The organism is Aeromonas sp. s1(2024) (assembly GCF_040908005.1).
Classification (GTDB): domain Bacteria; phylum Pseudomonadota; class Gammaproteobacteria; order Enterobacterales; family Aeromonadaceae; genus Aeromonas; species Aeromonas caviae.
Genome location: NZ_JBFOCW010000012.1, coordinates 1 through 57,671, shown reverse-complemented (window position 1 = coordinate 57,671; position 57,671 = coordinate 1). Strand labels below are relative to the sequence as shown.

Genomic DNA, 57,671 nt, shown 5'->3' with positions numbered 1-57,671 from the left:
ATGAAGCCCGCCGCCGCCGCCGCCCAACCGGAGTAGGAGTTCAGCATGGAGACCACCACCGGCATGTCCGCACCACCGATGGAGGCGACCAGGTGCCAGCCGAAGGCGAAGGCGATCAGGGTCATCACCAGCAGGGCGAAGGTGGAGCCACCGGCGTTGACGAAGTGGATCATCAGCGCGATGGAGACCACCACGGCCAGCAGGTTCAGCTTGTGGCGGTGCGGCAGCATCAGCGGCTTGGAAGAGATGAGGCCACGCAGCTTGCCGAACGCCACCACGGAACCGGTGAAGGTCACGGCACCGATGAAGACGCCCAGGAACACTTCCACCAGGTGGATGTTCAGCATGGCGCCGGAGAGGTGCTCGACCTGGGCGACGCTTGCCGCCTGCTCGAACGCCGCCCGGGCGGCTGCCAGGGTCGCATCCAGGTTGGAACCGACGGAGACCACCACTTCAGCGGGGGCGGAGGGGTGCAGATCGATGAAGCTGTTGAAGCCCACCAGCACCGCTGCCATGCCCACGAAGCTGTGCAGCACGGCCACCAGCTCGGGCATCTCGGTCATCTCGACCTTGAGGGCCAGACGCACGCCGATGGCGCCACCGATGGCCATGGCCAGGATGATCCAGTGGACGCCACTGGTTTCCGGGTTGAAGACGGTGGCGAGCAGGGCGATGGCCATCCCCGCGATACCGAACAGGTTGCCATGCTTGGCCGTTTCTTGCTTCGACAGTCCCGCGAGACTGAGGATGAAGAGCACGGCGGCAACGATATAGGATGCTGTTACCAGTCCTTGAGACACGTTAAACCCCCTTAATCCTTACGGAACATCTTCAGCATGCGCTGAGTGACGGTGAAGCCACCGAAGATGTTGATACTGGCAATCAGCACGGCGACAAAGGCCAGCACGGTGACCAGGGTCGACCCTTGTCCAATCTGCAACAGCGCACCGACCACGATGATGCCGGAGATGGCATTGGTGACCGACATCAGCGGTGTGTGCAGGGCGTGAGAGACGTTCCACACCACGTAGTAACCGACCACGCAGGCCAGGATGAAGACGGTGAAGTGGGAGAGGAAGGCGGCAGGCGCCACGGCGGCCACCCAACCGAAGGCGGCGATGCCGAGGGCACCGAACACGAACTTCTTGTTGGAGGGCTTGGCCTCTTCCTTCTTGGCGGCCGGTTTGGCGGCAGCCGGTTTCTGCGGGGCGGCAGAGACGGAGATGGCGGGGGGCGGGAAGGTCACTTCACCGGCCTGGACCACCGTCATGTTGCGCTGCACCACGTCTTCGAAGTCGATGGCGACGTTGCCGTCCTTCTCCTTGCACATCAGCTTCATCAGGTTCACCAGGTTGGTGCCGTAGAGCTGGGAGGATTGGGCAGGCAGGCGGCCCGGCAGATCGGTGTAACCGATCACCTTGACGCCGTTGTCGGTGACATGCAGTTCACCCGGTACCGTGTATTCGCAGTTGCCGCCGGCCTGGGCCGCCATGTCCACGATGACGGAGCCCGGCTTCATGCTGTCCACCATTTCCTTGGTGATGAGCTTGGGTGCCGGCTTGCCCGGGATCAGGGCGGTAGTGATGATGATGTCCACTTCCTTGGCCTGCTGGGCGAACAGCGCCATCTCGGCCTTGATGAACTCTTCGCTCATCACCTTGGCGTAACCGTCGCTGGAAGCGCCATCTTCGCCGCCGAAGTCCAGCTTGAGGAATTCCCCACCCATGGACTCGATCTGCTCGGCCACTTCCAGACGGGTATCGAAGGCACGCACGATGGCACCGAGGGAACCGGCGGTCCCGATGGCGGCCAGACCGGCCACACCGGCACCGATGACCAGCACCTTGGCGGGCGGTACTTTACCGGCGGCGGTGATCTGGCCGGTGAAGAAGCGACCGAACTGGTGCGCGGCTTCCACGACGGCGCGATAGCCACCGATGTTGGCCATGGAAGAGAGGGCGTCGAGGGACTGGGCACGGGAGATCCGCGGCACCATGTCCATCGCCATCACATTGATGTTGCGCTCGGAAAGCTTCTTGACCAGCTCGGGGTTCTGGGCGGGCCAGATGAAGCTCACCAGGGTGGCACCATCCTTAATTTGTGCGATTTCGGCCTCGGTCGGCGCGTTGACCTTGAAGACAAGGTCGGCTTGCCAGACGTTCGGTACCACGCTGGCACCGGCAGCCTCGAAGGCGGCATCATCGAAGCTGGCTCGCAGGCCGGCACCGGCCTCGATGGCAACCTCGAAGCCGAGCTTTTTCAGCTGCTCGACAGTGGCCGGGGTCGCTGCGACCCGGGTCTCACCGGCGAGACTCTCTCTCGGTATTCCAATCTGCATGACTATTCCCTGATGGTTAATAAACAATCATCGCCAAGTCTCTCATGTCTGAGGGGACAAGGCATGATCAAAGTGCAGGTCACGGGCCCTTTGTTATGAAAATCAGCAGGCTTCACCTCGACCTCCTGTCACGGTCAGGCCCCCGCTTTTCAGGCGCGAGGGTGATTAGTATCAAATTTTGGAGTTTTATTACAACCACGGCCCCGGGCGGGCGGGTACAGAATTCAGCCCATCCCGGACCGTGATTAAAAAAAACAAACCAAATTAGGGGCTTATACCAGCAAAAAGCGCTAAAAAAAGTGATCCAACCAGTCAAAAAAAATGTTTAACCCGGCCTCTACCTTAGCGTTTTTTGTTCTTACGAAATCTGCCGTTGGCTCATCTGATGAGATGAAAAGGGAAAAAGTAACCATTTTGCAACGATCAGGGGGCCGCGTCCCCGCCTGCTGGCGGGTTCGGGCCCCCTGGTGCAACCGGGCCTGCGGCCCGTTTCAGGCGCGCTCTGCTTACCAGGCCGCCTCATAAATATGCCGGCTCTGGGCCAGGTCGATGTCGCCGTGCTCACCCAGGGCGGTCATGCCGTGCTCTTCGAGCTTGGCCAGCAGGGCGTCGATCCGGGCGTCGGCCACGTAATCCCGCAGCCGGGTCTTGATCCCCATCCGCTCGAAGAAGTCGCGGGTGGCGGCGATGGCACCGTCGATACGCTCCTCGTCACTGCCGCTGCGCAGATCCCAGACCCGCTCGGCGTATTGCAGCAGCTTGGCGCGCTTCTGCTCGCGCTTGGCCTGCAGCAGGGCGGGCAGCACCACCGCCAGGGTCTGGGCGTGGTCCAGACCGTGCAGGGCGGTGATCTCGTGGCCCAGCATGTGGGTGGCCCAGTCTTGGGGCACGCCGGCTCCGATCAGGCCGTTCAGCGCCAGGGTGGCGCTCCACATGATGTTGGCACGCACGTCGTAGTTTTCCGGCTCCACCAGCGCCTTGGGCCCCTCTTCCGCCAGGGTCAGCAGCAGCCCTTCTGCAAAGCGATCCTGCACCTTGGCATCCACCGGGTAGGTGAGGTACTGCTCCAGGGTGTGGATGAAGGCATCCACCACCCCATTGGCCACCTGACGGGCGGGCAGGGTGTAGGTGAGCACGGGGTCGAGCACGGCGAAGCGCGGCATTACGAAGGGCGAGAAGAAGTGCTGCTTGTCCCCTGTGCTCTTGCGGGTGATGACGGCGCCCATGTTCATCTCGGAGCCGGTGGCCGGCAGGGTCAGCACGCTGCCCAGGGGAATGGCGGAGGCCACCTCGCCGCCGACGGTCTCGAGGATGTGCCAGGGGTCCTTGGCCAGGTCGTAGTGGGCCGCCGCGGCGATGAACTTGGAGCCGTCCAGCACGGAGCCGCCACCCACTGCCAGCAGGAAGTCGACCTTCTCGGCGCGGGCCAGTTCGACGGCACCCATCAGGGTCTCGTAGGTGGGGTTGGGCTCGATGCCGCCAAATTCAAACAGGGTCAGGCCGGCCAGCTCGCTGCGGATCTGGTCCAGCAGGCCGCTGCGCACCACGCTGCCACCGCCGTAGGTGACGAGGATGCGGGCGTCGCTGGGGATCTGGCCGCGCAGCTGGGCCACCTGGCCCTTGCCGAACAGCACCTTGGTGGGGGTGTGCAGGATGAAGTTGTTCATGGGATCTCCCGGGGTGGTCGTAGTCGGTAAGGTATGGGTTGCATTTTTCTCTTATAACCCCCTACCATCAAGGGAGCTTTCTGCCGATTTCTTGCCTATTTCTACTGAGCCTGGATAAATGAGTACAAATCAGCCCATCGCGGCGACCCACCAGTCCGCCCTCGCCAGCCGACTCGCCGCCCTGGCACCCCACCCGGGGATCACCGCCGCCCCCGTGCCCGGCGTGCACCTCATCTACACCACGGAGCATCACGACCGCATCCCGGTGCTCTACCGCCCGCGCATGATCATCATCCTGCAGGGGCACAAGGTGGGCTATCTCTCGGACTTCACCTTCCGCTACGACCCCGAGCACTACCTGATGATGACCCTGCCGCTGCCCTGCGAGTGCGAGTGCTTCGCCTCCCCCGAATCCCCCCTGGTGGGGCTCTCGGTGGAGATCGACGTGGCGGCGCTGCAGGCCCTGCTGCTGGAGATGGGGGACGCGGCCCCCGCCCCGGCGGAACCGGGTCGCGGCGTCGTCTCCGTGCCCCTCTCCGAGACCACGCTCTGCGCGGTGGAGCGCCTCATCGACGTGATGGACAAGCCGCTCCACGCCCGGGTGCTGGGGCCCCAGATCGTGCGCGAGATCCTGTTCCACGCCCTGCACGAAGGGGGGGCCCCCGCCCTGCTGGCCATGGCCAGCCGTCACAGCCAGGTGAGCCAGATAGCCCGGGTGCTGCGTATCATGGAGCAGCGCTTTACCGAGAACCTGACGGTGGAGGAGCTGGCCCGGGAGGCGAACATGAGCGTCTCGGCCTTCCACCACCACTTCAAGGCGGCCACCGCCACCTCGCCCCTGCAGTACATCAAGACCCTGCGCCTGCACCGGGCGCGGCTGATGATGCTGCACGACGGCCTCAAGGCCGGGGTGGCGGCGGACAAGGTAGGCTACGAGAGCGGCTCCCAGTTCAGCCGCGAATACAAACGCTTCTTTGGCAACACCCCGAGCGAACACGCGGCACGCTTCCGCTCGGGACAACTGCGTATCGTGGAGGGATGACATGCGCACACTGATCCTGCTCGTTCTGACCCTGCTGGCCACCGCCTGCACCGGCATTCCACCGGGACACCAGGTGGTCAAGCCCTTCCAGCTCGACCGCTACCTCGGCACCTGGTACGAAATCGCCCGCCTCGATCACGGTTTCGAGCGCGGCCTGAACCGGGTCACCGCCACCTACAGCCTGCGGGATGACGGCGGTGTCAGGGTGATCAACCGGGGGCAGGACGCACAGGGGGAATGGCGCGAGGCCGAGGGGCGCGCCTACTTCGTGGGCGACAGCGACGAGGGGCGCCTCAAGGTGAGCTTCTTCGGCCCCTTCTACGGCAGCTACAACGTGCTGGCGACGGACTATGACCTCTCCCTGGTGAGCAGTTACAACCTCCAGTACCTCTGGATCCTCTCCCGCACGCCCCATCCCCCCAAAGAGAAGGTAGAGGCCCTGGTCGAGCGGGCCAGAGGGCTCGGCTTTGCCACCGACCGGCTGATCTGGGTCAGCCAGGATCCGGCGGGGAACGCCCCATGAGGATCTTCCAGGCCACCCCCGGTGACATTCCCCGGGTCACCCCCCTGTTCGTGGAATACCGGGCGTTCTACCGGCTGCCTGCCCGGCCCGAGGCCGCCGAAGCCTTCCTGCTGGAGCGCTGCACCGCCGGGGAGTCGGTGCTCTTCGTGGCCCAGAGCGAGGCGGGAGAAGTGCTGGGATTTGCCCACCTCTATCCCCTGTTCTGCTCCCTCGCCCTGAAGCCCGTCTGGCTGCTGTACGATCTGTTCGTGGCGCCAGCGGCTCGCCAGCAGGGGGTGGCCCAGGTGCTGCTGGCGCGGGCCGATCGCCACGACCAGGAGACGGGCGCCGCCTTCCTGATGCTGAGCACCGCCACCGACAACCGGCAGGCTCAGGCGCTCTACGAGGGGCACGGCTACCAGCGGGACAACGAGTTCTACAGCTACATCAAGCCTCTCTGAGCCTCTGCCTGCGCCCGTTGCAGGGCCAGGACCCGGCATTATTCAGCGGGTGCATGACGAAATAATATCCATACACAGGATGAATAAAGGCGACCCCGGGGTCGCCTTTGTCACATCCGGGTCGCAGCCTAGAGCCGGAAGCGCCCGATCTCCTGCTCCAGCCGCTCGGTAAGAGACTTGAGCTGGGCCGCCTGGGCGGCCTCTTCGCCAGCCTGGGCCGCCAGCGCCTGGGAGACGTGGCGGATATTCTCGGTGTTGCGGCTGATCTCGCCGGTCACCGAGGTCTGCTCCTCGGCCGCCGCCGCGATCTGGGTCGCCATGTCGCTGATGGCGCCGATGGCCTCGTTGATCCTGCCCAGGCTGAGATTCGCCGCTTCGGCGTCCTCCACGCTGGTGCCCGCCAGCTGGCGACTGGTCTCCATGCCGCCCACCGCCTTGCGGGTGGTCTGCTGCAGCGCCTCGATCATCTGCTGGATCTCGGCGGTGGAGTCGTGGGTGCGGCGCGACAGCACCCGCACCTCGTCCGCCACCACGGCAAAGCCGCGCCCCTGCTCCCCGGCCCGGGCCGCCTCGATGGCGGCGTTCAGGGCCAGCAGATTGGTCTGCTCGGCGATGCCGCTGATGGTGGCCAGAATGCCGCTGATCTGCTGGGCGTGGCCATCCAGCTCGTGGATGGTCTGGCTGGCGTCGGAGACCTCCCCCGCCAGCCCCGTGATGCTGCGCTGGCTCTGGCCGACCTGGGACTGGCCGGCCACCGCGAGGCGCACCGCATCACCGGCGGTGTTGGCGGCAAACTCGGCGTTGCCGGCGATCTCCTGGGTGGCGGAGGCCATCTCGGTCACCGCGGTCGCCACCATGACGATCTCGTCCTGCTGCTGGCGCACCCGCTGGCTGCGGGCCTCGGCCCCCGCCGCCTGGGTGCGGGACTGGGCCGCCAGCTCGACGGTGACGTCCCGCAACCGGCTGACAATGCCGTGCAGTCGCGCCACGAACTGGTTGAAGTTCTGAGCCAGCTGCCCCACCTCATCCTGGCTGCGGGTGGCGATCTGCACCGTGAGATCCCCCTCCCCGTGGGCGATGTCGGCGAGCGCCCTGGAGACCCGCCCCAGATCCGCGAACAGGTAGTTGAACATGGCGATGAGCAGGGCACCGAACACCAGCAGCAGCACCAGGGTCAGCCCCACCAGTTGCCACAGCAGGGAGGCGAGCGGCGCCTCCAGCACCTCCTTGTACATCACCATGGCGAGCAGCCAGTCGGTGCCGGGCACGCCTTGCACCGAGAGCAGCACCTCGCGCCCGTTCAGGTTGGCGCCGTGCAGCTCGCCGTCGCGGCTCCACGCATCCAGCGCCGCCCCGGTGAGACCGGGATCCAGCTCCGCCACCTGCTTGAGCGCCAGCTCCTTGTTCGGGTGGCCGACGATGAGGCCGGTGCGATCGAGCAGCATGGCGTAGCCCTCTCCCTGTACCTTCATGGCCAGCACCTCGTCGATGAGGGCGTCGAGGGAGAGATCCGCCCCGGCCACCCCGATCACCCGGCCCTGATGGCTCACCGGCTCGGCCAGGGTCACCACCATCTGCTGCATGGTCACGCTGACATAGGGCGGCGTGACGATGAGCTTGCCCGCCTTGTCGGCGTTCTGGTACCAGGGGCGGGCCCTGGGGTCATAGTTGGCGGTGTTGAGGGCGGGATCGTGGCGGGTCATCTCCCCCTGCGCCGAACCAAAATAGGTGAGGCCGAAACCGCCGGAGGTGCGGGTTTGCAACAGGTGGGGCACCAGGGCCGTGTCGGGGTCGCGCGCAATGACGGCGGCCAGGGCGTCGACCGCGTGCTTGCGATCCTCAAGCCAGTTGCCGATGGCCATCGAGTGGGCGTGGCCGTAGTTGACCGCCTCGCTCTGGATGGCGTCAAGGGTGCGGGATTTGAGGGTGTGGAAGGCGACAATACCGAGCAGGGCTGCCATCAGCAGCACTACCCCCAGGCTGGCCGCGAGCAGCTTGCCGCGCAACGAGAGAGTCATGACTACAAATCCTTGTGGTGACAGGAGGCCAGGAACACCCCCATATTGGTAGGTGATATCGGCGGCAGTCCCACTGGACTTTAGTGAATCACCTCAATTTGATTATTTTTGACAACAGGAGCTGCTGTGAGTCACGAAAATCACGAGATCCTCGCCTCCTCTCTCCTCCTTCAGGCGCCCCCCGCCATCCACTGGTGAGGGTGACTGGGCGCGGACGAGCGGCTGTCGTTGATGATGAAAAGACGGGGCGCGCAGAGTGTGATGAGTGGGGCATTATCGATATTGGAAGCGTCGAAGCGCAGTGTGACGTGGTGGCTGCCTCTATTGGAAGCCGTGGCTCATAGTGCCCTGACAGGAATAATGGAAATACTGGCATGGAGACAGCCGAGTATTTGGCCAAGAACGCCTGCCGAATCAAGCAGAGCAAATCGATACAGAACAGGACGTTGGAAGACATTTAAATGGGCTCGCCGCTTAAGGCCCTGTACATAACCTGCGAAAAACCACTTTATCGTGTTGATTTTATTGAATTATTTTAAATATTCTGCATTTTCCCCCCATGACACTGCCCAGTGACAGCGCCGCCTTGCGCATGTTATTCTCGAGCACTTATTTTGTTTTTTCGGTGAAATATCATGAACGAGACAGCATGGAGCCCCAAAGATTTTCACAATGCATTTTTGGATACCGCATTGCGTGACAAAGATGTGGCAACCTATTATGTAAATCGTTCTCCCGATGCAGCCCACGATATCGTTGCCGAAATAAAACAAGCTATAGATTGGGAAGACTCTCCGGGTTGTTATTTATTTTCCGGCCTCAGGGGTGCAGGTAAAACCACCGAGCTAAAGAAACTGATGCTCGAACTCGAACAAGAAAACATTCCGGTATTTTATTGTGATGCAGGTGATTACCTCGATTTAAATGAACCGGAGATCACCCAAACCGAACTGGTTTTTACCGCCTTGGCCGGGCTATCCCATGGGATTGAAATAAAATTTGGAAAAAACTTCCTCACAGAAAGCATCTGGGAACGTACCAAACGAGCCCTGACCAGTGATGTCGAGCTTAAACCAACCTTGAAGATGGCCAATATCGAAGCTGCCTTTTCACTGCGGGATAATCCGTCCTTCAAAAAAGAGCTGATCCAGTTCGCTCGCGCCTCCAGTCAATTTTTTATAGATGCCAATACCTTTGCCAAGGAAGTCGCCGACCAGGTAAAAGCCAAAACCGGACAGAATAAATTGGTGCTTATCGTCGACTCTCTGGAGCGTTTGTCAGCCCCATCTGGCCACGAACAGGTTCTTTATGACTCACTGAAGGATCTCTTCTTTAATTTTCCTGATCGTTTATCGTTCCCTGACATTACCGTCATCTACACTACACCACCCTATCTGCATGCCGTGTTACCTAATATCGATCAATTCTATTCTGGGACCTACTCACTCTCTAACTTCAAGGTGATGAACAAGCCGGAGCAAGGTCAGATGCCAGAAAAAAATCAGTCCGGCATCGATAAAATATTGGAAGTGGTTAATAGGCGACGTCCTGACTGGGTGCGCTATATCACATTAGAAATCATGAGCGAACTGGCCTGGCTATCTGGTGGTAACCTCAGGCGCATGTTTTCTCTCATCAGGCTCAGTATCAGAAAGGCGGAGCTGATAAAGTCAGGTTATCCACTCGCGGATATGCAGAGCGAAGCCATCACTCAGGCCATAGTGGAGGAAACCAAACATCTGCATTGGCTAAACGCCGAAGACCGGAAATGGCTAGAACACTGCAAGAGAGAGAGTGGTAATTTGGCACAGCACATGACTGCGCTGGAAAAAGATCTGCCACCCATTATTCGTCTGTTCGATCATTCATTGGTACTGAACTATCAAAATGGCAGTATCTGGTATCAAGTTCCCCCGATCATTTACCAACATGTCTGATAATCATCTCGAACGACTTTGGACTGAAATTAAGCTGCTGCTGGATTGGCATCAGGACTTCTCCCTTTTCTTTGTACTGGTAGAAGACAGTCGCGCCGCTATCACCCTGCGCGAGCACGTCAACGACCTGATGCGATCCCACTGCAAGCCACTAAGATGGCTCCGCTCAACGGATGCAAGAAAGGCCGAAACCACCCTAATCGCCGAGCTGTTTGACGAGACGCGCACTCAAGGCGCCCCGGTGTGGCTTGAGTTATCGGCGGTGGATGCTGTAGTCAATGCCTCACCAGAATCAAGCCAAACAGAGCAACCCTGGGATCGCGCACGAAAGACCATCCTCTCCATTCTCAATAAACGCCGCTCAGAACTGGAAAAGCGCCTCAATAGCCCCTTGTTTATCCAGCTGCCCCTCTCTTTTGCTCCGCACATCGTGACCATGGCGCCAGACCTTTGGAGCATCCGCCAGCAGCTTATCGAATTACCCCGGATGCTCGCTCAACCAGATATTTTTCACGAGCCCCCTATCCCACCGCTCCCGGAGGATCGGGCCACCCTCGACCAACAGGTGAGCAGTCGGCGTGAGGCGCTCAGGCGCGCCGAAAACGCATGTCAGAAAAAACCGTCTGCAAAAAATATGCGACACCTTGCAGTAGCCCAATCTCAACTGGCAAAGATGCTGTGTCGCATTCATCTATTCGAGGAGGCGTTCGAGCTTGAACAGAAAGCGAACGCGACGTTTCGCTCTCTTGTAAGCAAATGGGGGCAGCAGCCCCAGATGCTAAGAGATCTTTCAGTCTCTCTGAATAACCTCGCTGATATCGCTCGGGCTCAGGGACGACTTGAGATCGTCCAGACCGCCTGTGAAGAAAGCCTGACCCTTTGCCGCAGCCTGCGAGCCAGCCTTGGCGATACCCCGCAGGTGCTGCGGGATCTCTCCGTGGGGTTAAATAAGCTGGGAGATATCGCTCTCATACAAGGTCGACTTGAAACCGCCCAAGCCGCCGTTGAGGAGAGCCTTGCCCTGCGCCACAATCTGCGAGCCAGTCTCGGCGATAGCCCGCAGGTGCTGCGGGATCTATCCATCTCACTCGAACGACTTGGCGATGTTGCCCACGCCCAGGGGCGGCTTGACGCCGCCCAGGCCGCCTTTGAGGAGAGCCTGACCCTTCGCCGCAGCCTGCGAGCCAGCCTCGGCGATACCCCGCAAGTGCTGCGAGATCTCTTCGTCGCGTTAAACAGGCTGGGTGATATTGCCCACGCCCAGGGGAGGCTTGAAGCCGCCCAAGCAGCCTTTGAGGAGAGCCTGACCTTTTGCCGCAGCCTGCGAGCCAGCCTCGGCGATAGCCCGCAGAAGCTGCGGGATCTTTCCGTCTCACTCGAACGACTTGGTGATGTTGCCCATGCCCAGGGGCGGCTTGAAGCCGCCCAGGCCCTATTTGAGGAGAGCCTGACTCTTTGCCGCAGCCTGCGAGCCAGCCTCGGCGACAGTCCGCAAGTGTTGTGGGATCTATCCATTGTGTTAAACAAGCTGGGGAATATTGCCAATGACCAAGGGCGATTGGAGGCGGCGCAGGCCGCCTTCGAGGAGAGTAAAGCCCTTGAACAGCCGCACTAGCACCCCGCCATGGCACAATGCATCAACAGGAGTGCTTGAGTCGTCACACTCAAGCACTCTTTAATAAACACCGAAACAGGTGGCTGCGACGGAGGGAATAATCGGAATTTCATCAGATGACAGAAATGCGAAAGGCCAGCTCAATGAGCTGGCCTTTCTGAAAATGGCAGGGGCGGCAGGACTCGAACCCGCAACCATCGGTTTTGGAGACCGCTGTTCTACCAATTGGAACTACGCCCCTGCAACAAACGAGGCGTAGTATACAAAGCGGAGGTCAAAGGTAAAGGCTTTTTTTCTCACTTTCGATGCGATCGAACAAATGACGAGCAGATCCCCGCAATTCCAACAAGGAGCGGGGGTAAGCTGCTGTATTTGCAGCCCCGACGGGGTAGGAATGGGACACAAATGGGGGTAGGGTGAAACCAGGCTCAGGGAGGCTGCCCATGCTCAATTACCGACTGCTGCAACAGCTTGCGCCCCTCAACTTCCGGGATGAGCGCAAGACGGAGACCCTGGCCGACTATCTGGACAGAGTCTCTCCCCTGGTGCCCTCCATTCCCTCCAATGTGCTCGCCCAGTGGATTTACCGTCATTGGCGCGGTTTTGAATCCAACTGGAGCTTTATCGATCTCGCCAGCCACCAGTTCGAGTGCGAGCACTGGCCCACCGCGCAGATTATCGAGCAGATAGACTCCCGCCACATGGAGGTGATCGATCGCTGGGGCGAGATGCTGCGCAGCAACCGCTACGTGCGCCGCTCCTGGCTCGGCGATGACATGCTGCACCGGGGCACCTGGTCCGAGCCTGTCATCGTCCTCGCCACCGCCCCGGGAACCTGCTACCCGGACGGTCACCCCCTGCCCCATCCCTACTGCCTGCTGGAGGGGCACCACAGGCTCGGCTACCTGCGCAGCATGGCCGCCGATGGCGCCCCCTTGCAGGCGCAGCACGCACTCTGGATTTGTCGACCCGTTCGCGACACTTAAACGTTTTTCCGGCCAAATCCTGCCTCTGAAATAAATTTTTGACAATTCAAAAACCAGCCCTATAATCGGTGCGGTTTTGAAAAAGGTCGGGACAGGACAATGCCGTTTTTGATGAAAAAAGCAGCCTTGCAGACGGGTGGAGCGCACCAGAGCGGCCCCGTTGTTTCCGGTTCCCGTCCCACAGATCCCCCGTTTTTTTTGAAAAGAGCCCCTGTTTCAGGGGCTTTTTTTTGTGCCGGAAAAACCTTCATTGATGCCAAAGGGAATGCAGACGATGACCAATCCACTCTATAACAAACACGTCATCTCCATCTCGGATCTGACCCGGTCCGACATGGAACTGGTGGTCGCCACCGCACAGCGGTTGAAGGCCGAACCCGACAGCCGCCTGCTGAAAGACAAGCTGGTCGCCAGTTGCTTCTTCGAAGCCTCCACCCGCACCCGTCTCTCCTTCGAGACCGCGGTCCAGCGCCTGGGTGGCGACATCATCGGCTTCGCCGACGGCGGCAACACCAGCGCCAAGAAGGGCGAGACTCTGGCCGACTCCATCAAGATCATCAGCTCCTACACCGATGCGGTGGTGATGCGCCACCCGAAGGAAGGGGCAGCCCGTCTGGCCTCCGAGTTCTCCCGGGTGCCGGTCATCAACGGCGGTGACGGCTCCAACCAGCATCCCACCCAGACCCTGCTCGACCTCTTCTCCATCCACGAGACCCAAGGCAAGCTGGACGGCCTCAACGTCGCCTTCGTCGGTGACCTGAAGTACGGCCGCACCGTCCACTCCCTGGCCCAGGCCCTGAGCCTGTTCAACTGCCGCTTCTTCTTCATCTCGCCGGAGGCGCTGGCCATGCCGGACTACCTCTGTGAGGAGCTGGAAGAGAAGGGCATCCGCTTCAGCGTGCACGAGACCATGGAAGAGGTGATGCCGGAGCTCGACATCCTCTACATGACCCGCGTCCAGAAGGAGCGCTTCGACGAGACCGAGTACAAGCACATGGCCGCCAAGTTCGTTCTGGAGCTGGCGACCCTGGAAGGGGCCAAGCCCACCATGAAGATCCTCCATCCCCTGCCCCGGGTTGACGAGATCGAGGTCGCCGTCGACAAGACCCCCCACGCCTACTACTTCCAGCAGGCGGAGAACGGGGTCTATGCCCGCCAGGCACTGCTGGCACTGGTACTGAACGAAACCGTCTAAGGGAAAGGGGAACATCATGTCCGAGAAGAACCAACTGCAAGTCGAAGCCATCCGCCACGGCTCCGTCATCGACCACGTCCCCGCCGGCCAGGGCATCAAGATCCTCAAGCTGTTCCAGCTGATCGAGACCCAGGAGCGGATCACCGTCGGCTTCAACCTCAAATCCGGCGCCCTCGGCAAGAAGGATCTCATCAAGATCGAGAACACCCGTCTGACCGAGCAGCAGGCCAACCAGCTCGCCCTGTTCGCCCCCAAGGCGACCGTCAACATCATCGAAGACTTCGTGGTGGTGAAGAAGCACCAACTGGCGCTGCCGGAGTTCATCGAAGGGGTCTTCCACTGCCCCAACTCCAACTGCATTTCCCACAACGAACCGGTGGAAAGCTACTTCCGGGTGCGCGAGGTGAAAGGGGCGGTGCGGATGAAGTGCAAATACTGCGAGAAGTCCTTCACCCAGGACATCGTCAGCGAACGCTACTGATTTCCTGCCGACAAAAGATATCCATGTGGGCCCCATCGGGCCCATTTTTGAACCCTGTCACATCACTTATTCCCCCTTTGGTTATAATTTGCCATCCCGTAATGGATATACCTCGCTCATCCCCTGCTTGAGTGCTCCTCATTAGTGTTTTTCGCTATGAAAAGCCGGAACGACAGACTGGGCGAGACCGCCATCGCTCATCGCCAAAGGAAGTCGCCATGGTCAACACCCTCAGCCGCCCAGCAGAACCAGAGTCCGACCTGGCCCAGCTCGACGCCTGCCGCCAGATCATCGGCCAGCACTGCTACAGCACCCAGGAGGAGATCCGCCGCGAGCTCTCCGCCCGCGGTTTTGCGGACATCAGCCAGTCCACCATCTCCCGCCTGCTGCGCCGTCTCGGGGTCGCCAAGGCCCAGAACGCCAACGGCAAGAAGGTCTACACCCTGGTGGACGAGCAGCTGGAGCCCGCCGGCAGCACCCGCTCCATCCACGACATGGTGCGCGCCGTGGTCCACAACCAGCAGATGGTGCTGGTGCATACCACCCCGGGGGCCGCTACCGTGGTGGCTCGCCTGCTGGATCGCAACGCCAATCCCGAGATCCTGGGGGCCGTGGCCGGCAACGACGTGGTACTGATCGCCCCGCGCCACATCAGCCGAACCCGCCAGGCTCACGCCGCCGTGGTGCGCACCCTGGAAAACGCCCGCTGACCCCTGCTGGATGCCAGAAGGCGACCCCGGGGTCGCCTTTTTGTTGCCCGCGCGGCAAGGAGCCAAGCCACGGGAGAGGCCGGGCGCCCTGCCTTGCCAGCCATAAAAAACGGGAGCCCCAGGCTCCCGTTGTTGTCCCTATGTCTGTCGGCATTCATGCCAGCACGGCGCCCAGGCTCAGGCAGAGCACGATCAGCACGGTCAGCATGCCGAGCAGCGGGGCCACCCACTTCAGCCAGCGCACATAGGGCACCTTGGCAATGGCCAGCCCCCCCATGACCACGGCGGAGGTCGGGGTCACCAGGTTCACCAGGCCGGAAGCGGACTGGTAGGCGGTGACCACCAGCTCGCGGCCCACGTTGGCGAAGTCGGCGAGCGGCGCCATGATCGGCATGGTCAGCACCGCCAGACCGGAGGAGGACGGCACCAAGAAGGAGAGCACCACTTCCAGCACGAACATCACGTTGATGAAGACGATGGTGGAGAGGCCGGTCACGATCCCCTCTGCGCTGTGCAAAATGGTGTGGGTGATCATGCCGTTGTCCATCACCACCACGATACCGCGGGCGATACCGATGATGAGGGCCACGCCGAGCAGATCGCGGGCACCGTCGATGAAGTTGGAGGTCAGCTCCTCCTCGCTCATGCGGGAGATGACGCCGACGATGATGGCGGCAGCCAGGAACACGCCGGAGATCTGCGCCATCCACCAGCCCAGCACGGCCACCCCGTAGATCATCACGGCAAAGGCGGCGACGAAGATGCCCAGCACGATCTTGCGGGTGGTGGTGAACTCCAGCATCTCGTCACTCTTGTTGCCGAGGAAGTGGGCGCGGTTCTCTTCCCACTTGTCGGCCACCAGGGACTTGCTCGGATCGTTGCGCACCATCTTGGCGTAGCGCATCACGTAGGCGACACAGAGGATCCACCCGGCCACCAGCATGGCGACCCGCAGCCAGATGCCGTCGGTGAAGGAGATGCCAGCGGCGTTGGCGGCGATCACGGTGGCGAACGGGTTGATGGTGGAGCCCAGGGTACCGATGCCGGCCCCCAGCAGCACGGTGGCGGCGGCGACGACCGGGTCGAAGCGGGCGGCCATCATCACAGGCACCAGCAGGGTGTAGAACGGCAGGGACTCTTCTGCCATGCCGTAAATGGTGCCCCCTGCGGCGAACAGCGCCATCAGGATGGGGATCATCCACTCCTCGCGGCCGCGCAGGCGGTCGGTGACGCGCTCGATGCCGGCGTCGATGGCACCTGTCTTGGTCACGATGCCGAGGAAGCCACCGATGATCAGGATGAAGAGGGAGACGTCGATGGCGCCAGCCTCATAGGTGTCGTGGTTGTAGAGACCGTCGATCGGTGCCAGCAGCACATCGACGATCCCCTGGGGATTGGCATCCACCAGCTTGTAGGTACCGGCCACCGGCACTTCCTTGCCGAGGGCCTCGTTCATGGTCATCTCGTATTTGCCGGCGGGCACTATCCAGCTCAGGGCGGCCACCAGGGCGATCAGCACAAACAAAATCGTGTAGGCTGACGGGAACTTGAATTTGGTCATGGTCCAGCTTCCTTCTGTGGGTGTGGTATCCATGCAGGCTGCGGGTCGTAGGGTTGGAGGTATTATGCCGCTGTCACATGGTCGAAAAGCCGGGGGTCGCCCCCCGGCACCACTACTGCGACCTCAGTCGCCCAGCGTAGCAACCATCACTGCCTTGATGGTGTGCATCCGGTTTTCGGCCTCGTCAAACACGATGGAGTGGTCGGATTCGAACACGTCCTCGGTTACTTCCAGGCCTTTCATACCGTATTTGTCGGCCACTTCCTTGCCCATGGTGGTCTCGTCGTTGTGGAAGGCCGGCAGGCAGTGCATGAACTTCACGTCAGGGTTCTTGGTGGCGTTGATGACGTCCATGTTGACCTGATACGGGGTCATCAGCTTCACCCGTTGATCCCAGGCTTCCTTCGCTTCACCCATGGAGACCCAGACGTCGGTGTAGAGGAAGTCGGCACCCAGCACACCCTCTTTCACGTCTTCGGTCAGGTGGATGCGCGCCCCGGTCTCTTCGGCGATGAGGCGGCAGGTGGCAACCAGCTCCTCTTCCGGCCAGAAGGCTTTCGGCGCCACCAGACGGATGTCCATGCCCATCTTGGCGGCACCCACCATCAGGGAGTTGCCCATGTTGTTGCGGGCGTCACCCAGGTAGGCGAACTTGATCTGATCCAGACGTTTGCCCTTGCCGTGCTCCAGCATGGTCATGAAGTCCGCCAGGATCTGAGTCGGGTGGAATTCGTTGGTCAGGCCGTTCCACACCGGCACACCGGCGTGGGCCCCCAGCTCTTCGACGATCTCCTGGCCGTAGCCGCGGTATTCGATGCCGTCATACATGCGGCCCAGCACCCGGGCGGTGTCCTTCATGGACTCCTTGTGACCGATTTGGGAACCGCTCGGGCCGAGGTAGGAGACCTGGGCGCCCTGGTCGAAGGCCGCCACTTCAAATGCACAACGGGTGCGGGTGGAGGTCTTCTCGAAGATCAGGGCAATGTTCTTGCCGACCAGATGCTTGCGCTCATAGCCACCGTATTTGGCTTTCTTCAGGTCGATGGCCAGATCGATCATGTACTGGATTTCGCGCGGGGTGAAGTCCAGCAGTTTCAGGAAGTTACGGTTACGCAGATTAAAAGCCATGATGAGTTCTCTCTATATTTGTTCAGACCAATTTAGGCAGTAGTGTTGACTACGCATTCTTCAGTACAGATTTGTGCAGACCCCAGAGGGCCGAGTTTCAATTACGCATTCACGGTACGGGTGGCGACGATATTGGTGCCGGCTTCCCCCTTGAGGATGGCGAGGCCATCTTCCAGGGAGCCGATGCCGACCATGCCGCCGGTCGCCTTGACAAATTCACAGGAGGCTTCGACCTTGGGCCCCATGGAGCCTGCATCGAACTTGACCCCGGCCAGCTCGTCCGGGCTGCTGACCCGCAGCGGACGCTGGGTCGGCTTGCCCCAGTCCAGATAGACGGCATCGGCGTCCGTCAGGATCAGCAGGGCGTCGGCCTTGATCTGCTTGGCCAGGTAGGCGGCAGACATGTCCTTGTCGATGACGGCCTCGATGCCGGTCAGGCTCTGGCCATCCCAGGTCACCGGGATGCCACCACCACCGGTACAGATGATGAGGTGACCCTGGGCAATCAGGGTTTCGATGGCGTCGCCTTCGACGATGCGCTGGGGCAGCGGGGACGGCACCACGCGGCGGAAGAACTTGCCGTCTGCCTTGACCGACCACTGCTTCTCGGCAGCCAGGGCGCGGGCCTCCACTTCTTCATAAACCGGGCCGATAAACTTGGTCGGGTTGGCAAACGCCGGATCCTTCGGATCAACCTGCACCTGGGTCAGCAGGGCGGTGACGTTGCGGCTCGGCATCAGGTTCTTCAATTCCTGGATCAGCATGTAGCCGATCATGCCCTGGGACTCGGCACCCAGCACATCCAGGGGATAGGGGGAGACCTTGGTGTAGGCGCTGTTCTGCAGGGCCAGCAGGCCGACTTGCGGGCCGTTGCCGTGCACCAGCACCACGTTGTAATCCTCGGCGATGCGGGCGATGGTCTTGGCGGCGGTGGCGATGTTCTTGCGCTGGATGTCGGCTTCCAGAGGTTCACCGCGGCGGAGCAGGGCATTGCCCCCCAGGGCGACGACGACAGTTGGTTTTTTCATGGGTGTTACTCTCGAATTCGGGTGTGTGTGGCGCCAGCCTCTGCCGGCGCCACGCCGTCTTGTCAGATGCCGTCACGTTCCATCGGGCAGCTCATGCAGCGGGCGCCGCCGCGACCACGTCCCAGCTCTTCACCCGGGATGGGCAGCACAGTGATGCCGGCCTTGTCGTACTTCTCGTTGGTGTAGGTGTTGCGCTCGTAACCCACCACCACGCCGGGGCGCACGGTCAGCACGTTGTTGGCGTCGTTCCACTGCTCCCGCTCGGCCTCGAAGCTGTCGCCGCCGGTGGTGATGAGCCTGAGCTGATCCACCCCCAGCGCCTTCTCGATGGCGGTCACGAAGTAACCCTCTTCCTTGATGTTCATCCCGGTGGCACCGCCCGGGGTCAGGCTCCAGCAGTTCACATCCTTGCGGATGACTTCCGGATAGACGGAGAAGGTGTCGACATCCATGTGGGTCATGACGGTGTCGAGGTGCATGCAGCTGCGGTGTTTCGGCAGCTCCATGGCGATGACCTGCTTGGCCTGACCGTGCTTGAACAGGCTGCGGGCCAGATGCTCCACCCCTTGCGGCGTGGTGCGCTCGGACATGCCGATGAGCACGGCGCCTCGGCCGATGACCAGGACGTCGCCCCCTTCGATGGTGGAGTTGTCGTAGTCGCGCTCCTCGTCACCGAAGTACTTGATGAACTCCTGACCGGCAAACTGCGGGTGCCAGCGGTAGATGGCCTTCACGTGGTTGGTCTCGCGACGACGGGCGGCCTTGGCCATGGGGTTGATGGAGACGCCGCCATAGACCCAGCAGGAGGTGTCGCGGGTAAAGAGGTGGTTGGGCAGCGGTTCGATGATGAAATCGGTCGGGGCATGCATGCCGACCACCATGTTGACGCCGCTGTAGGGCATCTCGGAGTAGGTGAGGCCGCCGGAGAGGATGCGGGCCAGCTCGCGGTGAGGCATGTCCGCCAGGAAGCAGCGCACGTCGTTGGCCAGGGCAGTGCCGAGGCGATAGTCGGAGACCTGGTGTTGCAGCAGCCAGGCTTTGGCTTCCGGCACGTCCAGGGTTTCCGCCAGCAGATTGGTCAGGAGGAAGACTTCGACATTCTGATCGCGCAGTACCTGAGCGAATTTGTCGTGCTCCTGACCGGCACGTTCCACGGACAGGACGTCGTCAAACAGCAGATCCTGGCAGTTGGAAGGGGTCAGACGCTTCAGACTGAGGTTGGGGCGGTGCAACATGACACGGCGCAACTGGCCAACTTCAGAACCTACATAAAATTTGCTCATGATGATATTCCGTCTAGCTGTGGTCCCTGCGAGTGATTGAATAGATTCCTTCTATTCAGGCTCGTGGCTAAGGCGGGATATTCTTTATGTAGGGTACTCGGCTTATGTTCTATCCTGCCCTTGCCTTTCGACGCAGAGATTAGGTCTGGCAACTCCACCAAACTTGGACATTGATCACATTCACCCGAGACTGCATAAATTCAGAAGTTAATTTATGATGGAGTTTACATATCTGACATTTCCCTCACCCTCCATCCGGCATAAATACGCAATAAGGCCCCAATATATTCCACAAAGAGCGCAATTTCATTCATCCATGATATCCAGAAATGGATAGCCACCAATAAAAAACATCAAATAAATCATTACATTAAAATCAAAATGCTCATTTTTTGAATAAACTTCACCCAACTTTGAATTTATCCTCGCTTATCATCCCGTTTGCTCTCACATAAATAATCACCTGCTCCTTTATCGCTGAATAATCCATCTCTTGTCCCAGATCATGGCGGCCTGCCCGGGCCAGATGGCGAGCCTCATCGCCAAGCCGTGTGCACTATCTCTTTTATATGGATATGCATTTTGCACGCATCCTGATGGCGGCTTTTTCACCGACCGGAGTGCAACCGGGATTCAAAGTTTTTTCATTAGTTGAATTTTTTCAGTCACCTTGCGCCGATTTCGGGTTCGCCTTAACTCAAAAAGTGATGCTTGTCACATTCGTTCCCGTCACCAAGGAGATAACCATGAAGATCCCGTCGCTGTTTCTGTTCGTCGCCCTGGTCCTGCCCATGACACCGGCCTTGGTGCATGCCCAGGGAGCCCCCGCCATGCCGCTGGTGGTCTGTCACGTTGACCAGGCACCCCAGATGCTGGTCCCCGCCTACCTATGCCAATGGCACGGTGGCAGCCAGCATCCCTGACCCTCTCGCCCAAGGGGAGGCGATCTCCTCTTGGGTCATCTCAGCTTTCCCTCCTTTACCTCCTTTATCTCCTGAATGGGATCCGGACCACGCCACCTGCATCATGCCCGTTGCCCTCCTCCACCCTCATCTGCGATCGACACTGACCGGCCTCCCCGGATTCTGAACCGCAGTTAAACGCCTTGTGAGATATTCGCCATCTACTGCGTAAGTAAAGTGCCAACAAAATTCTCGCCATAGTCGGAAGATGCGCGTGAAAAAACAGCATGATAGATCATTAACATCATGATTTTAAAAAAGATAACTTCATTATCCTTTCGCGGGAAACCAGTTTGAATAAAACGTTTTTCAGCATGTCATTGTCGCCCTGCGCGAAATCCTTATAGTTACTCCTGCACGGATGCAATGAAGTCGGTCAGGAAGACTGGCTGCCAGGGTTGGGCAAATGGACTCACCACAGGATGTGGTAAAGGACACCTCCCAGGACGGAGAAAGTGCGACGGGAACGGATGACTCGTCAGGCCATGATGGCTAAAGGACACCCCAAAGGATTGGGAAGGGGAAACCTAAAGGAAGAGGTATAGTCAGGGATTGCAGGGAGCAACTTCGTTCAAGGATATGAGCGATAAGACTATCGGGGGCGACGCAAGTCGCCCCCATCTTTTTTGGGTATTTTTCACGTCTGCCCGCTGATGGGTCACCCCGGCCACGATATTGCTGGCCAGGGTACCCGGGACTCGCCCAGCCGGCGCTATTCCAGCCGGAAGTGCCCCACTATCTCCCGCAGCCTGTCATAGGTGCGCTGCATGGCGTTCGAGCTGTCCACGGTGCGCTCGCCATTCCCCTTGAGCTGGGTGATCACCTCGGCGATGGCACTCATGTTGCGATTGATCTCCTCGGCGACGGCACTCTGCTCCTCCGCGGCCGTGGCGATATGGCTGATGAGATCGTTGATCTCCACCACTTCTCCCGCCATCAGATCCAGTGACGCATTCACCTTGCTGGTGTTTTCCGCCGCATCCTGGCAGCTCTGCCGGGTGTTGCCCATGGCAGCCACCACGGTCTGGGTACCCCGTTGCAGCCGGGTCAGCATGGTCTGGATCTCGGCAGTGCTCTTCTGGGTGCGTCCCGCCAGAGAGCGCACTTCGTCCGCCACCACCGCAAACCCCCGCCCCTGCTCCCCGGCCCGGGCCGCCTCGATGGCGGCGTTGAGGGCCAGCAGGTTGGTCTGCTCTGCGATGCCACCGATGACCCCGAGAATCGAGCCGATCTGCTGCACATCTTGCTGCATGGCTTCGATGGAGTGTGCCGTGGTCTCCACCTCCGTCACCAGCGCAGTGACGCTGGCCATGGCCTGATCCACCACCTGACGCGACTGGTTGGCCAGTTGCTGGCTCTGGCCGGTCAGCTGGGCAGTATTGGCCGCGCTCTCCGATACCGAGACGGCAGTACGGCTCATCTCGTTGATGGCGGTGACCACCTGTTCGGTCTCCCGCACATGCTCCGCCAGCAGGCCCTGGGCTGACCCCGTCTGCCTCGCCAATGCCGATATCCCTTCATTGAGCTGGCCGCTCGCTTGTCTCACCTCCCCCATCATGCCCTGCAACTGCTCGATGAAGCGGTTGATGCCCGCCGAGATCTGTCCGAGATCATCCTTGCTGGTCACCGTGAGCCGGCGGGTCAGATCCCCATTGCCCTGGGAGAGCTCCTGTACCAGGTCGCGCAAGGAGAGGATGGGTCTATAGGCCAGGTTGAGGGCCACCATGGAGAGGGCCAGTACCAGCGCCGCCACCCCGAGCAGGGCCAGGGTGATCTTGCCGTTGAGCGCCTGGGTCATGGCCTGGATATAGTCGAGATCCACATAACCGGTCAGGGTCCACTCGCTGCCGCGAATATCCAGCTTGTTGGGGCGGCTCTCGCTCTCTCCCTGGGGCTTGCTGCTGTAGAGCACCTGTCCCTGACTGTCGGTGAGGGAGAAGTAACGCCCTTCCCCGCTTACCTTGGTCAGCAGCGTCTTGAACTCGCTCATGTCGAGGTAGTAGAGGTAGGCGGAGTCTGCACCGCGCGGCACCAGGATGGAGATGACGGGTTTGCCGTCCAGCTGCTCCAGCGGGCTGACGGTGATCTGGTTGTTGGCGGCGGGGATCAGCTTGCGCAGGGCGTCAACCCTGGCCTTGTCGTCGATGACCCCGTTCGCGTCGAATGCCATGTCGCCAATGAGCTTGACGATGTTGTGAAAGCCGGTCTCCTGCAGCGCCTTCTTGACGCTGGTCACCCCGAGGTTGAGGTTGGCGGCCAGCAGCACCTTCTGGTTGATGTCACCCGCCAGCTTCTCCCTGACCAGGGTGATCTGCTCGTTGATGTTCTGGGTGGCCTGGGTGCGGATGTAGCCGCTGATGAAATGGTTGACGCTGAACCAGGCGGTACCGATGGTGACCAGAATGGCGAGCAGCAACAGCACGTTGATTTTGACTTTGAATGCCATGGTATGGGTCCCTCCAAAGAGAAAGGGCCGGGATGACCCGGCCCTCCCTGCCAATGCTTACTTCTTCTTGGCGTACTTCATGGAGTCCAGGGCTACCGCCAGGATGATGATGCCGCCCTTGATGATGAACTGCCAGTAAGGGCTGACACCGATGTAGGTCAAACCATAGTTGATCAGCGTGAAGATAAGTACGCCGGTGATCACACCCGCGACAGTTCCCACACCGCCGGCAAATGAAACGCCCCCCACCACGCAGGCCGCGATGGCATCCAGCTCGTACATGAAGCCGAGGTTGTTGGTGGCACTGCCGATCCGCCCCGCTTCCAGCATGCCGCCGAAGGCGTAGAAGACACCGGCCAGGGCATAGATGACCACCAGGTTGACGGCGACGTTGACGCCGGACACCTTGGCCGCTTCCGGGTTGCCACCGATGGCGAAGATGTTCTTGCCAAAGCGGGTCTTGTTCCACAGCACCCAGACGAAGACGCTGGCGATGGCCGCATAGAAGGTCAGGTACGAGAGCTTGAACCCGCCAATCCGGATGAAGCCCTGCGCAAAGTTGGAGAAGCGAGGGTCAAACCCGGCCACCGGGGAGGCCCCCACGGAGTCAAAATAGAGGGAGTTGATGCCGTAAACGATGATCATGGTGCCCAGGGTGGTGATGAAGGGCGTCACGTTCAGGTAGGCGACAATCAGGCCGTTGACCAGACCAATCAGGGCCCCCACCACGCACACCAACAGGATCACCGCCGGAATGGGCACCTCCCCCAGGGTGGGGAAGACCTTGTTGACGTTGGTCAGGGCCTGCAGCATGGTGGCCGCGATCAGCGCCGCCAGACCGACCTGACGACCGGCCGACAGGTCAGTACCCTGGGTGATGATGATGCCCGCCACCCCGAGGGCGATGATGACCCGCACCGAGGACTGGGTCAGGATGTTGCTGAGGTTGGTGAGGCTGAGGAAGGAGGGCTCCTTGATCACGATGATCATGAGCAACACCAGCAACACCACATAGATGCCGTTCTCTTTGAGCGCCTGCATCAGATTGAAATTTTTAGCCGACTCCATAATGTCTTCCTGTCTTTATAGGTACAGAGATGCCAGGCGCAGGATCTCGCTCTGGTCAGTTTCTTTGGTGTTGACGATCCCCGCGACCCGGCCATTGCTCATGACCATGATGCGGTCCGTGATGCCGAGCAGTTCCGGCATTTCGGAGGAGATGATGACGATGCCCTTGTCCTTCTTCGCCAGCTCCAGGATGAGCTGGTAGATCTCGAACTTGGCGCCGACGTCGATACCCCGGGTCGGTTCATCCAGCATCAGGATCTCGGGCTGGGTCAGCAGCCAGCGACCGATGATCACCTTCTGCTGGTTGCCACCGGAGAGGGAGCCGATCTGGGTCTGCTGGGTCGGTGTCTTGACCCGCATGGAGTCGATGACCCACTGGGTATCGCTCTTCATCTTGTTGTCGCTGAGCAGCCCCATGGATCCCTTGTAGTTGTCCATGTTGGCGATCAGGGAGTTGAAGGCGATGTCGAGGCGTGAATAGATCCCGGTAGAGCGGCGCTCCTCGGTCACCAGGGCGAAGCCGTTCTGGATCGCCTCGTGGGCGTTGTGGTTCGCCACCTCTTTGCCGTGCAGCTTGATGGTCCCTTCGCTACGATCGCGGATGCCGAACAGGGTCTCCACGATGTCGGTGCGCTTGGCCCCCACCAGACCGGCGATGCCGAGGATCTCCCCCTTGTGCAGGTTGAAGGTCACGTCCTTGATGGAAGGCTGGTTCTTGGCCGTCAGGTGCTCGACCTCGAGGATCACCTCTTTGGGCTGGTTGGTTTTTTCCGGGAAGCGCTGGGTGAGCTCGCGGCCGACCATCATGCCGATGATCTGATCCATGGTCATGCCCTTGAGGGGCTGGGTCGCCACCCACTGGCCATCCCGCAATATGGTGATCTCGTCACAGAGCTGGAAGATCTCTTCCATCTTGTGGGAGATGTAGACGATGCCGCACCCCTTCTCCTTGAGCTTGTTGATGATCTTGAAGAGGTGGTTAACCTCTTTCTCGGTCAGGGAGGAGGTGGGTTCGTCCATGATGACGATCTTGGCGTCATAGGAGAATGCCTTGGCAATCTCGATCATCTGCATCTGGGAAACCGACAGGGTGCCGACCTTGACCCTGGGGTCGATATCGATGTCCAGCTCCTCGAAGATATGCTTGGTGTCCTGATACATCTTGCCGTGGTCGACAAACAGTCCCTTGGTGGGATAGCGGCCGAGCCACATGTTGTCCATCACGGTGCGTTGCAGTACCAGGTTCAGCTCCTGGTGCACCATGGAAACGCCATTCTCCAGCGCCTCTTTGGACGAGGTGAAGTTGATCTCCTGTCCCTTGAAGAAGATCTTGCCCTGATCCTTCTCGTAGATGCCGAACAGGCACTTGAGCAGCGTGGACTTCCCTGCGCCATTCTCGCCCATCAACGCATGCACAGAATGAGGACGGACCCGTAAATTGACATTATCGAGTGCCTTGACGCCAGGAAAGCTCTTACTGACGTCAATCATCTCCAACAGCCATTCTGATTGTTGCCGTGTTGTCATATCAGCCATCACATCTGGTTGAAAAGAGGGCAAGGGGATCTCCCTTGCCCTGAGGGGAGGAATTACTCGAATTGGGACAGGTTGTCTTTGTCTACGCCCACGTAGGCAACGCGGACGACCTTGTTGTCGATCTTCCAGTTGGTGCCTTCACCGGCCGGCTTGCCTTCGGCCAGGTTCTTGGTCAGCTCGAAGGTGGCCTTGGCCTGGTTGGCCGCATCGTTCAGCACGGTACCGGCCATGGCACCGCTCTTGACCATGGCCAGGGCTTCCGGCAGGGCGTCAACACCGAACACCGGGATGGCGGTCTTGCCCTGGGCCTTCAGGGACTCCACGGCGCCCATCGCCATGCCGTCGTTGTTGGCGATGACCACTTCGATCTTGTTGGCGTTCGGACCGGAGATCCAGGCGTCCATCTTGTCCTTGGCCATGGCGGTATCCCACATACCGGTATCCATGTGCAGTTGCTCGGTCTTGATGCCGCCATCGTTCAGGGTCTTGACGACGTAGGTGGTGCGTGCTTCCGCATCCGGGTGGCCAGGCTCACCCTTGAGCAGCACGAACTGGATGACGCCATCCTTGTTCAGATCCCACTCGGGGTGCGCTTTCCAGTGCTTGGCGATCAGCTGGCCCTGGATGATGCCGGACTCCTTGGAGTCGGTGCCCACGTAGTAGGCCTTGTCATAGCTGGCCAGGTCGGCCGCGCTCGGTTCCTTGTTGTAGAAGACCACGGGGATCTCGTCCGCACGGGCTTTCTCAATCACGACAGGGGCCGCCGCCGGGTCAACCAGGTTGATGGCCAGGGCCTTCACGCCCTTGGCCAGCAGTACATCGATCTGGTCGTTCTGCTTGGACTGGTCGTTCTGGGAGTCGTTCATCAGCAGTTCCACACCCGGGGTGGCCGCCGCTTCTTTCTCGATGGCCTTGCGCACCACGGCCATGAAGTTGTCGTCGTACTTGTAGACGGTGACCCCGATACGGGTATCGGCCTGGGCTTGGGCTCCCGCCATCAGTCCCATCAGCAAGGTGGCAACTGTCGTGAGTTTTTTCATTGTTATGCTCCGATCTCTATCTGTTTTTTGTAGGGAATGCTGTACACCGTTTGAGCTGGCGCCAGCCTAATGTAATCAGTTTGTTGTGAGGCGGTCTGTGATCCTGGCAACAAAATGAAAACGTTTACACTCTGTTGCATAGCCGTAATATTGTTAAAAATTAAATAGTTACGTGAGAAACTGCCTTTGGGTCTCGCCATCTCGCGACGGCGGGTCCGGCTAGCGCAGACGGCAGTGCCACTGATAACGACCCGGCAACAGCCAGAACTCGGGCCGCACGCTCTGGCTCCAGGAGTCGTCGCCTCCCACCCCCATGTGGAAGCCATCGAGGCACAGGTGCGTGCCCCCCAGAGCCACCAGATCGGTCTGGTGACGGGCTTCGGTCAGCTGCTGCTGACTGTAGCGGCTGACACTGAAGTGGAAGCGCCCCTCCACCGCCAGATCCCCCAGTTGCAGTGCGTGGGTATCGCAGCGCAGTCCGTTGTCGGTCGGGAAGACATAAGGGGTGTGCAACGCCTCGATGGGCAATTGCCAGCGACCGAGATCGGCGGCGAGCCGGCGATCCGGGTAATTCTCGTGGGGGCCAAGCCCCAGCCAGCTCACCGGGGCACCTTCGGCCGGTTCATCAGCCAGCCAGAGCCGGGCACCGATGCGCGGCAGGGAGGGCATGTCGGCGGCCACCTCCACCTCGATGGCGAGGTTCATGGCGCCCTCCCCGTCCATCCTGTGATGCCAGCGGGTCAGGATCTTCGGCTCGTCACCCACTAAATAGCCGTGGTGCGCCGTGATAAGACCCAGCTCCGGACTCGCCTCCAGGCCGAGACAGCGGTGCTGCAGATCATTGAGTCCGGCCTCCTGCCAGCGGGCAATCCAGGCGTTGGGATCGGCGTGATCCGCCTCGCTGGTGCCGATATCGTTGTCGAGCGGCGCCCGATAGAAATGATCGGCGATGGCGTCGCGCAGCCGCTCGCGGCCCTGCTTCTGCCAGCTGACGATGCGACCACTGGCCTTGTCGAGCTGCCACAGGGAATCTGCGGCGCCAAGCACCCAGTGATCGCGCTGCTCGGTCAGGCTGACCGCCGGGCAGGCCGACGGCAGCGCCAGGGGCGCGGGCAACAGGCATTGCTGGCGAGCCACCTCGTGACCCGCTCCGGCCCAGGCCGTGGCGGTGGGCTGCACGATGGCGAGATCCAGCCAGGCGAGCGCCCCCGGCGCAAAGGCCGGCAGTTGCTCCAGCAGGGTCAGCGTCACGCTCCCCCGGGGAGCCAGCTCGAGCGGGCATTCACCCTGGCTCACCACCACGCCGTCTTCACACAGACGCCACTGCAGAGTCTCGTTATCCGTCTCGCGGAACAGGTATTCGCTGCGGATCTCCACCGTCAGCGGCTGGCGACCCTGCAGGGTCAGAACAAAGGGCTGCTGGGCACGCCGGGCTTCAAACAGGGAGGGATGGGGGGTGCGATCGGGGAACAGCAGGCCGTTGCAGCAGAACTGGCGATCGTTGGGAGTGTCGCCGAAATCGCCACCATAAGCCCAGAAATGGCGGCCATCGTCGGTCTGCTTGTCCAGCCCCTGATCGACCCAATCCCAGACAAACCCACCCTGCAGCCGCGGATGATCGCGAAATGCCTGCCAGTAATGGGCATAGCCCCCCAGGCTGTTGCCCATGGCGTGGGCGTATTCGCACAGGATCAGCGGCCGGGTCTCTTCCGGCAGGCCGATCCACTTGGCCAGTGCCCACTTGGGCACCGCCGGGAAGGGTTGATCCTGATGGGTACGGGCATACATGGGGCAGATGATGTCGGTGGCCGGGGTGTCGGCCCCGCCCCCTTCGTACTGCACCGGGCGGCTGGGGTCCGCCCCCTTCACCCAGCGATACATGGCGTCGTGGGCCGGGCCATAACCGGATTCGTTCCCCAGAGACCAGATGATGATGCTGGGGTGGTTGAAGTCCCGGGCCACCATGCGGGTAACCCGCTCCAGGAAGGCGTTGCTCCAGGCGGGATCCCGCGCCAGCCGCCCCATGGGGGTCATGCCGTGGGTCTCCAGGTTCGCCTCGTCCACCACATAGAGGCCGAGCCGGTCGCACAGGCGATAAAGCTCGGGGTGATTGGGATAGTGGGAGCAGCGCACCGCGTTGAAGTTGTGCCGCTTCATCAGCAGCAGATCCTGCTCCATGTCGGCCGGGGTCACCACGTGACCCGTGGCGGGATGGTGTTCATGGCGATTGGCACCACGAATCAGCAGGGGTTGGCCGTTGACCCGCAGCAGGCCGCCACGGACCTCCACCGCCCGAAAGCCCACGTCATGGGCCTCGCTCTCGAGAGTGCTTCCCTGCTCGTCCAGCAGGGTCAGGGTCAGGCGATAGAGGTGCGGGGTCTCGGCGCTCCACTTGTGTGGCGCCGTTACCGTCAGCCACAACTCGGCGCGATCGTCATACACCCCTTTCTCGTCGATGGCTTGGGTGCCGATCCGCTGGCGCAGGGTCGCTACCCGCTCGTCGCCATCATAGAGGTTGGCCTCCACCGACAGACCGGCTCCGTTGGCCGCCTGCAATTCAACCTTGAGGCGGGCATCCCGGTAGCAGGCGTCGAGCTCGGGCGTCACCCGGATATCCATCAGATGACGGGCCGGTTTGTGCAGCAGGCTGACGGAGCGGAAGATGCCGCTCATGCGCCACATGTCCTGATCTTCCAGATAGGAGCCGTCAGACCAGCGCAGCACCAGGACGGCGAGGCGGTTGGCCCCGGCCTGAAGGAAGGGGGTCAGATCGAATTCCGCCGGCAGCCGGCTGTCCTGGGAGTAACCGACCCAGCGGCCGTTGCAGAAGAGGTGAAACGCGCTGTCCACCCCGTCGAAGATGATCCGGGTCTGTCCCTCGGCCAGCCAGTCCGCAGCAACGGTGAACTCGCGGGAGTAGCAACCGGTGGGGTTCTCGGCAGGCACCCGGGGCGGGTCGCAGGGAAAGGGGTACTTGATGTTGGTGTAGATGGGCACATCCGTGACGGGCCGCGCCCCCGGGTAGGCCGCAGCCAGTTGCCAGTTGCCCGGCACCTTGATGGGGCAGGCATCCGGCAGATCCTCCACCAGCCACTGCTCCGGCACCCGCTCCGGGGCCTCGAACCAGGAGAACTGCCACTCGCCGTCCAGCAGTAGGCGGGAAGGTGACAACCCCCCCATCCTGGCTTCCCCTTCACTGCGCCAACTGGACAAGGGGGTATGGGCTGGCAACCGGTTCACGGCGGTGATCCCCTGGGTCTGCCAATCCTGACGGGCCACTATCTCCCTGAGCATGCTTCACTTCTCCCTGCATTCACGCTGAAAACCACTGCAGTGTAGGAGAGTTTTGCCCGGTGATCGGCGATCCCGCTCACACAGATGTAAACGATTACACTCATTTTGTTAAGTAAAACGGAGTAAAAATCGGATAAATCCGGGTAAATGACCCCATGGGGGAAAAAGCGGACCTTCGGAAGGGCAGAAGATGCCCGGGAGTGTGAAACCGGGAGGCAATGGCCGAGCCAGCGGAGCAAGCCATGGCAAAGACCCGACATCGCGCCCCCCTCGCCTCATCAGGTGCTGGAGCGCCTCAACCCGGTTCCGGGCACGCACGCAGCCCGGCCTCTCGAAGGAGTGTGCAGAGGCCACGAGAGCCCCTGCCCGGCGCAGAGAAAAGCCATGGCGGGCGTCTTGCAGGATCTGGCCGGAAGTGAGGCTCGGCAGGCCGGGGGAGAGGGGCTCGTGACAGACGAGCGGGAAGAGCTGGCGAGTTCGGCAGGCAGGGAGCGTGAGGGGACGGTTGTCACTCCTCAGGCAACCCGCTGTGGTCTGCGCTAGCCATGCTCTCAGCTATCCATGGTCTGAGCTATCTATCGTCTGAGCTATGGGGGTGCTTTATATGCTGCAGTACGGGTTCGCCAGGTGCAGCGCTTGCGCCGACGGGGGCGCAAGCGCTGCGATCAGGACCTGACGGGAGCGACCGAATGGCGGTTGATCAGGGTGGGGGTATAGATGCGACTCTGCACCGATTCGCTCTCCCCTGCGGCGAGTTGCAGCGCCAGCTTGGCCGCCTGGGCCGCCATCAGCTCGATGGGATAGCGCATGGTGGAGAGCTTGGGTCTCAGGTATCTGGCGTAGATGATGTCATCGAAGCCTACCACCGACACCTCCTCCGGCACCTTGAGGCCGTTGTCCGCCAGCACGGAGATGGCCCCTGCCGCCATGGCGTCGTTGTAGGCCACCACCGCCGTGATGGGCAACCCCTTGGCCAGCAGGTTGAGCATGGCGCGCTCGCCCCCCTCTTCATTGGGCATGCCGCTCTCCACCAGCTCGGGATCGGCGAAGACCTCCGCCTCCGCCAGGGCATCCTGATAGCCCTGGTGGCGCAACAGCGCATCCTCGATGGCGTGATCCGAGCTCAGGAAGGCGATATGGCGGTGGCCGAGATCCAGCAGATGACGGGTGGCGGTCGCCGCACCCTGGCGGTTGTTGAGAGCGATACAGCGCCCCCTCAGACTCGGAATGTCGCGGTTGATCAGCACCATGCCGGGGGCACGCAGGGCGTAGTCGACCAGCTCCTCGTCGCCGAGCGCCTTGCTGTGCACCACCAGTGCCTCGCAGCGTTTGCCGATGAGCAGCTCGATAGCCTCCCGCTCCTGCTGGGCGCGGTGAAAACCATTACCCATCAACAGATGCAAGCCCTGCTCCACCGCCACCGCCGCGACCCCTTTGACCAGGGCGCCGAAGAAAGGATCCGCCACGTCCCCCACCACCACTCCCATGGTGTCACAGGTCTGGCTGACCAGGGCCCGCGCGTTGGCGTTGGGGGTATAGCCCAGCTCGGCCATGGCCTTCAGCACCACCTCGCGGGAGGCGGCACTGGCCTTGGGTGAGTTGTTCATCACCCGTGAAACCGTTGCCACTGACACATTGGCCAAACGGGCGACATCCTTGATGGTGCTCATGCTGTTTTCACTTATTTCACGCTGCAACTGGCCGCATTATACCGTTCAATGTCACTGATAACAGGGGGAAAAATCAGAACTTGCCACATTGGTCGATGAAAACAAGTGTAATCGTTTACACATATTTGTTAAGCAGCTCACAGTTTGCCCGTCAGCCCCTCGGCTAGACTCCTGCTCAGGCTTTCCTGATGCGAGGAGTTGAGGGTGGAACAACGGATGAAAGTACTGGTCACCGGCGGTTGCGGCTACATCGGCAGCCACACCTGTCTGGCCTTGCAGGCCGCAGGCATGGAGCCCGTGGTGGTGGACAACCTCTGCAACAGCAAGGCGGGCGTCCTGACCCGTGTCGCCGCCATCAGCGGGCACGAGCCCCGCTTCTACGAGGGGGACATCCGTGACCCGGCCCTGCTGGATCGCATCTTCAGCGAGCAGCACATCGACGCCGTGATCCACTTCGCCGCCCTCAAGGCGGTCGGCGAGTCGACACGCATCCCGCTGGACTACTACGAGAACAACCTGAGCGGCACCCTGGTATTGCTGCAGGCGATGAAACGGGCCGGGGTACGCAATCTGGTGTTCAGCTCGTCGGCCACCGTCTACGGCGATCCCGCCAGCACCCCGATCCGGGAGGATTTCCCCCGCAGCGCCACCAACCCCTACGGCCGATCCAAGCTGATCATCGAGGAGATCCTCGAGGATCTGCAGCGGGCCGAGCCCCACTGGAGCATGACCCTGCTGCGCTATTTCAATCCCGTCGGCGCCCACGAGTCCGGCACCCTGGGAGAGGATCCCCAGGGCATCCCCAACAATCTGATGCCGTTTTTGACCCAGGTCGCCATCGGCCGGCGCGACTGCCTCTCGGTCTTTGGTAACGATTACCCAACCATCGACGGCACCGGGGTGCGCGACTACATCCATGTGATGGATCTCGCCGAAGGGCACGTCAAGGCTCTGGAACACTGCGCCGGACGGGGCGGTGTCCACGCCTACAACCTGGGCACGGGCCAGGGCCAGAGCGTGTTGCAGATGGTCGCGGCGTTCGAGGCCGCCTGCGGTCGGCCCCTTCCCTACCGGATCGAGCCACGGCGCCCCGGCGACATCGCCGAGTGCTGGGCCGATCCCGCCAAGGCCGAACGCGAGCTGGGCTGGCGTGCCCGGCGGGATCTGGCCGCCATGTGCGCCGACAGCTGGCGCTGGCAATCCGCCAACCCCCAGGGGTATGAGGCGTGATATCCGTTTTGCTCCCTTCTCCCGTCGCGGGAGAGGGGCCACAGATGAGCGGCGCACCCGCCCTCATCACTGCCCGCAATTCCTTTATTGAGCTTGAGGAGTGATGATGTTCAACCCGGTTGATCACCCCCACCGTCGTTTCAACCCGCTGACCGGCCAATACGTGCTGGTCTCCCCTCACAGGGCCAAGCGCCCCTGGCAAGGCCAGGTCGAGAAGGTGAGCCTGGCGCCGAGCCAGGCCCATGATCCCGACTGCTTCCTCTGTGCGGGCAACACCCGGGTGACCGGCGATATCAACCCCGACTATCAGGGCACCTTCGTCTTTACCAACGACTTCGCCGCCCTGATGCAGGACACCCCGGCCGCTGACGCGGCGCCGGATCCCCTGCTGAAGCTGGAAGCCGCCCGGGGCACCAGCCGGGTCATCTGCTTCTCGCCGGATCACGGCAAGACCCTGCCCGAGCTGCCCCTGCCCGCCATCGAAGGGGTGATCACCACCTGGATGGACCAGGTGGCCGAGCTCTCTGACCAGTGGGAATGGGTCCAAGTCTTTGAAAACAAGGGCGCCGTCATGGGCTGCTCCAATCCGCACCCTCACGGCCAGCTCTGGGGCAGCGACTTCCTGCCCAACGAGATTGCCCGGGAAGAGGCGCACCAGCGCACCTGGCTGGCCGAACACGGCCGCCCCCTGCTGCTGGACTATGTGGAGCGGGAGCTGGCGGATCGCTCCCGCATCGTGGTGGAGACGGCCCACTGGCTGGCGGTGGTGCCCTTCTGGGCGGCCTGGCCGTTCGAGACCCTGCTGCTGCCCAAGGCCCATGTTCCCTCCATGCTGGATCTCACCCGGGAACAGCAACAGGATCTGGCCATCGCGCTCAAGGAGCTCACCAGCCGCTACGACAACCTGTTCCAGTGCAGCTTCCCCTACTCCATGGGCTGGCACTTCGCCCCGCCCCGTTCCGACTGCCCCGAGGCGTGGCAACTGCACGCCCACTTCTATCCGCCCCTGCTGCGCTCCGCCACGGTGCGCAAATTCATGGTGGGCTTCGAGATGCTGGCCGAGACCCAGCGCGATCTCACCCCGGAACAGGCGGCGGAACGGCTGCGCGCCCTCAGTCCCATCCACTACAACGACCAGAACCAGGCCAACGAGGAGGCCCTATGACCCCGAGCCAGCGCGTCAGCGCCGTGTTTGCCGAGCAGTTTGAGCAACAACCCGACCTGCTGGTACGGGCTCCAGGCCGCGTCAACCTCATCGGCGAGCACACCGACTACAACGACGGCTTCGTGCTGCCCTGCGCCATCGACTACGAGACCTGCGTCGCCATCGGCCTGCGCGGCGACAACCTGGTCGAAGTGATCGCCGCCGACTACGACAACCAGCGCGACCGGTTCAGTCTCGATCAACCCATCGAGCACCACCCCAGCCAGCGCTGGAGCGACTACATCCGCGGCGTGGTGAAACACCTGCAGGCACGGGGCCACGCCCTGCGCGGCCTCAATCTGGTGGTCTCCGGCAACGTGCCCCAGGGGACGGGTCTCTCCTCCTCCGCTTCCCTGGAGGTGGCCATCGGCCAGGCCTTCAAGGAGGCCCAGGGGCTGGCCATCAGCCAGGCGGAAATCGCCCTCAACGGCCAGCAGGCGGAGAACCAGTTCGTCGGCTGCAACTGCGGCATCATGGATCAGATGATCTCCGCGAGCGGCAGGCAGGATCACGCCCTGCTGCTCGATTGCCGTTCCCTGGAGACCCGGCTCATCCCCATGCCCACCGATCTGGCGGTGCTCATCGTCAACTCCAACGTGCGCCGCGGCCTGGTGGACAGCGAATACAACACCCGTCGCCAGCAGTGCGAAACCGCCGCCCGTCACTACGGGGTCAAGGCCCTGCGGGATCTTGACCTGGCCACCCTGGAAACGGGCAAGGCCGGTCTGGACGAGGCCTGCTATCGCCGTGCCCGCCACGTGGTCGGCGAGAACGCCCGCACTCTGGCGGCGGCCGATGCGCTGGCACAGGGCGATCTGGTGCGCCTCGGCGAGCTGATGGGCCAGTCCCACGCCGCCATGCGCGATGACTTCGAGATCACCGTGCCCCCCATCGACGGCCTGGTGGAGATCATCAAGGCCCGGATCGGCAGCGAAGGCGGTGTGCGCATGACCGGCGGCGGTTTTGGCGGCTGCGTGGTCGCCCTGCTGCGCCCCGAGAAGGTGGCCGAGGTGATCGCCGTGGTGGAGGCGGAATACCCGGCCCGTTTCGGCCTCAAGGCGGACTGCTACGTCTGCCGTGCCAGCGCAGGGGCCGGCAGACTGTAACGCACGCCTGACAACGGGTGACGCCCCCTGCCCGGCACTCGCGACGCCGGCAGGGGGCGACGGGATCACGACGGGGAACCGCAAACCATGATGAGATTCGAGCTGGAAAACGAGGAGGGACTGCGGCTGCGCGGTCTCGCATACGGGGCCACCCTCACCTCCCTCACCCTGCCGGTGGCGGGAGAGCGGCGGGAGGTGCTGCTGGGCTGCGCCGACGAGGCCTACCTCACCCAGCAGGTATGGCTGGGGGCCGTGGCGGGGCGCTTTGCCAACCGCATCGGCGGCGCCCGCCTTGAGCGGGAAGGCCAGTGCTGGACGCTGGACGCCAACCAGGGGGCCAACTGCCTGCACGGCGGGCGCGACGGGTTCCATCGCCGCACCTGGCAGATCAAGGAGCAGGAGGCGGACAGGGTCAAGCTGGCGCTCCTCTCCCGGGCGGGGGATCAGGGCTTTCCCGGCAATCTGAGGGTGAGCCTGGAGTATCGGCTGGAGCAGTGCGATCTGGTGGTCGACTTCTGCGCCAGCACGGACGCCCCCAGTCCGGTCAGCCTCACCAGCCACGCCTACTTCAACCTGGATGGCGGTGGCGACATCCGCCACCACACCATCAGCCTCGACGCCGACCGCTACCTGCCCACGGATGACCAGAGCCTGCCACTGACCATCGCCCCGGTGGAAGGCCCCTTCGATCTGCGCGTCCCCCGCCCCATCGGCCAGGCGTGGCTGGACCACCCCCAGCAGCAGTTGGCCAAGGGGTACGATCACGCATTTCTGCTCAACAACAGCGATTTTGAGCCTGCTGATGAGCCGTTTGGTGGGTCCAACCAGCCATGGGCCGCCCGGGTGATCTCGGGGGATGGCAAGCTGGCCATGGCGGTCTACACCAACCAGCCCTCCCTGCAGTTCTACAGCGGCAACTGGCTGACCGGCACACCGGATCGTCAGGGCCGACCCTACCGGGATTACGACGGTTTCTGCCTGGAGGCCCAGCAATTGCCCGACAGCCCGAACCGGCCCGCCCTCGGCGATCCCTGGTTGCTACCGGGGCAGCGTTATCGCCACCAGACCCGCTATCGCTTTATTCCTGCCCCCTGACAGCCCTGCTCGGGCAGACGAAGGGGCCCGGGCACGCCACCACGTCATGGCGGCCCCGGCCCCGATGGCACCGCCGAATCAGCCGGGGTGAGGCCCGCCGCAGGGCCCGTCGCTCCTCATTGCACACCAGCCCAAGGAACCGCACCGTGATGGATGACAACTACCTCGCCGCCCCCGACCGCTACCAGCGCCAGCGCTATCGACCGGCGGGCCGCCACGGCCTGCGCCTGCCCGGCATCGGTCTGGGCCTTTGGCACAACTTCGGCGCCGGGAGCGATCCCGCCACCGCGAAGGCCATGGTGCATCAAGCGTTCGATCTGGGGATCACCCACTTCGATCTCGCCAACAACTACGGGCCACCGCCGGGATCTGCCGAACTGACCTTCGGCACGCTGCTCAAGAGGAGCCTGGCTCCCTATCGGGACGAGCTCATCATCGCCAGCAAGGCGGGCTACGTGATGTGGGACGGCCCCTACGGCGATGGCGGCAGCGCCAAGTACCTCTTCGCCAGCCTGCACCAGAGCCTGCGCCGTCTGGGCCTCGACTACGTGGACATCTTCTATCACCACAGGCCGGATCCCCGCACCCCGCTCGAGGAGACCTGCCAGGCCCTGGCCCTGATGGTGCGCCAGGGCAAGGCGCTCTACATCGGTCTCTCCAACTACCCGGCCCCGCTCGCGGCCAAGGCTGCCGCCCGGCTGGCGGAGCTCGGCACCCCCTGCCTGGTCAACCAGCTCAAATACTCCCTGTTCCAGCGCGATGTTGAGCCCGACACCCTGCCGGCCTGCCGGGAGCACGGCATGGGGGTGGTCGCCTTCTCGCCCCTGGCGGGGGGGCTGCTGAGCGATCGCTACCTGGCGGGCATTCCCGCGGATTCTCGTGCCGCCAGTGCCAGCCCCTTCCTCACGGCGGACCAGATCACCGAGGAGAAGCTCGCCACCGTCCGCGCCCTGCATGCACTGGCCCTGCAACGGGGTCAGTCCCTGTCGCAACTCGCACTGCAATGGGTGCTGCGCGACCCCGTGGTGAGCTGCGCCCTGATCGGCGCCAGCCATCCCCAACAGATAACGAGCGCCGTCGACGCCCTGGGGCAGCCCCCCCTGGACGATGATCTTCAACAGAAAATCCTGTCCATACTGGCCTGACAGCACAAAGAGATCATAAAACAGAGGTCAACAGGCGTGACTGACCTGTCAGAACGTGACGGGGCAGTCATGGCTTCTGACAGCATGCGGCAAGCCGCGCCCTGCATGGTCCGCCAGCGCCCTTTCCCGGCCGGAACAGGGCGCTGAAATCCCAAATATTCACTGGTTGCCCGCGCGATTTTCCGCCATCATTGGCCGCCCCGACCCGTTCGGGGTTGATTTTATCCAGACCCCATAACCAAGAGATCTGCACCATGACCGAATCCTACGCCCTGTTCGTCGCCTTTGTGCTGGGCATAGTGGAAGGCCTGACCGAGTTCCTCCCCGTCTCCTCCACCGGCCACATGATCATCGTCGGCCACCTCCTCGGGTTTGAAGGACCCAAGGCCGCCACCTTCGAGGTGGTAATCCAGCTCGGCTCCATCCTGGCAGTGGTCGTCATGTTCTGGCGCCGCCTGTTCGGACTCATCGGCATTCACTTCGGTCAGAAACCGACCCCGGGCCACGCGACCCTCTCCCTGGTGCACGTCATCCTCGGCATGCTGCCTGCCGTGGCCGTCGGGCTGGCTATCCACAGCTGGATCAAGGCCAATCTGTTCGGGCCGGAAACCGTGATGTATGCCCTGGTGGCCGGTGGCATCCTGCTCATCATCGCCGAAAAGTTCCGCCCCGCCGTGACCGCGGAGACCCTGGACGACATCAGCTACAAGCAGGCCTTCGGCATCGGCCTGTTCCAGTGCCTAGCACTCTGGCCCGGTTTCTCCCGCTCCGGCGCCACCATCAGCGGCGGCATGCTGATGGGCATCAGCCGCCACGCGGCAGCGGAATTCTCCTTCATCATGGCGGTACCCATGATGATCGCGGCCAGCGGCCTGGATCTCTACAAGAGCCGCGACTTCCTCTCCATGGCGGACTTCCCCATGTTTGCGGTGGGCTTCGTCACCGCCTTCGTGGTGGCCATGGTCGCCATCAAGACCTTCCTGGCGCTGATCCGTCGTCTCGACTTCATCCCGTTCGCCATCTACCGCTTCCTGCTGGCCTTCGTCGTCTACCTGGTCTTCGTGGCCTGATGGGCTTTGCCCCCAAGCAACACAAAAGGGACCCGAGGGTCCCTTTTTTCATGCCATGATACCGCCTCAGTCGCGCGGCAGCCCGCTATCGCCGAGCAGCCGTGATCCCAACTCAATAGAGGTGCTGGCTGATGCCGTTGAGCAGCCGTGACAGCCCCTTGGTGAACTGCACGGGGGCATCTTGCACCGTGTAGCAGAGGCAGCCGTCCGGGGTTCGGGGGCTGTGGGCGTGGCTGGCGTCGCGCCAGATGAAATCCCCCGCCTGATAGCGGGTGTCGCCATCCTCGATGGTGCCCGCCAGCAGCAGGGTCAGCTCATATCCCTTGTGGGTGTGCTCGGGGATCCGACCCCCCGCCTCGATGTGGAGCAGGTTGGCCCGCGCCCCCATCTCGTCCAGGGGCAGGCTGACCTGGCGGATGGCCCCGAGATGACGCCACCTGGGGGCATGATGCCGTGCCAATGCCCGCGGCAGCCGGTAACTGTGACCCGCCACCCTGAGCTCTGGCCTCGGGCTCTCGGGAAGGGCGAGCGCCGCCTCCGTCGCCACCGGCTGTTGCAGTATGCCCGCCAGCATGGCATCGAATCCGGCGGGCAGCGCCTCGTCCGGCGCGTCAGGGGCGAGATGCTGGCACGCCAGCGCCTCTTCAAATTGCTTCACCCGGGCGGCGCACTCGGGGCAGAACTCGCAATGGGCGGAGACACCGACGGCCAGCGGCAGAGGCAGCTCGTCGGCAGCGAAGGCGCGCAGCATGGGTTCAGTCGGATGGGTCTTAATCATGGCCTTGCTCCACTTGTTCCTTCAGTTTCTGTAGTGCCAGCCGCAGCCGGGACTTGATGGTGCCAAGGGGCACGCCGAGCCGGTCGGCCAGCTCCTGCTGGGAGAGCTCCTGCAGGTAGATGCCGCGCACCACCTGCTGCTGCGGCTCCGGCAGCGTGGCGACATAGTGGGCCATCTGGCGGGTCAGCACCGCGTCTTCACCGCCGCTCAGGTGCTCCTCTTCGGCCCGGAATTCCAGCAGCGGCCAGATCTCCTCGGCGCAGAGCTCCTCCTTGCTGACGCGGCGGCGGCGCAGCATGTCAAAGCTCTGGTTGCGCATCACTGTGTAGATCCAGGTGGTGGCGGCGCCCTTGTCGGGGTGATAGAGCCGTGCCTTCTGCCAGACCAGCAGCATGGTCTCCTGCACCAGTTCCATGGCGTTGGCCTCGCTGCCGAGGTGGCGCAGCCCGTAGCTGCGGATGCGCGGCGCGAAGTGGTGGAAAAGAGTGGCGAAGGCAGCCTTGTCGGCACGCTCGGCCACCCGGACCAGCAAAGATGTGAGGTCGCCGTCTGGGTTGTCCATGGGGGGCGATGTCCTGCGTGGAGCCGATTGTGGTTGGCCAGTATATGCCATTGCGCCATCCCTCGCGTGTGGTGTTCACCCCCAATACGGTGGGCGAGGAAAAAGGATCACCGGGAAGGGGAATTCAATGGCTCGCGACCAGCAGACCGCTCAGCAGGGAGAGAGTGGGCTGGTTGTCCTTGGCCGCCACCAGCCACTGTTTTTGCTCCACCGGGATGGGCAGCACCTCCAGCCAGCGCTGGGCGACCCAGCTCGCATCCTCCCAGTCCGGCTCCGGATAGAGGGCCGCATACTCCGGATAGTCGTTGAACACGTCCTGCAACGCCTTGGCCAGGGAGTGCTGATCCGCCTGGAGCCTGCCGCTCTGCCAGGGGGGCAGGGGCTCCACCTCGCCGACCCGCAGACCGTCCTCTTCCTGCCAGAGATCCGTGATACGCACCCGCTCCACCCCGAGCACCGTGATGCCGAGCAAACCATCGGGCAGCAGATCGAAATCGATGATGCGCACCCGGGTGGCGATGGGGTACATGTTGCGCAGCGCGTCGGGCTGGCGGGGGTCCAGCATGCAGAGCGCGAACTCCCGCTCCCGGGACTCGGCGATCATGCGCTGGTATCTGGGCTCGAAGATGCGCAGCGGCATGATGCCGCCCGGCAGCAGGTGAGCGGAGAGTGGAAACAGTACCAGTGTCATGGGAATCATCCTCCAACGGCGTCCTCAAAGGATACGACCGCCACGGGAAGCGGGATCATTCAGATCGAATCGGTATAAATAACCCTGTCATAATCAGGGGAAAATAGCCTGGACAAGCCGTTTCGTTATGCAGTAGAAATGGATAACCACCACTTATCCAAATCAATATCCTGCAATGTGGTGGAAAACGCAGTGAAATATCCGCCACACCTACGGGTGCGGGCCGTTCCTATAGTTTTCTCGGCCCGATGCGGGTAAAATTCACGCCCTTATCCAGTCAGTCACTTTTCGACGCGCAACCTCGGTGGTCAGTTATGAAAGAGCATATTCATCATCTACTTGAACAAACGGTAGCCAATCTCAAGTCCGCAGGCGTCCTGCCCGCCGACCTGGAAGCCCGGGTGCAAGTAGACCGATGCAAGGAGAAGGCTCACGGCGACCTGGCCACCAACCTGGCCATGCTGCTGGCCAAACCGGCCCGCAAGAATCCCCGCGAGCTGGCCGCTGCCATCATCGAGCACCTGCCCGCCTCCGATCTGATCGCCAAGGTCGAGATCGCCGGCCCCGGCTTCATCAACTTCTTCTTCGACCCGAGCTGGCTGGCCGGTCAGGTGGAAGCCATGGTGACCTCCGACAACGCCAACGTGAAGCTGCCGGCGCCGCAGACCGTGGTGGTGGACTACTCCGCCCCCAACGTGGCCAAGGAGATGGCGGTGCACCACATCCGCTCCACCGTGCTCGGTGACGTGGCCGCCCGCGCCCTCGAATTCCTGGGCCACAAGGTGGTGCGTGCCAACCACATCGGCGACTGGGGCACCCAGTTCGGCATGCTGATCGCCTATCTGGAGAAGATGGCCAACGAGCACGCCTCCGACATGGAGCTCAAGGACCTGGAAGCCTTCTACACCCAGGCCAAGCGTCACTATGACGAAGACGAAGCCTTCGCCGAGCGCGCCCGCAACTACGTGGTGAAACTGCAAGGTGGCGATGAGTACTGCCGCACCATGTGGAAGAAGCTGGTCGACATGACCATGGAGCAGAACCAGCGCAACTACGACCGTCTGAACATCTCCCTGTCCAACAAGGACATCATGGGCGAGTCCATGTACAACGACATGCTGCCGCAGATCGTTGCCGACCTGAAAGCCAAGGGGCTGGCAGTCGAGAGCGAAGGGGCCACCGTGGTCTTCCTGGACGAGTTCAAGAACAAGGATGGCGAGCCCATGGGCGTCATCATCCAGAAGAGCGACGGCGGTTTCCTCTACACCACCACCGACATCGCCTGCGCCAAATACCGTTACGAGAACCTGGGCGCCGACCGGGTCATGTACTTCATCGACTCCCGTCAGCACCAGCACCTGATGCAGGCCTGGACCATCACCCGCAAGGCGGGCTATGTGCCGGAGTCCGTGCCCCTCGAGCACCACGCCTTCGGCATGATGCTGGGCAAGGACGGCCGTCCCTACAAGACCCGCTCCGGCGGCACCGTCAAGCTGGTTGACCTGCTGAACGAAGCGGAAGAGCGCGCCAGCGCCCTGCTGGAGAGCCGCAACAGCGACCTCTCTGCCGAAGAGAAGGCCCAGGTGGTGCACGCCATCGCCATGGGCGCGGTCAAGTATGCGGATCTCTCCAAGAACCGCACCACCGACTACATCTTCGACTGGGATCTGATGCTGTCGTTTGAAGGCAACACCGCCCCCTACCTGCAATACGCCTACACCCGTATCCAGTCCATCTTCCGCAAGGCCGGCGTCGATGCCGATACCCTGAGCGGCAAGGTGGTCCTGAGCGAAGACGCCGAAGAGACCCTGGCCCAGAAGCTGATCCAGTTCTCCGACGCGGTCAACGGCGTGGCGGACAAGGGGATGCCGCACCTGCTCTGTACCTATCTGTACGAGCTCTCCGGCAACTTCATGACCTTCTACGAAGCCTGCCCGATCAACAAGGATGGCGTCGACGAAGCCACCCGCAACAGCCGTCTGCTGCTGTGCGCCGCCACCGCCAAGGTGCTCAAGCTGGGCCTGGGCGTGCTGGGCATCCACACCCTGGAGCGCATGTAATAGATGGCGACCCGGGATTACGTCGGCAACAGCCCGAGACGACGGGCGGGTGGCCGTAACATCAAGAAAGCGGCCCCTCGCCGCTTTCCTGTTATCCCGGCACTGCTGGCCGGGGCCCTGGTCGTCGGTTTTGGCGCCTTCCTCTACCTCATCAACGGCAAGGGCGCCGATGCCCCCACCATCGAAGAGCAGGTGAAGGCCAACAAACCCAAGGCACAGGGCAATACCCTGCCCCAGGAGAAGTGGAGCTACATCGAGCGGCTGGAGAACAAGCAGGTGGACATCATAGAGCCGCCGCCCCAGCCTGGCGTGCTGCCGCCCCCGCCCGCCGAGACCATGACCCTGCAACCGGATAAGCTGCCCAAGCCGGTCGCGACCGACATTCCCCAGCCGGGGACCCCCATCGGTCAGGTGAAGCCCTATCAGCCGCAACCGGTGCAGCCGACCAAGCCGGCCACCGGCGCCCCGGTCGCCAGCGCCCGGGAGCAGGTGATCGACCAGAAGGCCGAGCGTGAGCGGATGGAACGGGAGATCCGCGCCGAACTGGAGCGGGAGCGTGCCGAGGCCGCCAGGGCCAAGGCGGCGACCCAGACTGCACAGACCGCAGCCGTCGACGGCGGTCGCTACATGATGCAGTGTGCCGCCCTGCGCTCCCAGGATTCCGCGGAATCCCTCAAGGCGCGCATCGCCTTCACCGCCGGGCTCTCCTCCAGCCTGCAGGTGGTCAACGGGGCCGGTGGCGCCGTCTACAAGGTGATGGTGGGCCCCTTCAACGGCAAGGCCGCGGCCGACGCGGCCAACCGCAAGCTGCAGGGCTCGGGCATCAGCGGCTGCATCCCCAAGAAGGGGTGATCGCCGCGTCCATGCACAGGGCCGGGTGGCAACACCCGGCCCTGTTTCTTTTGGCACCATCCCGCGCCCACCCGATCCCTCCCCCGCGATCCGTGCTCGGCACAGGCTTGAAAAGCCGTTTTGCCATCCCCATCTTTTCCTCCATGCACAGTCAGGCCGTCATTCGGCTCAAGCGAGGTAAGTAAAGTGACTACCATAGTTTCAGTTCGCCGCAACGGTCAGGTCGTCATCGGTGGCGATGGCCAGGTTTCTCTTGGCAACACCGTCATGAAGGGCAACGCCCGCAAGGTTCATCGCCTCTACAACGGCAAGGTACTGGCTGGTTTCGCCGGCGGCACCGCCGACGCCTTCACCCTGCTCGAGCGCTTCGAAGCCAAACTGCAGGCCCATCAGGGCAACCTGGAGCGCGCCGCCGTGGCGCTGGCCAAGGACTGGCGCACCGATCGCGCCCTGCGCCGCCTCGAAGCCCTGCTGGCCGTCGCCGACGAGCACAAATCCTTCATCATCACCGGCAACGGTGACGTGGTGCAGCCGGAGCACGATCTCATCGCCATCGGCAGCGGCGGCAACTTTGCCCAGTCCGCCGCCATCGCCCTGCTGGAGAACACCGAGCTCGACGCCAAGAGCATTGTCGAGAAGTCCCTCAAGATTGCGGGCGACATCTGCGTCTTCACCAACGGCAACCACACCATCGAAGTGCTGGATTATTCAGCTAAATAAGTCGGCGAAATAGGGCCGCCAAATAAGGCCGCCTTGCCAGACGCCCCATTTTCCAAGGGGTGGGCCCTGCCCGCCCCGGATACAGGAACGCCATCATGTCCGAGATGACCCCGAGAGAAATCGTCCACGAGCTGGACAGACACATCATTGGTCAGGCCGACGCCAAGCGCGCGGTCGCCGTCGCCCTGCGCAACCGCTGGCGCCGGATGCAGCTCTCCGAGGAGATGCGCCACGAGGTGACCCCGAAGAACATCCTGATGATCGGCCCGACCGGCGTCGGCAAGACCGAGATCGCCCGTCGCCTGGCCAAGCTGGCCAACGCCCCCTTCATCAAGGTGGAAGCGACCAAGTTCACCGAAGTGGGCTATGTGGGCAAGGAAGTGGACAGCATCATCCGCGATCTGACCGATGTCGCCATCAAGCTGGTGCGCGAGACCGAGATGGAGAAGATGAAATACCGCGCCGAGGAAGCCGCCGAAGAGCGCATCCTCGACGCCCTGCTGCCCAACCCGCGCAACAGCTGGGGTGAGGAAGAGAAAGCCGACAACTCCAACACCCGCCAGATCTTCCGCAAGAAACTGCGGGAAGGTCAGCTGGATGACAAGGAGATCGAGCTGGATCTGGCCGCCTCCCCCATGGGTGTCGAAATCATGACCCCGCCGGGCATGGAAGAGATGGCCAACCAGCTGCAGGGGCTGTTCCAGAACCTGGGCCAGAACCAGAAGAAGAAGCGCAAGATCAAGGTCAAGGAGGCCATGAAGGCGCTGATCGAAGAGGAAGCGGCCCGCCTGGTCAACCCGGAAGAGCTGAAGCAGAAGGCCATCGCCTCCGTCGAGAATAACGGCATCGTCTTCCTCGACGAGATCGACAAGATCTGCAAGCGCGGCGAGAGCTCGGGCCCGGACGTTTCCCGTGAAGGGGTTCAGCGCGACCTGCTGCCGCTGGTCGAGGGCTGCACCGTCAACACCAAGCACGGCATGGTCAAGACCGATCACATCCTGTTTGTCGCCTCCGGTGCCTTCCAGATCGCCAAGCCGTCCGACCTCATCCCCGAGCTGCAGGGCCGTCTGCCGATCCGGGTCGAGCTGACCGCCCTGACCACCGAAGACTTCGAGCGCATCCTGACCGAGCCGAACGCCTCCCTGACCGATCAGTACAAGGCGCTGATGGCCACCGAAGGGGTCAACATCGAGTTCACCCAGGATGGCATCCGCCGTCTGGCCGAAGCGGCCTGGCAGGTCAACGAGCGCACCGAGAACATCGGCGCCCGCCGTCTGCACACCGTGATGGAGCGCCTGATGGAAGACATCTCCTACGACGCCTCCGAGAAATCCGGCGAGACCTTCGTCATCAACACCGACTACGTCAACGCCCACCTCGGCAAGCTGATTGAAGACGAGGATCTGAGCCGCTTCATTCTGTAACAGGTTGATCGATAACGAGGAGCTGAGCGGTTTACTATCCTGCTCAATCCCATAGCAAGACGCCTCCCCTGTGGAGGCGTCTTCGTTTTCAGCGTTCTCCCGACTCGCAGCCGTCCCGGGCCGCGTCATCCTGCACGGCACGCTCCCCCCTTCCCGCCAGCCAGAGCGCACTCATCAGCAGCAAGGCCGTCAGGGCGAAAGTGGCCCGGGTGGCAAACGCCAGCTCGTCCGCCGTCGCGAGGGCGAGATCGGGCCGCCCTACCAGGGCGGCGAACAGGCCCCCCAGCCCCGCCGCCCCCGTCAGCTGGCCCAGGTTGCGCGACAGGGTCAGCAGCCCGGCCACGGCGCCACGGCTCGCCCCCTCCGCCTCCCCCACCACGGCGCTGTTGTTGGCGGTCTGGAACAGGGCATAACCGGCGGTGAGCAGCAGGATGGGCAGCAGGTAGCCGAGGGGCCCGAGCGCCCTGTCCAGCAAGGCCAGCAAGACGGCGGCCACCACCATGAGCCCCAGGCCGAGGCGCACCACAGGGGTCGCCCCCACCCTGTCCACCAGCCAGCCAGCGGGCATGCCGGACAGCGCCGCCAGCAGGGGGCCCATGGAGATCATCAGCCCCACCGTCCCCATGTCGAGGGCAAAGGCGCCGTGAAGGTAGAAAGGACCGATCAGCAGCGTCGCCACCATGACGCTGGCCACCAGCGCACTGGCGATGATCCCGCCTCTTCGCCTGGACGCCCCCAGCAGCGCCAGGGGCAGCAAGGGGCGACGGGCGCCCGAGTCGGCACGCACGAAGAGCACCATGGCGACGAGCGCCCCAATCCCCGGCCAGACCCCGAGCGGGCTGCCCCGGGTCAGTGCCAGCCCGTAGCAGAGCAGCGCCGTCACCAGCAGCAACAGACTGGTGAGCGGGAGGCCTCCCTCGGCAGAGCCCGCCTCATCCCGGGGCAGATCGCGCCAGGCACACCCCAGCGCCAGCAACGTCAGGGGGAGCAGCAGCAGGAAGGGAGCCTGCCAGCCAAATCCGCCGATCAACAGGCCGCCAAAGGAGGGGCCGAGCGCCGTCCCGCAGGCCGACAGGGTGCCGAGCAATCCCATGCTCCAGCCCCGTCGGGCTGGCGGCACCAGCTCTCCTGCCATGGCCAGCGAGAGCACCAGCATGCAGGCCGCACCCGCCCCTTGCAGGGTGCGAGCGGCAATGAGCCAGCCAATGGAAGGGGCCAGGGCGCACAGCAGGGAAGCCAGCGCAAAGACCCCGGTCCCCCAGAGCAGCAGGCGACGCCGCCCCAGACGATCCCCGAGCCTGCCCGCCACCACCGTCAGACTGGTGATCCCAAGCAGGTAGGCCACCAGCACCCATTGCAGGCTGGCGAAGGGCACGCCGAAGTCCCGCCCCAGGGCAGGCAGCACCAGGTTGGCCATGCTGCCCGCCAGCATGGGCAGCAGGGTGGCGAGCCCGAGCCCCGCGAGACCAAGACGGCGCGTCACGGGAGGGGAAACAAGAAGTGGTGTGGACATGGCAGTCTCTCCGGCAAGTGATGATGCACTCAGGCTAGCGGGGGAGATGACAAGGCGGAAGACGCACGGATTGCAGCTTATAGTTGCATCAGACGCCATATGAAGAGACGGCAACTCGGGTATCATGAAGGGGTCGGCCCGTCAGGCGCCGCCTGCGAGGAGACGACCATGACCCCGGATTTCAACCTGCTGATCACCCTGGATGCCCTGCTGGAAGAGGGCAGTGTGGCGGGCGCCGCCAGACGGCTAGGCCTGAGTGCTTCCGCCATGAGCCGGGCCCTGGCAAGGCTGCGGGAGACCACGGGGGATCCGCTGCTGGTGCGGGCGGGACGCGGCCTGATCCCCACCCCCCGGGCGCAGATCCTGCGGGATGAGGTCGCCCGCCTTGTTCAGGAGACCCGGGCCGTGCTGCGCCCCCAGCAGGAAGTAGACCCGGCGAGCCTGGAGCGCACCTTCCGCCTGCGATCCAGCGACGGCTTCGTGGAGGCGGTAGGCCCCGCCCTGCTGGCGCGCCTCGCCGTCGAGGCCCCCGGGGTGCGGCTGCACTTTCTGGCCAAACCCGACAAGGAGAGCGGCCCCCTGCGCCGTGGCGAGCTGGACTTCGAGACCGGGGTCATCGGCACCACCACGGCCCCCGAGCTGCGCACCCAGGCCCTGTTCCAGGACCACTTCGTCGCCGTGGTGCACCCGGACCACCCCCTCTGCGACGGCACCCTGACCGTGGCGCGCTATGCCGCCGCGCGCCACGTGCTGGTCTCCCGCCGGGGCCAGCCTCACAGCCCCATCGACGAAATTCTCGCAGGCCAGGGGAGGCGGCGCACCATCACCACCCTGGTTCCCGGGTTTGCAACGGCACTGGCCCTGGTCAGGGAGAGCAATCTGGTGGCGACGGTGCCGCACCTGCACTGCGCCAGCCTGCTCGGCGATCTGGTCACCCTGCCCCTGCCCTTCGCTCTGCCAGGGATCCGGGTCGCCCTGCTCTGGCACCCCAGTCAGGATGCCGATCCGGGCCACCGCTGGCTGCGCGCCCTGATACGGGACACCTGCGCCCGGCCCCCCTATCACACCGGGGCCACCGACACCCCCTGATCCGGGTCAGGCAGCGCCCGGCTCCATCACAGGCCCCTTGTGGCCCGGGCGCCCGCACCCGGGACCAGAAGCGCCTGTCACCACCCCGTCACACCGACATGCCTGTGGCTTGGGCACAAGCGGTGGATCCTTCCCCCTGCCGGACGGGGATCACGGCCCCTCAGAGCGGGGCGGATCACATTGCGGGCAAAAAGATCCTGCTGCCCGCTTCCGCATTTTTTATACGGTCGTATAATTGCGTACAAAATGCATACACCAGGAGCGCCAGCCAGATGCACCCCACCCGTCAGAAACTGCTCGATACCGGCCTCGCCATCGCCACCGAGAAAGGGCTGCGCGGCCTGACGGTGCGCGAGCTGGCGGCGGCGGCCGAGGTGAACCTCGGCTCCTTCGTCTACCACTTCGGCAACCGCGACGCCTTTATCGACGAGTTGGTGGAGCTCTGGTACGCCCCCCTCTATGACGAGCTCAAATCGGTGGCAGCCAAAGGCTCCTACTCCTCTGCCATCGCCATGTTCGAGGCGACCATGGAGGCGCTGATCGGGCTGGTGGCGCGCCAGCGCGGCTTTATCAACCACCTGTTTGGCGATGCGCTGGCAGGTGAAGGGGCGGCCCAGCGCTTTCTGCTCAGCCTGCCGCGCCGTCATCCCCTGCTGCTGATCGAGCAGGTACGGATGGCACAGGCGGAAGGGTCGCTGGTCGCGGGTCACCCGCTCCAGCTGATGATCTTCATCATGGGGTCGGTCGGCCTGCCGCTGGTCATCGCCGGCAGCGGTCGTCAGCTCGGCTGGCTGCCCGAAGAGGCCGCCCCCTTTCTCAGCCAGATAGACAACCCCGAGGCCGCCAGACAACGGCTGGTATGGGCCCTGCGCGGCCTGCGCCCCACCGACATGAAAGAAGGAGAAGCGGTATGAAGCAACGCATTGCAATCGTGGCCCTGCTGCTAACCGTTATCGGTGGCTACCTCTGGTGGCAGGGGCGCCCCGCCGACGGATCCATCCTCTACGGCAACGTCGATATTCGCGACGTCAATCTGGCCTTTCGGGTCGGCGGCCGCGTCGATCAGGTGCAGGTCGATGAGGGAGATAGCGTAAAAGCCGGTCAACTGCTGGCCCGCCTCGATCCGGCTCCCCTCACCCACAGCCGCGACAGCGCCTTGGCCAATCTGGCTGCGCTCACTGCCGCCAACGCCTTGATCCACAAAGGCTATCGCAGCGAAGAGACCGACCGGGCCCGGGCCGCACTGGCCGCCGCCGAAGCCGCCGCGCTGGAGGCCGACCAGCAGTGGCGCCGCCAGAGCGCATTGGCCGCCACCGGCGCCATCTCCCGCGGTCAGCTCGATACCGCCCGCTCCCAGCGGGATCAGACCCAGGCGCAGGTACGCTCGGCACGCGAGCAGCTCGCCCAGCTCGAAACCGGCTATCGCCCGGAAGAGATTGCCCAGTCCGATGCCCAGCTGGAAGGGGCCAAAGCGGCGCTCGCCAGTGCCGAGCTGGCGCTGGCGGATGCCAGCCTGACCGCCCCCAGCGACGGCATCATCATCAGCCGCGCCATCGAGAACGGCAGCATGGTGCAGAGCGGAGCGACCGCCTTCAACCTCTCCCTGACCGCGCCGGTCTGGGTGCGCGCCTATGTGGAGGAGCCCTGGCTCGGCCACTTCCCGAGCGGCGCCAAGGTGACCCTCACCACCGACTCGCGGCCGGACAAGCCCTATCACGGAGTAGTGGGATTTGTCTCGCCCACCGCCGAGTTCACTCCGAAATCGGTGGAAACGCCGGATCTTCGCACCCACCTCGTCTACCGGCTGCGCATCGTGGTGCAGGATCCCGACCCGGCCCTGCGACAGGGGATGCCGGTCACCGTCAGGCTGGCCCCATGAGCTGCGCCATCTCCCTTGAGGGGCTCACCAAACGCTTTGGCGAGCGGGTCGCCCTCAACGCCATCTCGGCCGCCATTCCGGCTGGCGGCATCACCGGACTGGTCGGCCCCGACGGCGCGGGCAAGAGCACTTTGCTGCGCCTGCTGGCCGGTCTGCTGATCCCCGAAGCGGGCACCATCCGGGTGCTGGGGCTGGATCCGGTGAGCGAGGGAGACCTGCTGCGCCAGCACCTCGGCTACATGCCCCAGCAGTTCGGCCTCTACGAGGATCTCAGCGTGCTGGAGAACCTCACCCTCTACGCTGACTTGCGCGGCGTACTGGAGCCCGAACGCACGCCCACCTTCGCGCGGCTGCTCGCCTTCACCGATCTCGCCCGCTTCACCGCAAGGCCGGCAGGCAAGCTCTCTGGCGGGATGAAACAGAAGCTCGGGCTGGCCTGCGCCCTGCTCGGCACCCCGGATGTGCTGCTGCTCGACGAGCCGGGGGTCGGGGTCGATCCCATCTCTCGCCGCGCCCTCTGGCAGATGGTGCGCGAGCTGGCAAAAGGGGGGATGACGGTGCTCTGGAGTACCGCCTATCTCGATGAGGCGGAGCTGTGCGACCACGTGCTGCTGATGGCAGATGGCGAGGTGCGCACCAGCGGCACGCCAGCCGATCTGATGGGGGCCATGGCCAGCCGCTGCTGGCTGCTGGAGGCGGGGCAGCTGGATGGCCGCGAGCGACGCGCCCTGCTGCGCCGGGCACTGGCTCACCCGTCGGTGATGGATGGTGCGGTGGCGGGGGAGCGGGTTCGCCTGCTGCTGCACCCGGGCATGATGCCCCCACCGCTGGCGGAGCTGCAACTGACCAACGGCGCCTTTCAACCGGCCCAGCCCCGGCTGGAGGATGCCTTTATCGACCTGCTGGGGGGCAGCCCCGGCGGGGAGTCGAGTCTGGCAGCCGGGATGCGGGAAGCCGAACTGCCGCAGGGGGTCTCCCCCGAGGCGGTGATCGAGGCGCGCCACCTCACCAAGCGCTTCGGCGATTTTGCCGCCACCGATGATGTCAGCTTTGCGGTGCGCCGCGGCGAGATCTTCGGCCTGCTCGGCCCCAACGGGGCGGGCAAGTCCACCACCTTCAAGATGGAGTGCGGCCTGCTGCGCCCGAGCGAGGGACAGGCGCTGGTAACCGGTATCGATCTGGCTCACAGCCCCTCGGCAGCGCGCCAGCGCCTCGGCTACATGGCGCAGAAGTTCTCCCTCTACAAGCAGCTTACCGTGGCCCAGAACCTCTCCTTCTTCGCCGGTATCTACGGCCTGTTCGGCCGCCACCAGCAGACGCGGATCGACGCCATGGTGACTGCCTTTGCCCTCGCCCCCTGGCTCGATCAGAAGGCGGAATCCCTGCCCCTCGGCCTGCGCCAGCGCTTGTCGCTGGCCTGCGCCCTGCTGCACGAGCCGCCGCTGCTGTTCCTCGACGAGCCCACCTCCGGGGTCGATCCGGTGACCCGGCGCGAGTTCTGGTCGCACATCAACGCGCTGGCCGACCACGGCGTCACCGTGCTGGTCACCACCCACTTTATGGATGAGGCGGAGTATTGCGACCGCATTGCCCTCATCTATCGCGGCAAGCTGCTGGCGCTCGGCACCCCGGACGATCTCAAGGGGCTGGCCGCCAAAGAGGCGGCGACCTCTTTGCCAACCGGCTCCTTGCCGACCTGTTCTTTGCCAACAATGGAAGAGGCCTTTATCACCCTGGTCGAGCGGGCCAGCGAGGAGGACGCATGAGCATCAACCGTCGGCGACTGCTGGCCCTCTGCCGCAAGGAGACGCTGCAAATCGTCCGTGACCCGAGCAGCATCCTCATCGCCTTCATCATGCCGGTGGTACTGCTGGTGGTGATGGGTTACGCCATCAATCTGGATGTGGACCACCTGCGCCTCGGCATCTGGCGGGCCGACAGCGGTGCCCCGGCGGTGCGGCTGGAACAGGCCCTGCGCGGCTCTACCGCGCTGGAGATCCACAGCGGGCCGAGCAAGGAGTCCCTGCTCGCCAGTCTGGCCCGTGGCGAGATCCGCGGCCTGCTGGTGATCGATGACGGCTTCTCCCGCGCCATGGCCGGTCAGGGCAATGGTACGCCGCAGGCACTGCTGCTGACCGATGGCTCCGAGCCCAACACCGCCAACTTCGTCACCAACTATGTGCAGGGGATCTGGCAGGGGTGGCTCGCTGGCGAGGGGGTCGCCATGCCGGTGTCGATAGAGAGCCGCGCCTGGTTCAACCCGGCACTGGTGAGCCGCAACTTTCTGGTGCCGGGCTCCATTGCGGTGGTAATGACCATCATAGGGGCCCTGCTCACCTCGCTGGTGGTGGCGCGGGAGTGGGAGCGCGGCACCATGGAGGCGCTGCTCGCCACCCCGGTCACCAAGGGGGAGCTGCTGCTCTCCAAGCTGTTGCCCTACTATGGCCTCGGCATCATCGCCATGCTGCTCTGCCTGCTCTTCTCGGTGGCGGTGATGGGCGTGCCGTGGCGCGGCTCCCTGCTGCTGCTCTTTCTGGTCACCAGCGTCTTTCTCGGCAGCGCCCTCGGGCTCGGGCTGTTCCTCTCCACCGTGATGCGCAGCCAGTTCAACGCCGCGCAGGCAGCGCTGATCGCCGCGTTTCTGCCCGCGGTGATGCTGTCGGGCTTCGTGTTCGAAATCGCCAGCATGCCGCCGCTGCTGCGGGCCATCACTCACCTCATTCCGGCCCGCTACTTCGCCAGCTCCCTGCAGACCCTCTATCAGGCGGGTAGCGTCTTCTCGATCCTGCTGGTCAACGGTTTCTGTCTGCTGCTGCTGGCCGGTTTCTGGCTGGCCCTGACCGCCCGCAAGACGCGGCGCACTCTGGAGTAACCCATGCTGATCCGACTCTGGTGGCTGATCCGAAAAGAGCTGCAGGCCCTGATGGGCAATACCCAGGGGCGCTTTCTGCTCATCATGCCGGTGCTGCTGCAAACCGCCCTCTTCCCGTTCGCCGCCACTCTGGAGGTGACCGGCAACACGCTGGCCATCTACAACCAGGATGGCGGGGCCCAGAGCCGCGAGCTGCTGGAGCGCCTCACCCATATGCCCGCCTTTACCACCATCATCCCGGTGCAGGGCGAGGCGGGCATGACCGAGGCCATCACCGGGCAGCAGGCACTGCTCGGGCTGATTATTCCGGGGGATTTCTCGCGTCGGCTGGCGCGGGGCGAACCGGCCAGGGTGCAGCTGATTATCGATGGCCGCCGCTCCAACGGCGGTCAGGTGGCGGCTGGCTACATCAGTCAGGTGATCGCCCGCTGGCAAAGTGAGGGCAAGGGGCAACCCGAGCTGGCAGTCCGCAACCTCTACAACCCCAACGTCGAATTCCACTGGCATATCCTGCCGGCGCTGGTGGCCATCATCACCACCACCGGCTGCCTGATTGTCACCGCCCTCTCGGTCGCGCGGGAGCGGGAAGAAGGCACCTTCGATCAGCTGCTGGTCTCTCCCCTCACCGCAGGCTGGATCATGGCGGGCAAGGCGGTGCCCGGCATCATGGTGGCGGTGGGGCAAGGGTGCATAGTCGCGCTGGCCGCCCGTTTTGTCTTTCACCTCCCCTTTGCCGGCAGCCTCAGCCTGCTGATGGCGGGCATGGTCTGCTACGGGCTGGCACTGGCCGGGATCGGGCTCTTCATCTCGTCGTTCTGCTCGACCCAGCAGCAGGCCTTTCTCGGGGTCTTCTCCTTCACCGTCCCGGCGGTGATCCTCTCGGGCTACATCTCGCCGGTGGAGAACATGCCCCAGGTGTTCCAGTGGCTGGCGGCCATCGACCCCCTCACCCACTTCATCGTGCTGCTCAAGGGGGTCTTCCTCAAGGGGTTCGACTGGTCGGCCGCCTGGCCCCTGCTCTGGCCGCTGCTCGCCATCGCCGGCGTCACCCTGTCGCTGGCGCTCGCCATGTTCCGCCGCCATATCGCCTGACGCGCCACCTTGTTCAGCTGATGCCGGTCTCGCCCAGTGCGAGACCGGCCTTTTTCCGACATAAGTTTTCACTCCCCGGCAGTTGGTAAACCGAGCTTTCCCTCCACCATCCCTCACCCCGAGCCAGCCCAGAAATCATTAACTGGTATACCTATTTTTGTATAGTGTTGAATTTTCTCGAATTACCCCTGAGGAGATATATAAATAGACACTTGATTTGCATCAATCGCCCACCCCTGCCGACTGGGTAGCCTAGCCCCAGAATGATGTTTTATTACTCCAAACTTGAGGCAACTATGAGCAAAGTCAGACTGGTCGTTGTGGGCAACGGCATGGTGGGGCACCGCTTCATTGAAGAGCTGATCGAGCGGGCCGATCCGGGCCGCTACGAGATCACCGTCTTCGGTGCAGAACCCCGTCCCGCCTACGATCGCGTCCATCTCTCCTCCTACTTCTCCCATCACACCAGCGAAGATCTCTCCCTCGTCAAACCCGGCTTCTACGACAAGCACGGCATCCGCCTGCTGCTCGGCGAAGCGGTGAAAAAAATCGACAGGGCCAACCGCGAAGTGCACTCCAACAAGGGCACTGTGGTCGGGTACGACAAGCTGGTGCTGGCCACCGGCTCCTACCCCTGGGTGCCGCCCATTGCGGGCAGCCAGCACCACGAGTGCTTCGTCTATCGCACCATCGAGGATCTGAAAGCCATCCGCAGCGCCGCCAAGAGCGGCAAGAGCGGGGTGGTGATCGGGGGCGGCCTGCTTGGCCTCGAAGCCGCCGGCGCCCTCAAGGCGCTGGGTCTCGAAACCCACGTGGTGGAATTTGCCCCTGTGCTGATGGCCGAGCAGCTCGACGGTCAGGGCGGCCAGCTGCTGCGCCGCAAGATTGAATCCATGGGCGTGCAGGTACACACCAGCAAGAGCACCAGCGAGATCCTGATGCATGGCGGTGAGCAGGCGAAACACCGCCTCGCCTTTGCCGATGGCAGCCAGCTGGAAGTGGACGTGGTGGTCTTCTCCACCGGCATTCGCCCGCAAGATACCCTCGGCCGTTACGGTGATCTCGCCATCGCCGAGCGCGGCGGCATCGTCATCGACGATCACTGCCTCACCTCAGACCCCGACATCTATGCCATCGGCGAGTGCGCCGCCTGGCAGGGCCGCTTCTTCGGGCTGGTGGCACCGGGCTACAAGATGGCCCAGATCACCGTCGACCACCTGCTCGGCGGCGACAGCCGTTTTGAGGGGGCAGACATGAGCGCCAAGCTCAAGCTGCTCGGCGTCTCCGTCGGCTCCATCGGCGATGCTCACGGCCGCACCCCGGGCAGCCACAGCTATGTGTTCCAGGACGATCAGGCCGGCGTCTACAAGAAGATCGTGGTGAGCGAGGACAACAGCCGATTGCTCGGCGCCGTGCTGGTGGGTGACGTGGAAGATTACGGCAACCTGCTGCAGATGATGCTCAATGCCCTGCCGCTGCCGAGCCACCCGGACACCCTGATCCTGCCTGCCTACGCAGGTGCCAAGCCGACGCTGGGGGTGGATGCCCTGCCGGAGAGCGCCCAGATCTGCTCCTGCTTCGACGTCTCCAAGGGCGACATCGCCAAGGCGGTGGCCGAAGGTCACACCACGCTGGCCGCCATCAAGCAGCACACCAAGGCCGGTACCGGCTGCGGCGGCTGCGTGCCGCTCATCAGTCAGGTGCTCAACGCCGAACTGGTGAAGCAGGGCATCGAGGTCAACAACCACCTCTGCGCCCACTTCCCCCACTCCCGTCAAGAGCTGTTCCATCTGGTCAAGGTGGAGGGGATCAAGAGCTTCGACGAGCTGCTGGCCAAGCACGGTCAGGGCTATGGCTGCGAGGTGTGCAAACCGACCGTCGGCTCCATCCTCGCCTCCTGCTGGAACGAGCATGTGCTGAGCCCGCGCAACATCCCGTTGCAGGACACCAACGACATCTTCCTCGGCAACATGCAAAAAGACGGCAGCTACTCCGTCATCCCGCGCATGGCCGGCGGCGAAGTGACCCCGGAAGGGCTGCTGGCAGTGGCCGAAGTGGCCCGCGACTACAAGCTCTACACCAAGATCACCGGCGCCCAGCGCATCGGTCTGTTCGGAGCCCAGAAGGATGATCTGCCCGCCATCTGGCGCAAGCTGCTGGCGGCCGGATTCGAGACCGGTCAGGCCTACGCCAAGGCGCTGCGCATGGCCAAGACCTGCGTCGGCAGCACCTGGTGCCGCTTCGGCGTACAGGACAGCGTCGGCCTCGGGGTCTTCCTCGAGAACCGCTACAAGGGCATTCGCACCCCCCACAAGATGAAGTTCGGCGTCTCCGGCTGCACCCGCGAGTGTGCGGAGGCCCAGGGCAAGGATGTCGGCATCATCGCCACCGACGCGGGCTGGAACCTCTATGTGGGTGGCAACGGCGGCATGAAGCCGCGCCACGCCGACCTGCTGGCGTCTGACCTCGACCGAGAGACCCTCATCAAGCTGATCGACCGTTTCATGATGTTCTACGTCACCAGCGCCGACAAACTGCAGCGCACCTCGGTCTGGCTCGGCAACCTGGAAGGGGGCGTCGACTACCTGCGCGAGGTGATCGTCGATGACAAGCTGGGACTGGCCGAGACGCTGGAACGCGATATCCAGACCCTCATCGACAGCTACGAGTGCGAATGGTCGCGCACCCTCAACGAAGAGGAAGCGCTCAAGCGTTTCAGCCACTTCATCAACAGCGACAAGCGCGATCCGGACGTTCAGTTCGTCAGCGAACGCGACCAGCATCGACCGGCGACCCCGGCCGAGCGCATCCCCGTCTACCAGATCGAGGTGGAAACCAAATGATGAAATTTGCCTGCCAACTCAACAACATCCTGTCGGGCTGCATGGACGTTTGCGCCCAGCTCGATAGCCAGTCCATCCAACTTGAGGTGGAGATTAAGCGATGAAACTTGCCTGCCAACTCAACGACATCCTGCCGGGCACCGGCGTCTGCGCTCTGATCGAGGGTCGTCAGATCGCTCTGTTCCGCCCGAGCGCGGCGGCCGAGGTGTTCGCCATCGACAACCGGGATCCCTTCTTCGCCGCCAACGTGCTGTCGCGGGGCCTGATTTGCGAACACGACGGCGAGCTCTGGGTGGCCAGCCCGCTCAAGAAGCAGCGCTTTCGCCTGAGCGACGGCCACTGTTTCGACAACCCTGAGATGTCGGTGCAGAGCTACCCCGTTGAAGTGCGCGACCAGCAGGTCTGGGTCGCCGTCTAACACCAGACCCCACCCCGGCCCTCCCCTTCACAGGGGAGGGAGCAAAAAGCCCCTCCCCCT

At 63.0% G+C, this 57,671-nt stretch carries 46 protein-coding genes, 1 tRNA gene and 1 pseudogene (1 of these 48 running past the window's edge); 29 read left to right on the top strand and 19 right to left on the bottom strand.

Annotation, left to right across the window (positions count from 1 at the left end):
• From pntB to yqhD, 3 genes are all read right to left on the bottom strand, one after another.
• On the bottom strand, positions 1-800 hold the 5' portion of the coding sequence (pntB, locus tag AB5Y70_RS03045; RefSeq protein WP_010675995.1) for a Re/Si-specific NAD(P)(+) transhydrogenase subunit beta. It extends 685 nt beyond the left edge of the window; the window shows 800 of its 1,485 coding nt (coding positions 1-800); the start codon lies at positions 798-800; its stop codon lies beyond the left edge, outside the window.
• Positions 801-811: 11 nt separating this feature from the next.
• Positions 812-2,338 carry a Re/Si-specific NAD(P)(+) transhydrogenase subunit alpha gene (locus AB5Y70_RS03040; RefSeq protein ID WP_025202523.1) on the bottom strand — a complete coding sequence of 509 codons (1,527 nt, stop codon included), beginning with the start codon at positions 2,336-2,338 and terminating at the stop codon, positions 812-814.
• 506 nt (positions 2,339-2,844) lie between these two features.
• Positions 2,845-4,005, bottom strand: a complete 1,161-nt coding sequence (gene yqhD / locus AB5Y70_RS03035; RefSeq protein ID WP_101530909.1) for an alcohol dehydrogenase — start codon at positions 4,003-4,005, stop codon at positions 2,845-2,847.
• A 118-nt stretch (positions 4,006-4,123) separates the two neighbouring features.
• Between yqhD and AB5Y70_RS03030 the strand changes: the two genes are divergently transcribed.
• The 3 genes from AB5Y70_RS03030 to AB5Y70_RS03020 are packed head-to-tail and all read left to right on the top strand — an operon-like array spanning position 4,124 to position 6,010.
• Positions 4,124-5,047 carry an AraC family transcriptional regulator gene (locus AB5Y70_RS03030; protein WP_049636041.1) on the top strand — a complete coding sequence of 308 codons (924 nt, stop codon included), beginning with the start codon at positions 4,124-4,126 and terminating at the stop codon, positions 5,045-5,047.
• A 1-nt stretch (position 5,048) separates the two neighbouring features.
• Positions 5,049-5,570 (top strand): lipocalin family protein, encoded by a 522-nt coding sequence (locus AB5Y70_RS03025; protein ID WP_368175930.1) that lies wholly within the window; start codon positions 5,049-5,051, stop codon positions 5,568-5,570.
• Positions 5,567-6,010, top strand: coding sequence for an N-acetyltransferase family protein (locus tag AB5Y70_RS03020; protein ID WP_368175929.1), 444 nt, complete (start codon positions 5,567-5,569; stop codon positions 6,008-6,010). Before AB5Y70_RS03025 ends, AB5Y70_RS03020 begins: the two co-directional genes overlap by 4 nt.
• A 128-nt stretch (positions 6,011-6,138) precedes the next feature.
• Here the strand turns inward: AB5Y70_RS03020 and AB5Y70_RS03015 are convergent, their stop codons facing one another.
• Positions 6,139-8,028, bottom strand: coding sequence for a methyl-accepting chemotaxis protein (locus tag AB5Y70_RS03015; RefSeq protein WP_368175928.1), 1,890 nt, complete (start codon positions 8,026-8,028; stop codon positions 6,139-6,141).
• Between the two features lie 222 nt (positions 8,029-8,250).
• Between AB5Y70_RS03015 and AB5Y70_RS03010 the strand changes: the two are divergent.
• The 3 genes and pseudogenes from AB5Y70_RS03010 to AB5Y70_RS03000 form a co-directional block, all read left to right on the top strand.
• Positions 8,251-8,489: pseudogene (locus tag AB5Y70_RS03010) on the top strand (IS4 family transposase); the annotation flags it as partial.
• 174 nt (positions 8,490-8,663) lie between these two features.
• The gene (locus AB5Y70_RS03005) at positions 8,664-9,965 is read left to right on the top strand and encodes an ATP-binding protein (protein ID WP_201985319.1); all 1,302 of its coding nucleotides are present in this window, start codon (positions 8,664-8,666) and stop codon (positions 9,963-9,965) included.
• Positions 9,916-11,580 carry a tetratricopeptide repeat protein gene (locus AB5Y70_RS03000; protein ID WP_368175927.1) on the top strand — a complete coding sequence of 555 codons (1,665 nt, stop codon included), beginning with the start codon at positions 9,916-9,918 and terminating at the stop codon, positions 11,578-11,580. The genes AB5Y70_RS03005 and AB5Y70_RS03000 overlap by 50 nt, the downstream gene beginning before the upstream one ends.
• 164 nt (positions 11,581-11,744) lie before the next feature.
• Here the strand turns inward: AB5Y70_RS03000 and AB5Y70_RS02995 are convergent.
• A tRNA-Trp gene (locus tag AB5Y70_RS02995) sits at positions 11,745-11,821 on the bottom strand.
• Between the two features lie 202 nt (positions 11,822-12,023).
• On the opposite strand from AB5Y70_RS02995, the gene AB5Y70_RS02990 reads away from it, so the two are divergent.
• The 4 genes from AB5Y70_RS02990 to AB5Y70_RS02975 all read left to right on the top strand — a co-directional run bounded on the left by AB5Y70_RS02990 (position 12,024) and on the right by AB5Y70_RS02975 (position 14,952).
• Complete coding sequence (locus AB5Y70_RS02990) at positions 12,024-12,566, top strand: hypothetical protein (RefSeq protein WP_042015644.1); 543 nt, start codon at positions 12,024-12,026, stop codon at positions 12,564-12,566.
• Positions 12,567-12,840: 274 nt separating this feature from the next.
• Positions 12,841-13,761, top strand: a complete 921-nt coding sequence (pyrB, locus tag AB5Y70_RS02985; protein WP_199770520.1) for an aspartate carbamoyltransferase — start codon at positions 12,841-12,843, stop codon at positions 13,759-13,761.
• Between the two features lie 16 nt (positions 13,762-13,777).
• Positions 13,778-14,242 carry an aspartate carbamoyltransferase regulatory subunit gene (gene pyrI, locus AB5Y70_RS02980; protein WP_010676006.1) on the top strand — a complete coding sequence of 155 codons (465 nt, stop codon included), beginning with the start codon at positions 13,778-13,780 and terminating at the stop codon, positions 14,240-14,242.
• A gap of 218 nt (positions 14,243-14,460) precedes the next feature.
• A complete protein-coding gene (locus AB5Y70_RS02975; protein ID WP_039039633.1) occupies positions 14,461-14,952 on the top strand; it encodes an arginine repressor in 492 nt (163 codons plus the stop codon).
• Positions 14,953-15,106: 154 nt separating this feature from the next.
• On the opposite strand, the gene AB5Y70_RS02970 is transcribed toward AB5Y70_RS02975, so the two are convergent.
• The 4 genes from AB5Y70_RS02970 to arcA all read right to left on the bottom strand — a co-directional run bounded on the left by AB5Y70_RS02970 (position 15,107) and on the right by arcA (position 19,952).
• Entirely contained in the window at positions 15,107-16,513 is a 1,407-nt protein-coding gene (locus AB5Y70_RS02970) for a YfcC family protein (protein ID WP_368175926.1), read from the bottom strand.
• Between the two features lie 123 nt (positions 16,514-16,636).
• The gene (gene argF, locus AB5Y70_RS02965) at positions 16,637-17,641 is read right to left on the bottom strand and encodes an ornithine carbamoyltransferase (RefSeq protein ID WP_368175925.1); all 1,005 of its coding nucleotides are present in this window, start codon (positions 17,639-17,641) and stop codon (positions 16,637-16,639) included.
• 101 nt (positions 17,642-17,742) lie between these two features.
• The gene (locus AB5Y70_RS02960; protein ID WP_368175924.1) at positions 17,743-18,669 is read right to left on the bottom strand and encodes a carbamate kinase; all 927 of its coding nucleotides are present in this window, start codon (positions 18,667-18,669) and stop codon (positions 17,743-17,745) included.
• A 62-nt stretch (positions 18,670-18,731) separates the two neighbouring features.
• Positions 18,732-19,952: an arginine deiminase gene (gene arcA / locus AB5Y70_RS02955; RefSeq protein WP_010676011.1), complete on the bottom strand. Its 1,221-nt coding sequence runs from the start codon at positions 19,950-19,952 to the stop codon at positions 18,732-18,734.
• 746 nt (positions 19,953-20,698) lie between these two features.
• Here arcA and AB5Y70_RS02950 point away from each other — a divergent pair.
• Positions 20,699-20,875 (top strand): hypothetical protein, encoded by a 177-nt coding sequence (locus tag AB5Y70_RS02950; RefSeq protein WP_103243883.1) that lies wholly within the window; start codon positions 20,699-20,701, stop codon positions 20,873-20,875.
• Between the two features lie 751 nt (positions 20,876-21,626).
• Here AB5Y70_RS02950 and AB5Y70_RS02945 read toward each other — a convergent pair.
• From AB5Y70_RS02945 to AB5Y70_RS02920, 6 genes are all read right to left on the bottom strand, one after another.
• On the bottom strand, positions 21,627-23,360 hold the full coding sequence (locus AB5Y70_RS02945) for a methyl-accepting chemotaxis protein (RefSeq protein ID WP_368175923.1): 1,734 nt from the start codon (positions 23,358-23,360) through the stop codon (positions 21,627-21,629).
• Between the two features lie 57 nt (positions 23,361-23,417).
• Positions 23,418-24,428 (bottom strand): galactose/methyl galactoside ABC transporter permease MglC, encoded by a 1,011-nt coding sequence (gene mglC, locus AB5Y70_RS02940; protein ID WP_010676014.1) that lies wholly within the window; start codon positions 24,426-24,428, stop codon positions 23,418-23,420.
• 15 nt (positions 24,429-24,443) lie between these two features.
• Positions 24,444-25,964 (bottom strand): galactose/methyl galactoside ABC transporter ATP-binding protein MglA, encoded by a 1,521-nt coding sequence (mglA, locus tag AB5Y70_RS02935; protein WP_010676015.1) that lies wholly within the window; start codon positions 25,962-25,964, stop codon positions 24,444-24,446.
• A gap of 53 nt (positions 25,965-26,017) precedes the next feature.
• Positions 26,018-27,004, bottom strand: coding sequence for a galactose/glucose ABC transporter substrate-binding protein MglB (mglB, locus tag AB5Y70_RS02930; RefSeq protein WP_010676016.1), 987 nt, complete (start codon positions 27,002-27,004; stop codon positions 26,018-26,020).
• A gap of 219 nt (positions 27,005-27,223) precedes the next feature.
• On the bottom strand, positions 27,224-30,298 hold the full coding sequence (locus AB5Y70_RS02925) for a beta-galactosidase (RefSeq protein ID WP_102948938.1): 3,075 nt from the start codon (positions 30,296-30,298) through the stop codon (positions 27,224-27,226).
• Between the two features lie 665 nt (positions 30,299-30,963).
• Complete coding sequence (locus AB5Y70_RS02920; protein WP_010676018.1) at positions 30,964-31,968, bottom strand: substrate-binding domain-containing protein; 1,005 nt, start codon at positions 31,966-31,968, stop codon at positions 30,964-30,966.
• A 216-nt stretch (positions 31,969-32,184) separates the two neighbouring features.
• Here AB5Y70_RS02920 and galE point away from each other — a divergent pair, with 216 nt between their 5' ends.
• From galE to bacA, 6 genes are all read left to right on the top strand, one after another.
• Positions 32,185-33,198 carry a UDP-glucose 4-epimerase GalE gene (galE, locus tag AB5Y70_RS02915; RefSeq protein ID WP_102948939.1) on the top strand — a complete coding sequence of 338 codons (1,014 nt, stop codon included), beginning with the start codon at positions 32,185-32,187 and terminating at the stop codon, positions 33,196-33,198.
• A gap of 106 nt (positions 33,199-33,304) precedes the next feature.
• Positions 33,305-34,363 carry a UDP-glucose--hexose-1-phosphate uridylyltransferase gene (locus AB5Y70_RS02910; protein WP_102948940.1) on the top strand — a complete coding sequence of 353 codons (1,059 nt, stop codon included), beginning with the start codon at positions 33,305-33,307 and terminating at the stop codon, positions 34,361-34,363.
• Positions 34,360-35,508 (top strand): galactokinase, encoded by a 1,149-nt coding sequence (galK, locus tag AB5Y70_RS02905; protein WP_045522840.1) that lies wholly within the window; start codon positions 34,360-34,362, stop codon positions 35,506-35,508. Before AB5Y70_RS02910 ends, galK begins: the two co-directional genes overlap by 4 nt.
• Positions 35,509-35,535: 27 nt before the next feature.
• The gene (locus AB5Y70_RS02900; RefSeq protein ID WP_223918059.1) at positions 35,536-36,603 is read left to right on the top strand and encodes a galactose-1-epimerase; all 1,068 of its coding nucleotides are present in this window, start codon (positions 35,536-35,538) and stop codon (positions 36,601-36,603) included.
• A 149-nt stretch (positions 36,604-36,752) separates the two neighbouring features.
• Positions 36,753-37,748, top strand: a complete 996-nt coding sequence (locus tag AB5Y70_RS02895; protein ID WP_102948942.1) for an aldo/keto reductase — start codon at positions 36,753-36,755, stop codon at positions 37,746-37,748.
• Between the two features lie 254 nt (positions 37,749-38,002).
• Complete coding sequence (gene bacA / locus AB5Y70_RS02890; RefSeq protein WP_102948943.1) at positions 38,003-38,818, top strand: undecaprenyl-diphosphate phosphatase; 816 nt, start codon at positions 38,003-38,005, stop codon at positions 38,816-38,818.
• 112 nt (positions 38,819-38,930) lie between these two features.
• Here bacA and AB5Y70_RS02885 read toward each other — a convergent pair whose 3' ends face one another.
• The 3 genes from AB5Y70_RS02885 to AB5Y70_RS02875 all read right to left on the bottom strand — a co-directional run bounded on the left by AB5Y70_RS02885 (position 38,931) and on the right by AB5Y70_RS02875 (position 40,849).
• Positions 38,931-39,596, bottom strand: a complete 666-nt coding sequence (locus AB5Y70_RS02885) for a ChrR family anti-sigma-E factor (RefSeq protein WP_043153968.1) — start codon at positions 39,594-39,596, stop codon at positions 38,931-38,933.
• Positions 39,589-40,158: a sigma-70 family RNA polymerase sigma factor gene (locus tag AB5Y70_RS02880; protein ID WP_162624086.1), complete on the bottom strand. Its 570-nt coding sequence runs from the start codon at positions 40,156-40,158 to the stop codon at positions 39,589-39,591. Before AB5Y70_RS02880 ends, AB5Y70_RS02885 begins: the two co-directional genes overlap by 8 nt.
• 124 nt (positions 40,159-40,282) lie before the next feature.
• The gene (locus AB5Y70_RS02875) at positions 40,283-40,849 is read right to left on the bottom strand and encodes an LON peptidase substrate-binding domain-containing protein (RefSeq protein ID WP_010676027.1); all 567 of its coding nucleotides are present in this window, start codon (positions 40,847-40,849) and stop codon (positions 40,283-40,285) included.
• Between the two features lie 314 nt (positions 40,850-41,163).
• Here AB5Y70_RS02875 and argS point away from each other — a divergent pair, with 314 nt between their 5' ends.
• The 4 genes from argS to hslU all read left to right on the top strand — a co-directional run bounded on the left by argS (position 41,164) and on the right by hslU (position 45,905).
• The gene (gene argS / locus AB5Y70_RS02870) at positions 41,164-42,909 is read left to right on the top strand and encodes an arginine--tRNA ligase (RefSeq protein WP_102948945.1); all 1,746 of its coding nucleotides are present in this window, start codon (positions 41,164-41,166) and stop codon (positions 42,907-42,909) included.
• Positions 42,910-42,912: 3 nt separating this feature from the next.
• Entirely contained in the window at positions 42,913-43,761 is an 849-nt protein-coding gene (locus tag AB5Y70_RS02865; RefSeq protein ID WP_102948946.1) for an SPOR domain-containing protein, read from the top strand.
• A 186-nt stretch (positions 43,762-43,947) separates the two neighbouring features.
• The gene (hslV, locus tag AB5Y70_RS02860; protein ID WP_005306539.1) at positions 43,948-44,481 is read left to right on the top strand and encodes an ATP-dependent protease subunit HslV; all 534 of its coding nucleotides are present in this window, start codon (positions 43,948-43,950) and stop codon (positions 44,479-44,481) included.
• A 95-nt stretch (positions 44,482-44,576) separates the two neighbouring features.
• Positions 44,577-45,905 carry an HslU--HslV peptidase ATPase subunit gene (hslU, locus tag AB5Y70_RS02855; protein ID WP_010676031.1) on the top strand — a complete coding sequence of 443 codons (1,329 nt, stop codon included), beginning with the start codon at positions 44,577-44,579 and terminating at the stop codon, positions 45,903-45,905.
• 88 nt (positions 45,906-45,993) lie between these two features.
• On the opposite strand, the gene AB5Y70_RS02850 is transcribed toward hslU, so the two are convergent.
• The gene (locus AB5Y70_RS02850) at positions 45,994-47,418 is read right to left on the bottom strand and encodes an MFS transporter (RefSeq protein WP_103261661.1); all 1,425 of its coding nucleotides are present in this window, start codon (positions 47,416-47,418) and stop codon (positions 45,994-45,996) included.
• A gap of 168 nt (positions 47,419-47,586) precedes the next feature.
• On the opposite strand from AB5Y70_RS02850, the gene AB5Y70_RS02845 reads away from it, so the two are divergent.
• The 8 genes from AB5Y70_RS02845 to nirD all read left to right on the top strand — a co-directional run bounded on the left by AB5Y70_RS02845 (position 47,587) and on the right by nirD (position 57,611).
• Complete coding sequence (locus tag AB5Y70_RS02845) at positions 47,587-48,507, top strand: LysR family transcriptional regulator (protein WP_042016461.1); 921 nt, start codon at positions 47,587-47,589, stop codon at positions 48,505-48,507.
• Between the two features lie 272 nt (positions 48,508-48,779).
• Entirely contained in the window at positions 48,780-49,421 is a 642-nt protein-coding gene (locus AB5Y70_RS02840; protein WP_102948948.1) for a TetR/AcrR family transcriptional regulator, read from the top strand.
• Complete coding sequence (gene hlyD / locus AB5Y70_RS02835; RefSeq protein ID WP_102948949.1) at positions 49,418-50,386, top strand: secretion protein HlyD; 969 nt, start codon at positions 49,418-49,420, stop codon at positions 50,384-50,386. Before AB5Y70_RS02840 ends, hlyD begins: the two co-directional genes overlap by 4 nt.
• Positions 50,383-52,152 (top strand): ATP-binding cassette domain-containing protein, encoded by a 1,770-nt coding sequence (locus AB5Y70_RS02830; RefSeq protein ID WP_102948950.1) that lies wholly within the window; start codon positions 50,383-50,385, stop codon positions 52,150-52,152. Before hlyD ends, AB5Y70_RS02830 begins: the two co-directional genes overlap by 4 nt.
• On the top strand, positions 52,149-53,258 hold the full coding sequence (locus tag AB5Y70_RS02825) for an ABC transporter permease (protein ID WP_102948951.1): 1,110 nt from the start codon (positions 52,149-52,151) through the stop codon (positions 53,256-53,258). Before AB5Y70_RS02830 ends, AB5Y70_RS02825 begins: the two co-directional genes overlap by 4 nt.
• A 3-nt stretch (positions 53,259-53,261) precedes the next feature.
• Complete coding sequence (locus tag AB5Y70_RS02820; RefSeq protein WP_102948952.1) at positions 53,262-54,350, top strand: ABC transporter permease; 1,089 nt, start codon at positions 53,262-53,264, stop codon at positions 54,348-54,350.
• Between the two features lie 296 nt (positions 54,351-54,646).
• Entirely contained in the window at positions 54,647-57,193 is a 2,547-nt protein-coding gene (gene nirB, locus AB5Y70_RS02815) for a nitrite reductase large subunit NirB (RefSeq protein WP_042864761.1), read from the top strand.
• A gap of 100 nt (positions 57,194-57,293) precedes the next feature.
• Positions 57,294-57,611, top strand: coding sequence for a nitrite reductase small subunit NirD (gene nirD / locus AB5Y70_RS02810; RefSeq protein ID WP_029314869.1), 318 nt, complete (start codon positions 57,294-57,296; stop codon positions 57,609-57,611).
• The last annotated feature ends 60 nt before the right edge of the window (positions 57,612-57,671 follow it).

Bases quoted from the DNA above. Each gene is read 5' to 3' on its own strand.
- AB5Y70_RS03040 (WP_025202523.1), bottom strand. From the start codon at position 2,338: ATGCAGATTGGAATACCGAGAGAGAGTCTCGCCGGTGAGACCCGGGTC.
- yqhD (WP_101530909.1), bottom strand. From the start codon at position 4,005: ATGAACAACTTCATCCTGCACACCCCCACCAAGGTGCTGTTCGGCAAG.
- AB5Y70_RS03030 (WP_049636041.1), top strand. From the start codon at position 4,124: ATGAGTACAAATCAGCCCATCGCGGCGACCCACCAGTCCGCCCTCGCC.
- AB5Y70_RS03025 (WP_368175930.1), top strand. From the start codon at position 5,049: ATGCGCACACTGATCCTGCTCGTTCTGACCCTGCTGGCCACCGCCTGC.
- AB5Y70_RS03020 (WP_368175929.1), top strand. From the start codon at position 5,567: ATGAGGATCTTCCAGGCCACCCCCGGTGACATTCCCCGGGTCACCCCC.
- AB5Y70_RS03015 (WP_368175928.1), bottom strand. From the start codon at position 8,028: ATGACTCTCTCGTTGCGCGGCAAGCTGCTCGCGGCCAGCCTGGGGGTA.
- AB5Y70_RS03005 (WP_201985319.1), top strand. From the start codon at position 8,664: ATGAACGAGACAGCATGGAGCCCCAAAGATTTTCACAATGCATTTTTG.
- AB5Y70_RS03000 (WP_368175927.1), top strand. From the start codon at position 9,916: ATGGCAGTATCTGGTATCAAGTTCCCCCGATCATTTACCAACATGTCT.
- AB5Y70_RS02990 (WP_042015644.1), top strand. From the start codon at position 12,024: ATGCTCAATTACCGACTGCTGCAACAGCTTGCGCCCCTCAACTTCCGG.
- pyrB (WP_199770520.1), top strand. From the start codon at position 12,841: ATGACCAATCCACTCTATAACAAACACGTCATCTCCATCTCGGATCTG.
- pyrI (WP_010676006.1), top strand. From the start codon at position 13,778: ATGTCCGAGAAGAACCAACTGCAAGTCGAAGCCATCCGCCACGGCTCC.
- AB5Y70_RS02975 (WP_039039633.1), top strand. From the start codon at position 14,461: ATGGTCAACACCCTCAGCCGCCCAGCAGAACCAGAGTCCGACCTGGCC.
- AB5Y70_RS02970 (WP_368175926.1), bottom strand. From the start codon at position 16,513: ATGACCAAATTCAAGTTCCCGTCAGCCTACACGATTTTGTTTGTGCTG.
- argF (WP_368175925.1), bottom strand. From the start codon at position 17,641: ATGGCTTTTAATCTGCGTAACCGTAACTTCCTGAAACTGCTGGACTTC.
- AB5Y70_RS02960 (WP_368175924.1), bottom strand. From the start codon at position 18,669: ATGAAAAAACCAACTGTCGTCGTCGCCCTGGGGGGCAATGCCCTGCTC.
- arcA (WP_010676011.1), bottom strand. From the start codon at position 19,952: ATGAGCAAATTTTATGTAGGTTCTGAAGTTGGCCAGTTGCGCCGTGTC.
- AB5Y70_RS02950 (WP_103243883.1), top strand. From the start codon at position 20,699: ATGAAGATCCCGTCGCTGTTTCTGTTCGTCGCCCTGGTCCTGCCCATG.
- AB5Y70_RS02945 (WP_368175923.1), bottom strand. From the start codon at position 23,360: ATGGCATTCAAAGTCAAAATCAACGTGCTGTTGCTGCTCGCCATTCTG.
- mglC (WP_010676014.1), bottom strand. From the start codon at position 24,428: ATGGAGTCGGCTAAAAATTTCAATCTGATGCAGGCGCTCAAAGAGAAC.
- mglA (WP_010676015.1), bottom strand. From the start codon at position 25,964: ATGGCTGATATGACAACACGGCAACAATCAGAATGGCTGTTGGAGATG.
- mglB (WP_010676016.1), bottom strand. From the start codon at position 27,004: ATGAAAAAACTCACGACAGTTGCCACCTTGCTGATGGGACTGATGGCG.
- AB5Y70_RS02925 (WP_102948938.1), bottom strand. From the start codon at position 30,298: ATGCTCAGGGAGATAGTGGCCCGTCAGGATTGGCAGACCCAGGGGATC.
- AB5Y70_RS02920 (WP_010676018.1), bottom strand. From the start codon at position 31,968: ATGAGCACCATCAAGGATGTCGCCCGTTTGGCCAATGTGTCAGTGGCA.
- galE (WP_102948939.1), top strand. From the start codon at position 32,185: ATGAAAGTACTGGTCACCGGCGGTTGCGGCTACATCGGCAGCCACACC.
- AB5Y70_RS02910 (WP_102948940.1), top strand. From the start codon at position 33,305: ATGTTCAACCCGGTTGATCACCCCCACCGTCGTTTCAACCCGCTGACC.
- galK (WP_045522840.1), top strand. From the start codon at position 34,360: ATGACCCCGAGCCAGCGCGTCAGCGCCGTGTTTGCCGAGCAGTTTGAG.
- AB5Y70_RS02895 (WP_102948942.1), top strand. From the start codon at position 36,753: ATGGATGACAACTACCTCGCCGCCCCCGACCGCTACCAGCGCCAGCGC.
- bacA (WP_102948943.1), top strand. From the start codon at position 38,003: ATGACCGAATCCTACGCCCTGTTCGTCGCCTTTGTGCTGGGCATAGTG.
- AB5Y70_RS02885 (WP_043153968.1), bottom strand. From the start codon at position 39,596: ATGATTAAGACCCATCCGACTGAACCCATGCTGCGCGCCTTCGCTGCC.
- AB5Y70_RS02880 (WP_162624086.1), bottom strand. From the start codon at position 40,158: ATGGACAACCCAGACGGCGACCTCACATCTTTGCTGGTCCGGGTGGCC.
- AB5Y70_RS02875 (WP_010676027.1), bottom strand. From the start codon at position 40,849: ATGACACTGGTACTGTTTCCACTCTCCGCTCACCTGCTGCCGGGCGGC.
- argS (WP_102948945.1), top strand. From the start codon at position 41,164: ATGAAAGAGCATATTCATCATCTACTTGAACAAACGGTAGCCAATCTC.
- AB5Y70_RS02865 (WP_102948946.1), top strand. From the start codon at position 42,913: ATGGCGACCCGGGATTACGTCGGCAACAGCCCGAGACGACGGGCGGGT.
- hslU (WP_010676031.1), top strand. From the start codon at position 44,577: ATGTCCGAGATGACCCCGAGAGAAATCGTCCACGAGCTGGACAGACAC.
- AB5Y70_RS02850 (WP_103261661.1), bottom strand. From the start codon at position 47,418: ATGTCCACACCACTTCTTGTTTCCCCTCCCGTGACGCGCCGTCTTGGT.
- AB5Y70_RS02845 (WP_042016461.1), top strand. From the start codon at position 47,587: ATGACCCCGGATTTCAACCTGCTGATCACCCTGGATGCCCTGCTGGAA.
- AB5Y70_RS02840 (WP_102948948.1), top strand. From the start codon at position 48,780: ATGCACCCCACCCGTCAGAAACTGCTCGATACCGGCCTCGCCATCGCC.
- hlyD (WP_102948949.1), top strand. From the start codon at position 49,418: ATGAAGCAACGCATTGCAATCGTGGCCCTGCTGCTAACCGTTATCGGT.
- AB5Y70_RS02830 (WP_102948950.1), top strand. From the start codon at position 50,383: ATGAGCTGCGCCATCTCCCTTGAGGGGCTCACCAAACGCTTTGGCGAG.
- AB5Y70_RS02825 (WP_102948951.1), top strand. From the start codon at position 52,149: ATGAGCATCAACCGTCGGCGACTGCTGGCCCTCTGCCGCAAGGAGACG.
- AB5Y70_RS02820 (WP_102948952.1), top strand. From the start codon at position 53,262: ATGCTGATCCGACTCTGGTGGCTGATCCGAAAAGAGCTGCAGGCCCTG.
- nirB (WP_042864761.1), top strand. From the start codon at position 54,647: ATGAGCAAAGTCAGACTGGTCGTTGTGGGCAACGGCATGGTGGGGCAC.
- nirD (WP_029314869.1), top strand. From the start codon at position 57,294: ATGAAACTTGCCTGCCAACTCAACGACATCCTGCCGGGCACCGGCGTC.